The 41,892-nt window shown below is 72.3% G+C and carries 46 protein-coding genes; 25 read left to right on the top strand and 21 right to left on the bottom strand.

The window, feature by feature from the left end; translation table 11 throughout:
- Positions 1-93: 93 nt before the first annotated feature.
- On the bottom strand, positions 94-1,005 hold the full coding sequence (gene htpX, locus ACFP3V_RS18870; protein ID WP_380584921.1) for a zinc metalloprotease HtpX: 912 nt from the start codon (positions 1,003-1,005) through the stop codon (positions 94-96).
- A 5-nt stretch (positions 1,006-1,010) separates the two neighbouring features.
- Entirely contained in the window at positions 1,011-1,205 is a 195-nt protein-coding gene (locus ACFP3V_RS18865; RefSeq protein WP_380584911.1) for a hypothetical protein, read from the bottom strand.
- Positions 1,206-1,399: 194 nt separating this feature from the next.
- On the opposite strand from ACFP3V_RS18865, the gene ACFP3V_RS18860 reads away from it, so the two are divergent.
- Both ACFP3V_RS18860 and ACFP3V_RS18855 read left to right on the top strand, forming a co-directional pair.
- Complete coding sequence (locus ACFP3V_RS18860) at positions 1,400-1,558, top strand: hypothetical protein (RefSeq protein WP_380584909.1); 159 nt, start codon at positions 1,400-1,402, stop codon at positions 1,556-1,558.
- Positions 1,555-2,298 (top strand): hypothetical protein, encoded by a 744-nt coding sequence (locus tag ACFP3V_RS18855; protein WP_380584907.1) that lies wholly within the window; start codon positions 1,555-1,557, stop codon positions 2,296-2,298. The genes ACFP3V_RS18860 and ACFP3V_RS18855 overlap by 4 nt, the downstream gene beginning before the upstream one ends.
- A 183-nt stretch (positions 2,299-2,481) precedes the next feature.
- Here ACFP3V_RS18855 and aac(6') read toward each other — a convergent pair whose 3' ends face one another.
- Together aac(6') and ACFP3V_RS18845 are read right to left on the bottom strand one after the other, a co-directional pair.
- Positions 2,482-2,955, bottom strand: coding sequence for an aminoglycoside 6'-N-acetyltransferase (aac(6'), locus tag ACFP3V_RS18850; RefSeq protein ID WP_380584905.1), 474 nt, complete (start codon positions 2,953-2,955; stop codon positions 2,482-2,484).
- 71 nt (positions 2,956-3,026) lie between these two features.
- Positions 3,027-3,668, bottom strand: a complete 642-nt coding sequence (locus ACFP3V_RS18845; protein WP_380584903.1) for a TetR/AcrR family transcriptional regulator — start codon at positions 3,666-3,668, stop codon at positions 3,027-3,029.
- Between the two features lie 86 nt (positions 3,669-3,754).
- Here ACFP3V_RS18845 and ACFP3V_RS18840 point away from each other — a divergent pair, with 86 nt between their 5' ends.
- From ACFP3V_RS18840 to ACFP3V_RS18820, 5 genes are all read left to right on the top strand, one after another.
- Positions 3,755-4,183, top strand: a complete 429-nt coding sequence (locus tag ACFP3V_RS18840) for an ester cyclase (RefSeq protein WP_380584901.1) — start codon at positions 3,755-3,757, stop codon at positions 4,181-4,183.
- Between the two features lie 403 nt (positions 4,184-4,586).
- Entirely contained in the window at positions 4,587-6,884 is a 2,298-nt protein-coding gene (locus tag ACFP3V_RS18835; protein ID WP_380584899.1) for a sensor histidine kinase, read from the top strand.
- Positions 6,881-7,300, top strand: coding sequence for a roadblock/LC7 domain-containing protein (locus tag ACFP3V_RS18830; protein WP_380584897.1), 420 nt, complete (start codon positions 6,881-6,883; stop codon positions 7,298-7,300). The genes ACFP3V_RS18835 and ACFP3V_RS18830 overlap by 4 nt, the downstream gene beginning before the upstream one ends.
- Positions 7,297-7,674 carry a DUF742 domain-containing protein gene (locus tag ACFP3V_RS18825; RefSeq protein ID WP_380584895.1) on the top strand — a complete coding sequence of 126 codons (378 nt, stop codon included), beginning with the start codon at positions 7,297-7,299 and terminating at the stop codon, positions 7,672-7,674. The genes ACFP3V_RS18830 and ACFP3V_RS18825 overlap by 4 nt, the downstream gene beginning before the upstream one ends.
- Positions 7,658-8,281: a GTP-binding protein gene (locus tag ACFP3V_RS18820; protein ID WP_380584893.1), complete on the top strand. Its 624-nt coding sequence runs from the start codon at positions 7,658-7,660 to the stop codon at positions 8,279-8,281. Before ACFP3V_RS18825 ends, ACFP3V_RS18820 begins: the two co-directional genes overlap by 17 nt.
- A gap of 163 nt (positions 8,282-8,444) precedes the next feature.
- On the opposite strand, the gene ACFP3V_RS18815 is transcribed toward ACFP3V_RS18820, so the two are convergent.
- The gene (locus ACFP3V_RS18815) at positions 8,445-9,176 is read right to left on the bottom strand and encodes a TetR/AcrR family transcriptional regulator (RefSeq protein ID WP_380584891.1); all 732 of its coding nucleotides are present in this window, start codon (positions 9,174-9,176) and stop codon (positions 8,445-8,447) included.
- A gap of 89 nt (positions 9,177-9,265) precedes the next feature.
- Here ACFP3V_RS18815 and ACFP3V_RS18810 point away from each other — a divergent pair, with 89 nt between their 5' ends.
- The gene (locus tag ACFP3V_RS18810; RefSeq protein WP_380584889.1) at positions 9,266-10,126 is read left to right on the top strand and encodes an SDR family oxidoreductase; all 861 of its coding nucleotides are present in this window, start codon (positions 9,266-9,268) and stop codon (positions 10,124-10,126) included.
- Positions 10,127-10,201: 75 nt separating this feature from the next.
- On the top strand, positions 10,202-10,351 hold the full coding sequence (locus ACFP3V_RS18805; protein ID WP_380584887.1) for a hypothetical protein: 150 nt from the start codon (positions 10,202-10,204) through the stop codon (positions 10,349-10,351).
- 88 nt (positions 10,352-10,439) lie between these two features.
- Here ACFP3V_RS18805 and ACFP3V_RS18800 read toward each other — a convergent pair whose 3' ends face one another.
- Both ACFP3V_RS18800 and ACFP3V_RS18795 read right to left on the bottom strand, forming a co-directional pair.
- Positions 10,440-10,811, bottom strand: coding sequence for a toxin Doc (locus ACFP3V_RS18800; protein WP_380584885.1), 372 nt, complete (start codon positions 10,809-10,811; stop codon positions 10,440-10,442).
- A 1-nt stretch (position 10,812) separates the two neighbouring features.
- Positions 10,813-11,046 (bottom strand): hypothetical protein, encoded by a 234-nt coding sequence (locus tag ACFP3V_RS18795; protein WP_380584883.1) that lies wholly within the window; start codon positions 11,044-11,046, stop codon positions 10,813-10,815.
- A gap of 279 nt (positions 11,047-11,325) precedes the next feature.
- Here ACFP3V_RS18795 and ACFP3V_RS18790 point away from each other — a divergent pair, with 279 nt between their 5' ends.
- The 3 genes from ACFP3V_RS18790 to ACFP3V_RS18780 all read left to right on the top strand — a co-directional run bounded on the left by ACFP3V_RS18790 (position 11,326) and on the right by ACFP3V_RS18780 (position 13,155).
- Complete coding sequence (locus ACFP3V_RS18790; RefSeq protein ID WP_380584881.1) at positions 11,326-11,739, top strand: hypothetical protein; 414 nt, start codon at positions 11,326-11,328, stop codon at positions 11,737-11,739.
- A 77-nt stretch (positions 11,740-11,816) separates the two neighbouring features.
- The gene (locus ACFP3V_RS18785; RefSeq protein ID WP_380584879.1) at positions 11,817-12,353 is read left to right on the top strand and encodes a VOC family protein; all 537 of its coding nucleotides are present in this window, start codon (positions 11,817-11,819) and stop codon (positions 12,351-12,353) included.
- On the top strand, positions 12,346-13,155 hold the full coding sequence (locus ACFP3V_RS18780) for a MerR family transcriptional regulator (RefSeq protein WP_380584877.1): 810 nt from the start codon (positions 12,346-12,348) through the stop codon (positions 13,153-13,155). Before ACFP3V_RS18785 ends, ACFP3V_RS18780 begins: the two co-directional genes overlap by 8 nt.
- A 63-nt stretch (positions 13,156-13,218) precedes the next feature.
- Here the strand turns inward: ACFP3V_RS18780 and ACFP3V_RS18775 are convergent, their stop codons facing one another.
- Positions 13,219-13,659 (bottom strand): VOC family protein, encoded by a 441-nt coding sequence (locus ACFP3V_RS18775; RefSeq protein ID WP_380584875.1) that lies wholly within the window; start codon positions 13,657-13,659, stop codon positions 13,219-13,221.
- Between the two features lie 523 nt (positions 13,660-14,182).
- On the opposite strand from ACFP3V_RS18775, the gene ACFP3V_RS18770 reads away from it, so the two are divergent.
- Positions 14,183-15,628: a hypothetical protein gene (locus ACFP3V_RS18770; RefSeq protein ID WP_380584874.1), complete on the top strand. Its 1,446-nt coding sequence runs from the start codon at positions 14,183-14,185 to the stop codon at positions 15,626-15,628.
- A gap of 128 nt (positions 15,629-15,756) precedes the next feature.
- Positions 15,757-16,395 carry an HAD family hydrolase gene (locus tag ACFP3V_RS18765; RefSeq protein WP_380584872.1) on the top strand — a complete coding sequence of 213 codons (639 nt, stop codon included), beginning with the start codon at positions 15,757-15,759 and terminating at the stop codon, positions 16,393-16,395.
- A 41-nt stretch (positions 16,396-16,436) separates the two neighbouring features.
- On the opposite strand, the gene ACFP3V_RS18760 is transcribed toward ACFP3V_RS18765, so the two are convergent.
- From ACFP3V_RS18760 to ACFP3V_RS18750, 3 genes are all read right to left on the bottom strand, one after another.
- On the bottom strand, positions 16,437-16,628 hold the full coding sequence (locus tag ACFP3V_RS18760; protein WP_380584870.1) for a hypothetical protein: 192 nt from the start codon (positions 16,626-16,628) through the stop codon (positions 16,437-16,439).
- Between the two features lie 216 nt (positions 16,629-16,844).
- Positions 16,845-18,287, bottom strand: a complete 1,443-nt coding sequence (locus ACFP3V_RS18755; RefSeq protein WP_380584868.1) for a DHA2 family efflux MFS transporter permease subunit — start codon at positions 18,285-18,287, stop codon at positions 16,845-16,847.
- Between the two features lie 5 nt (positions 18,288-18,292).
- Positions 18,293-18,904, bottom strand: a complete 612-nt coding sequence (locus ACFP3V_RS18750; RefSeq protein WP_380584867.1) for an NADPH-dependent FMN reductase — start codon at positions 18,902-18,904, stop codon at positions 18,293-18,295.
- Positions 18,905-19,052: 148 nt separating this feature from the next.
- Between ACFP3V_RS18750 and ACFP3V_RS18745 the strand changes: the two genes are divergently transcribed.
- The gene (locus ACFP3V_RS18745; protein WP_380584866.1) at positions 19,053-19,685 is read left to right on the top strand and encodes a TetR/AcrR family transcriptional regulator; all 633 of its coding nucleotides are present in this window, start codon (positions 19,053-19,055) and stop codon (positions 19,683-19,685) included.
- Positions 19,686-19,802: 117 nt separating this feature from the next.
- On the opposite strand, the gene ACFP3V_RS18740 is transcribed toward ACFP3V_RS18745, so the two are convergent.
- Positions 19,803-20,702 carry a fructosamine kinase family protein gene (locus ACFP3V_RS18740; protein WP_380584865.1) on the bottom strand — a complete coding sequence of 300 codons (900 nt, stop codon included), beginning with the start codon at positions 20,700-20,702 and terminating at the stop codon, positions 19,803-19,805.
- Positions 20,703-21,073: 371 nt separating this feature from the next.
- On the opposite strand from ACFP3V_RS18740, the gene ACFP3V_RS18735 reads away from it, so the two are divergent.
- From ACFP3V_RS18735 to ACFP3V_RS18725, 3 genes are all read left to right on the top strand, one after another.
- Positions 21,074-21,577 (top strand): GNAT family N-acetyltransferase, encoded by a 504-nt coding sequence (locus ACFP3V_RS18735; protein ID WP_380584864.1) that lies wholly within the window; start codon positions 21,074-21,076, stop codon positions 21,575-21,577.
- A gap of 338 nt (positions 21,578-21,915) precedes the next feature.
- Positions 21,916-22,617 (top strand): luciferase domain-containing protein, encoded by a 702-nt coding sequence (locus ACFP3V_RS18730; RefSeq protein WP_380584863.1) that lies wholly within the window; start codon positions 21,916-21,918, stop codon positions 22,615-22,617.
- 518 nt (positions 22,618-23,135) lie between these two features.
- A complete protein-coding gene (locus tag ACFP3V_RS18725) occupies positions 23,136-23,834 on the top strand; it encodes an SDR family oxidoreductase (protein ID WP_380584862.1) in 699 nt (232 codons plus the stop codon).
- A 308-nt stretch (positions 23,835-24,142) separates the two neighbouring features.
- Here the strand turns inward: ACFP3V_RS18725 and ACFP3V_RS18720 are convergent, their stop codons facing one another.
- The 6 genes from ACFP3V_RS18720 to ACFP3V_RS18695 form a co-directional block, all read right to left on the bottom strand.
- A complete protein-coding gene (locus ACFP3V_RS18720; protein WP_380584861.1) occupies positions 24,143-25,804 on the bottom strand; it encodes an enoyl-CoA hydratase-related protein in 1,662 nt (553 codons plus the stop codon).
- Positions 25,805-26,074: 270 nt separating this feature from the next.
- Positions 26,075-26,869, bottom strand: a complete 795-nt coding sequence (locus tag ACFP3V_RS18715; RefSeq protein ID WP_380584860.1) for a DUF2127 domain-containing protein — start codon at positions 26,867-26,869, stop codon at positions 26,075-26,077.
- A 74-nt stretch (positions 26,870-26,943) separates the two neighbouring features.
- A complete protein-coding gene (locus ACFP3V_RS18710) occupies positions 26,944-29,310 on the bottom strand; it encodes an NHL repeat-containing protein (protein ID WP_380584859.1) in 2,367 nt (788 codons plus the stop codon).
- A gap of 427 nt (positions 29,311-29,737) precedes the next feature.
- On the bottom strand, positions 29,738-30,757 hold the full coding sequence (locus tag ACFP3V_RS18705) for an NADPH:quinone reductase (RefSeq protein ID WP_380584858.1): 1,020 nt from the start codon (positions 30,755-30,757) through the stop codon (positions 29,738-29,740).
- Between the two features lie 103 nt (positions 30,758-30,860).
- Positions 30,861-31,754, bottom strand: coding sequence for an aldo/keto reductase (locus tag ACFP3V_RS18700; RefSeq protein ID WP_380584857.1), 894 nt, complete (start codon positions 31,752-31,754; stop codon positions 30,861-30,863).
- Positions 31,751-32,308: a TetR/AcrR family transcriptional regulator gene (locus tag ACFP3V_RS18695; protein WP_380584856.1), complete on the bottom strand. Its 558-nt coding sequence runs from the start codon at positions 32,306-32,308 to the stop codon at positions 31,751-31,753. Before ACFP3V_RS18695 ends, ACFP3V_RS18700 begins: the two co-directional genes overlap by 4 nt.
- A gap of 342 nt (positions 32,309-32,650) precedes the next feature.
- Here ACFP3V_RS18695 and ACFP3V_RS18690 point away from each other — a divergent pair, with 342 nt between their 5' ends.
- The 4 genes from ACFP3V_RS18690 (at position 32,651) to ACFP3V_RS18675 (ending at position 36,471) form a co-directional block, all read left to right on the top strand.
- A complete protein-coding gene (locus ACFP3V_RS18690) occupies positions 32,651-34,726 on the top strand; it encodes a discoidin domain-containing protein (protein ID WP_380584919.1) in 2,076 nt (691 codons plus the stop codon).
- A 444-nt stretch (positions 34,727-35,170) separates the two neighbouring features.
- Positions 35,171-35,311, top strand: coding sequence for a hypothetical protein (locus ACFP3V_RS18685; RefSeq protein ID WP_380584854.1), 141 nt, complete (start codon positions 35,171-35,173; stop codon positions 35,309-35,311).
- Between the two features lie 250 nt (positions 35,312-35,561).
- A complete protein-coding gene (locus ACFP3V_RS18680) occupies positions 35,562-35,960 on the top strand; it encodes an STAS domain-containing protein (protein ID WP_380584852.1) in 399 nt (132 codons plus the stop codon).
- Positions 35,961-36,024: 64 nt separating this feature from the next.
- A complete protein-coding gene (locus ACFP3V_RS18675; RefSeq protein WP_380584850.1) occupies positions 36,025-36,471 on the top strand; it encodes an ATP-binding protein in 447 nt (148 codons plus the stop codon).
- 121 nt (positions 36,472-36,592) lie between these two features.
- Here the strand turns inward: ACFP3V_RS18675 and ACFP3V_RS18670 are convergent, their stop codons facing one another.
- The gene (locus ACFP3V_RS18670; RefSeq protein ID WP_380584917.1) at positions 36,593-37,609 is read right to left on the bottom strand and encodes a zinc-binding alcohol dehydrogenase family protein; all 1,017 of its coding nucleotides are present in this window, start codon (positions 37,607-37,609) and stop codon (positions 36,593-36,595) included.
- A gap of 142 nt (positions 37,610-37,751) precedes the next feature.
- On the opposite strand from ACFP3V_RS18670, the gene ACFP3V_RS18665 reads away from it, so the two are divergent.
- On the top strand, positions 37,752-38,123 hold the full coding sequence (locus ACFP3V_RS18665; RefSeq protein ID WP_380584848.1) for a winged helix-turn-helix transcriptional regulator: 372 nt from the start codon (positions 37,752-37,754) through the stop codon (positions 38,121-38,123).
- 24 nt (positions 38,124-38,147) lie between these two features.
- On the opposite strand, the gene ACFP3V_RS18660 is transcribed toward ACFP3V_RS18665, so the two are convergent.
- Together ACFP3V_RS18660 and ACFP3V_RS18655 are read right to left on the bottom strand one after the other, a co-directional pair.
- Complete coding sequence (locus tag ACFP3V_RS18660; RefSeq protein WP_380584846.1) at positions 38,148-38,372, bottom strand: hypothetical protein; 225 nt, start codon at positions 38,370-38,372, stop codon at positions 38,148-38,150.
- Positions 38,373-38,518: 146 nt separating this feature from the next.
- Positions 38,519-40,249, bottom strand: a complete 1,731-nt coding sequence (locus ACFP3V_RS18655; RefSeq protein WP_380584844.1) for an MFS transporter — start codon at positions 40,247-40,249, stop codon at positions 38,519-38,521.
- Positions 40,250-40,724: 475 nt separating this feature from the next.
- On the opposite strand from ACFP3V_RS18655, the gene ACFP3V_RS18650 reads away from it, so the two are divergent.
- On the top strand, positions 40,725-41,201 hold the full coding sequence (locus tag ACFP3V_RS18650; RefSeq protein ID WP_380584842.1) for a hypothetical protein: 477 nt from the start codon (positions 40,725-40,727) through the stop codon (positions 41,199-41,201).
- A complete protein-coding gene (locus tag ACFP3V_RS18645; protein ID WP_380584841.1) occupies positions 41,201-41,875 on the top strand; it encodes a hypothetical protein in 675 nt (224 codons plus the stop codon). The genes ACFP3V_RS18650 and ACFP3V_RS18645 overlap by 1 nt, the downstream gene beginning before the upstream one ends.
- The last annotated feature ends 17 nt before the right edge of the window (positions 41,876-41,892 follow it).

Raw genomic sequence — 41,892 nt, 5'->3', positions numbered from 1 at the left:
GACGACTCCACGCCGAATTCACCATGGCGTAGCCGCTCCGAACCGACCGCCGGCCGCACGCCCCCACACCCTGCGGCCGGCGGTCCCTCCTTGTCAGTGCACTCCGCCGCCACCCAACTGCCGGGAGATTTCCGCGAGTTGTTCGAGCCGACGCTCCAGGCTGGGGTGCGTCGAGAACAGGGTGGCCACGTCCGCGCCCTTGCCGAAGGCGGGGGTGAGGAAGAAGGCGTTGAACGCCTGCGCCGTGCGCAGGTCCTCGGTGGGGATCCGGGCGATGTCGCCGGTGACCTTCGTCAGCGCCGACGCCAGAGCCGACGGGCGGGCCGTGAGCAGCGCGGCCGAGCGGTCGGCGGCCAGTTCCCGGTACCGCGAAAGCGCCCTGATCAGCACGAAGCTCAGCGCGTACACCACCGCGGAGACCGTCATCACCAGTGCGAACAACATGGCGGTGTTCTGGTCGTTGCGGCTGCGGCCCCCGAACAGCTGCGAGTAGAAGGTGAAGCGGACCAGCAGCCCGGCGAGCACGCCGAGGAACGACGCGATCGTGATCACGGCGACGTCGCGGTGCGCCACATGGGACAACTCGTGGGCGAGCACGCCCTCCAGTTCCTCCGGTTCCAGGCGCCGGAGCAGACCGGTGGTCACACAGACCACGGCGTGGTCGGCGTTGCGGCCGGTGGCGAAGGCGTTGGGCAGATCCATCCGCGAGACCGCCACCTGCGGCTTCGGCATGTCGGCCATCGCGCACAGCCGGTCCACGACGCCGTGCAGGTGCGGCTCCTCCTCGGGAGTGACGATGTGCCCGTGCATCCCGAACAGCGCGAGGCGGTCGGAGAACCAGTACTGCGCCACGAACATGCCGCCGACGATGACCACGACGAGAATCCAGGACTTGATCAGGACGATCAGCACCGCGACGAAGGCGACGTAGAGCAGTCCGAGCAGGAACAGCGTCGTCACCATGCGGACGGTCAACTGCCGGTCGGGCTGGAAGCGGCTGCGCATCGTCGTCACCCGAGATCCGCGAGGGCGCGTACGTCTGCCGTGCCGCGCCGTCCCGTCCCTGCCGGCACCGGCCGCCTCCCGGCGGCGTGGTCCGGCGCCCGGCGCGGTTCGTCCGCGCGGTCCAGCATCCCGTTGCTCCTGTTCGCCCTGATCGCGCTGATCGTGAACAGGGCGATGATCCGCCGGGTGATTCCGGCCATCGGATCCACCTCCTCAGCCTCGACGCCCCAGCCTCAAGTCTGCGCCCGCCGAACGCCGGTCGGCCCCCGACCGCGCCGTGATTTCGCCGTCGCCCCGCGGGCGGCCCGGCGACGGCTCGAAACTCCTTGGACGGCCTGGCGGCCCGCTTGCTGCAATGGGCGACGGCCACTGTGGGAATCGAAGGGATGTGGCGATGAACGGGATCAGGATGCCGCTCTCGGTGCGCGGCCTCACCGACGCGGACCTGCCCTCCTGCGGTGGGTACGGCTCACCACCCAGGTGCGCGAACGCGCCCCAACAGATCCGCCGCGCCGAGGCGGCCGTGATCGACATGCGCAAGGAACTGACGTGACTCCGGAGTTCGGGGCCCTGATCGCCCAGGCGACGGCGGACCCGGCCGTGGTCGGGCTCGTCCTCAAGGGCTCGCAGGCCCATGAGGGCATGAGCACCTGCCACTCCGACCACGACCTGTACGTCGTCCTCGCCGACGACGCGGCGAGCGAACTGGCGGCGCTCGACGGATACCGTTCCAGGCACCTGGACCTGGTCGTCACCTCTCTCGATCGGTTCCGCCGTCCCGCCGACTGGGAGCGGTACGCCATCGCCCGCTCCCAGGTCCTGGTCGACCGCAGCGACGGGGAGATCGCCCGGATCGTCGCCGCGATGGGACGGCTCGACGCCGACGAGGCCTTCGGCTCCGCCGCGGCCCTGTTGGACGCCTACGCCAACTCCCTCTACCGCTCCGTCAAGAACCACCGCGACGCCAATCCGCTCGCAGGCCATCTCGACGCCGCCGCCAGTGTCGGAATCCTCCTCGATCTGCTCTTCGCCCTGGCCTGCCGACCGCGCCCCTACAACAAGTACCTGGCCTGGGAGTTGGACCGGTTCCCGCTGCCGGGCTGGGACGGCGCCACCCTGCTGGACGCGGTCGCCCGGATCACCGCGACCGGCGATGTCGCGACGCAGCAGCGGCTCTTCGCCCAGGTGGAGACGGCCGCCCGGGCCGCCGGCCATGCCGCGGTGCTGGACGCCTGGGGCGAGGACCTGCTGCTGATGCGACCTCGACCGGACTCCCCCGGCTCCCACGGCTGATGGCCGACCGTCCGGCCTCGACCCGCCCCAGGTCGAGTCCGGTAGGGACGGAGTCCGGTAGGGACGGAGAGTCCCGGACCGGCAGGCAGGGGGCGCTGGTCGGGCTGGTCTGACCGACCGTCAGTCTCCAAGGGACCCCGGGACCTCCCGCGCCGACCGCGGTCCGTGGGCGCGCGGAGGAAATCAGGTCAGTTCGTCGGCGAGTAGGTCCATGAGCAGTCCGTCCTCCCAGGTGTCCGTCCGGTGGTCGTGCCAGTACGCGCGCATGGTGCCCACGGGCTTGAACCCGACCTTGGTGTAGCTGCGGATGGCCACGGTGTTGTCCGCGGCGGGGTCGATGGTCAGCCGATGGTGGCCGCGCTCGGCGATCAGCCACCGGGCGAGGGTGCGCACGGCGTCGGTGCCGAGCCCTCTGCCGTGGTGACGCGCCGTCAGGAAGACGTCGATGCCGGCATGCCGGAAGTCGGGGTCGGTTTCCTCCTCGAACCGGATGGCTCCGATGACTTCCCCGTCGAGGACCACGGCCCACATGTCCTCGAAGTCGTCGGGCGGCGGCCACCATGCCGCGACTTCGGGCTCTCGCACGATGCGGTGAAGGGTCGGTCCGTCACCGACGTTCACCGGGCGCAGTACGACCTTGTCCCCGCGCAGTTCCATGCCGTTCAGTATCCCGCAGTGGTCCAGGCGCCTCCCGAGGAAACGGGGGACAGGAAAGGGCGGAGCGTCTGTCAGGGCAGAAGCGAGGCGCGCAGGGATGTGGCGAGCCAGCGTTCGTACGCCTCGGGACTCCAGCCGCGTTCGACGGTCAGGATGCGGTGGACCTCCGGGGACATGAGGAGGTAGATGAGGTCTGCCGCCCGCCTCTGGTCGACGTCTTCGGCGAGGGCGCCCCGGTCGGCCAGGACCCCGGCGATCCTGGACTGCCCCTCCAGCCGCTGCCGGTTGGTGGTCTCCAGTTGGGCGGCTGCTTCGGGGTCGACCACGGCAGCGGTGCGCAGGACGTGCTGGACCGGCGCGGAGCGGTCGAGGAGTTCCCTCGCCAGGTGGGCGAAGAGATCGAGGAGGCGTGCTGGGTCCCGCTCGCCCAGGGCCGCCCGAACGGCAGGACGCTCGCCGAAGGGCACCGGCTCGTCGTCCCCGACGAACGCGACGTCCAGCACGGCTGACAGGATGCCGCGTTTCGAGCCGAACAGGCGGTAGACCGTGGCCGGCGGCGTCGCGGACGCCTCGGCGATGGCCTCGACGGTGGTGGCGGGGTATCCGCGCTCGACGAACAGCTGCCGTCCTGCGGCCACCACCTCGGCTCGCGTGGCACGAACCTGCGCCTGCCGCCGGGTGTTGTCATAGCGCCTCTTGACCGGTTTGCCCATATTGGTGATAGTAGAGATGTCACGAAGAGAGTGGAACTCTCACGAAATGCGCTCCCACGGAAACCCACGCAACGGAGGTGGGATCCATGAGCATCCAGGACGACAACAAGCGGATCGTGGCGCGCTTCGACGCGATCCTGAACAACCGCGACCTGAGCCTGCTGGACGTGCTGTGCGCGCCCGACATGGTCAACCACTCGCTGGCCCCAGGTCGGCCGGCCGGGCTGGAAGGCACCCGCGACTACCTCGCCACGGGGGGCCGGAGCTGGCAGACCGAGCACTGGCGGCAGTCCTACGTGGTCGCGGAGGACGACCTGGTCGTGCAGTTCGGCGTCCGGGCGGGCCACTGGCCGGGCGGCGACTTCTTCGGCTACCCCATGCCGAGCGGCGACTTCACGCGCGAAGTCGCGTTCATGTACCGCGTCACCGACGGGCGCATCGCCGAGCGGTGGGCGGTGCGCGACGACCTCGGCCTGCTCCACCGCCTCGGCGCGCTGCCTGCCCGGAGCGGCTGACTGACGCATTCGCACGATCACGGACGACCTGCTCCGCACGCTTGTCCCGGGCGCCGGCACGCTGACGGCGGCCACGGAGCAGGGGGCAAAAGGTCCGCAGATTCGGGCCAGGAACACCTTTGCGCGATTTCACCGGGGCCGGGTCGCTGAAAGGAATTCAGTTCCCGTCCGCCGACGGCAAAGCAGCGCCCACCGCCTTAACGTGGGCCGATCTTCCTTGCTACACCCAGCACTTCGGAGGTCGGCCCCGGTGCCGAGCACATTGTTAATTCTACGTGAACAGGGCGATCAAGCCCAGCAGGAAAAGCCCCGCACGCGCCGTGTCGGATTCCTGGCCGGGCTCCTCGCGCCTCGCACGATCCGGGCGAAACTCGCGCGGATTCTCACCCTCGCGCTGGTCCTCGTGCTGACGCTGCTGGGCATCGGTGCCCTCCAGCAGTACGACCGCTACCGGGCGGCACAACAGGCGTCGGGGGGCGTCACGTTGGAGGTCGCCCTGCAGGGCCTGGTGCACGAGTTGCAGAAGGAGCGCGGCCTCAGCTGCGGCGTGGCCGGCGGCAACGACCGCTTCCGGGCCCAGCTGCCCGCGCAGCGGCAGCTGACCGACGCCGCCCTGGCCCAGGTCAGGGCGCAGGTCGCCGGCAGGCAGGACGCCGCCTCCCGCGCCGTCCGCACGGGTCTGGCACTGGTGGACGGACTCCCCGGCGTCCGCCGGTCGACCGACAGCGGCCAGGGTCAACTGGTGACCGTCTTCGACTGGTTCACCCGCACCAACACCGCCCTCAGCCACCTGGACCTGGGACTGGGCAACAGCCAGGACCCGGCGCTGCGCGCCGGTGTGCAGACACTGCTGGCGCTCGGCAACGCCAAGGAGTCCACCGGCCAGCAGCGCGCCCTGATGATGGGCAGCCTCCCGCACGGGCATTTCATCAGCGACTGGTACACCCGCTTCGCCGAGGCACGCGCCGCGCGCATGGCCGAACTCGACCAGGCAGCACAGACCGCCACCCCCGCCGAGGCGGCCGCGCTCGCCCGGGTCTGGCAGCCCGGCGCCGCCCGGCAGGTGCTGGCCTGGGAACGCCAGGCGGTCGGCGGCGCCGGCCACTTGGACCAGGACGCCATCCCGGCGGACCGCTGGTACGCGGACATGACCGCCACCATCAACGGCCTGCGCACCGTCCAGGTCGCCATCGGCTCCGACGTGGTCGCCCGCGCCGACGGCCTGGCCGCGGCGGCCGAACGGGCTGCCCTGCTCTACGCCGCAGTCGCCGTGCTGGCCGCGCTCGTGCTGATCTCCCTCGCCGTCGGCACCGCCCGCGCGGTCACCGGACCCCTGGCCCGGCTCGCCCGGGAGGCCGCCGAGGTGGCGGGACAGCGACTGCCCGCCGCGGTCGCCGCGGTGCAGGCGGGCGGCGGCGAACAGCCCGAGCCGCCCCGCGTCCGGGTCCCCGACCGGTCCGGGGACGAGGTCCGCCGCGTGGCCGAAGCCCTGGACCAGGTCCAGCGCGTCGCCTACGACCTGGCGACCGAGCAGGCGGTGCTGCGCCGCAACGCCACCGACTCGCTGGTCAGCCTGGGACGCCGGAACCAGAACCTGGTGCGCCGTCAGATCGGCTTCATCAACAAGCTGGAGCACGAGGACGCCGACCCCGCACAGCTGGCCAACCTGTTCGAACTCGACCACCTGGCCACCCGGATGCGACGCAACGCGGAATCGCTGCTGGTGCTCGCCGGCGAGTCCAGCCCGCGGCCCTGGGGTACCGCCATCGGCGTCACCGATGTGATCCGCGCGGCGCTGTCCGAGGTCGAGGAGTACCGCCGGGTGACCCTGCGCCGTGTGGACCAGGTCCGCGTCGTGGGCACCGTGGTGGCCGAAGTCGCCCATCTGCTCGCCGAGTTGATCGAGAACGCGCTCAGCTTCTCGCCGCCGGACATGGACGTGGAGATCGAGGGCCGCCGCACCAGCGCCGGCTACCTCGTGGCCGTCGTCGACCACGGCCTGGGCATGACGCCCGACGCCCTGGCCGAGGCGAATGTCCGCCTGTCCGGCACGGCCAGCTTCATGGCCGAACCCACCCGGTTCCTGGGCCACTTCGTGGTCGGCGCGCTCGCCCGCCGGCACGGCATCGAGGTACGGCTGGGCGAGGCGCCGGCCGCCGGCGTGGTGGCCCGGGTCCTGCTGCCGAACGTACTCCTGGAGGACGCGCCGGTGCTGGAGTCCACGTCCGAGTCGCGGGCCGAGCTGAACCGGCAGCAGCTGCAACGGGAGATCGACGCCGGGACGTTGCCGCCGTCGACCGCCGAGGAACTGCGACGCCAGGTCGGCCCGGTGGTCGCCGACGCCCCGGCCCTCGCCGCACTGCCCCGGCAGTCCCGGACCGAACCCGGCACGGTGACGGCAGCCGCGGGGCAGGCGGTCGCAGCCTCCGCGGCCCCGGCCCCTGCAGGCGCGGGCTCCCGACCGGTCTCCGCCGCCCGGACCCGCAACGGGCTGGTGAAGCGGCCGAGGCGCAGCGCCATCGCGAGCGCGGTCAGCGAGGCCGACGACCGCTGGCGCGCCGGCGACCAGCGCACCCCGGAGCGCTCGCCGCAGCAGGTCTCGGCGATGCTCTCGTCCCTGCGCACGGCCCACGAGCGCGGCGCGGCGGCAGGACGCCCGGCGGGCAGTTGGAACGGATCGAACGAGGAGAAGCAGTCGTGACCACCGCCACCGACACGAGCACCTTCAACTGGCTGCTCGCCAACTTCGTCCGGTCCACCGACGGGGTGCGCGAGGCCGTCGCCGTCTCCTCCGACGGCCTGCTGATCGCGGTCTCCGAAGGCCTGGGCCGCACCGACGCGGACCACCTCGCCGCGATCGTGTCCGGCCTGGCCGGGCTGGCCCGCAGCGCCTCGCGCCGCTTCGACTTCGACGGCATGAAGCTCCTGATGATCGAGATGCGGCGGGGCTTCCTGCTGGTCTCGGCGGTCCGCGACGGCTCCTGCGTCGGCGTCCTCGCCGACAGCGGGGCCGAACTCGGCCTGGTCGGCTACGAGATGGCCGTCCTCGCGGAGCGGGCGGGCGACCTGCTGACCCCGGCCCTGATCGCCGACCTGAGGCAGGCACTGCCCCGATGACCGCCGATGCGAGGAAACCCGGGCAGGAGCCGCCCGAGGCGGCGGAGGACGCCCTGTTCGTCCGGCCGTTCATCATGACGGGCGGCCGGGCCCGTCCGGTCCACGACGGCCTGCGCCTGGAGACCCAGGTGCTGGCCGCGCCCGGCGCCCAGTACGCGCCGCTGGAGTTCGAACGGCGCAGGATCGTGACGCTGTGTCAGAGCCCGCGTTCCGTGGCCGAGGTGGCGGCGGGCGTGGGGGTGCCGCTGGGTGTGGCCAAGGTCCTGGTGGCGGACCTGCTGGCGGACGAGCTGCTGCTGACCCGCGCGCACCAGCCGCAGGAACTTCCGCTGGAACTGATGGAGAGGATTCGCGACCATGTCCGTTCGCTCTGACCGCTCGGCACGCGCCGAACGTGCCCGGGCCGCGGCCGCGGCCGTCCCGATGTCCGCGAAAATCGCGGTCAGCGGCGGCCTCGGAGTGGGCAAGACCACCTTCGTGGGCGCGATCTCGGAGATCGAACCGCTGGACACCGAGGCGGCGATCACCGAGGTCTCGGTCGGCGTCGACTCGTTGGAGGGCGTGGAGGGCAAGACGACCACCACGGTGGCGCTCGACTTCGGACGCATCACCCTCGACCCGAGCCTCGTGCTGTACCTCTTCGGCACCCCCGGGCAGGACCGCTTCTCCTTCCTGTGGGACGACCTGGTGGAGGGGGCCCTGGGGACGGTGGTGCTGGTGGACACCCGGCGCATCGAGGACTCGTTCCCCGCTCTCGACTACTTCGAGGAGCGCGGCGCCCCCTTCGTCCTCGCGGTGAACCACTTCAGCGGTGCGCAACGCTTCGATCTGGAGGAGGTCCGGGAAGCCCTGGGGCTGTCCCCCCACGTGCCCGTCGTCGCCTGCGACGCGCGGGACCGCGGGTCGGTCCGCGACGTGCTGGTGGCCCTGATGGACGAGGTCATCGCCCGCCACCGGGGCCGCGCCGCGGCCCACGCCTGAACCTCCTGCTGGGTGCCCTCCGGCGGGGGGCACCCAGCAGGCGAGCCCATCACGTCGGAGCGAGCGTCGGCCGGGCTCGGCGCTGCTCTTGGGGTGCGTCGACCGCCTGACCGCGCGTCCGGCCCTCACGCCCCGACGACAGGGCCTGACGAGGAGTCGGCAATCAGGCCTGGGGCGCGCGGCCGCCGTTCGCCGCGAGGCGGGTGAGCCACTCGCGCAGCAGGTGCTGCTCGGCATCGGTCAGCACGCCGCCGTCCTCCGGGAGGGCCTCGAGCAGGGCGGGGGCCGCCGCGGCGGGACCGGACTCCGCGGCGGGAACCGCCGGTTCGGCGCGGGTGACGGCGGCGACCATGGACTCGCGCATGATGGCCAGCAGCTTCGGGTCCCGGCGGTCCGCAGGGGTGGAGTGCCACGTGGTGACCGCGCCCTGCCCGGTCGCCCGGATGATCTGGGCAGCCAGCTCCTCGTCGACCCGCAGCCACCCGCCGGCCGCCAGACGGCGCACCCGCCCATGGAGGATCTCCAGGCCCGCTCGGTGTGCCAGGTCCGCGCCCCGGCCGGTGGCCCGGTTCATGACCGCGAACAGTTCCGGGTGGCGGACCCCGAACTCGACCACCGTGTCCCAGCCGCGGCGCAGCTCCTCCACCGGATCGGTGGGGTCGGTGTCGAGCTGCGCTCTCTTGCTTTCCAGGAACTGCGCGTAGCCGTGCTCGGCGACCGCCTCGAGGAGTCCCTCCTTGTCGCCGAAGAGGCGGTAGATCGCCGGCGGCTGCATCCCGGCCGCGGCGGCGACCGCACGGGTGCTCACGGCGTCGGGGCCGCCGGCCTCCAGGAGCTCGACGGCCGCCTCGACGATGCGGCGGCGAGGGCTGCGGGTGGAGTCGCGGGAGGCCATGAACCGATGTTACCGACGATCTGATTCCAACGGAATTTCCAGTGTTAGCATCAAGGTGATTCCACCGGAACCAGCGCTGGGAGAACCGAATGATCATCGTCACCGGAGCCACCGGAAAGCTCGGCCGCCGCACCGTCGAGCGCCTGCTGGAGCGCATGCCCGCGCACCGCGTCGGCGTCAGCGTCCGCGACCCCCGCAAGGCCCGGGACCTCGCCGACCGTGGCGTCCGCGTCCGCCAGGGCAGCTTCGACGACCCCGACTCCCTCGTCCATGCCTTCGAAGGCGCCGAGCAGTTGCTCCTCGTCTCCCTCGACCGCACCGGTGAGGAGTGCGTCGCCGGCCACCGCGCGGCCATCGACGCCGCCGTGAAGGCGGGCGTCGGCCGCATCCTGTACACCAGTCAGATGGGCGCCGCCCACGATTCCCGCTTCCAGGCATGCCGGGACCACGCCCGGACCGAGGACCTCCTGCGCGCCACCGGCCTGCCGTGGACCGCGCTGCGCAACGGCTTCTACGCCTCCAGTGCCCTGCACTTCCTGGAGCCCGCGCGGCACACCGGCGACATCGCCCTCCCCGCCGACGGCCCCGTCGCCTGGACGGGCCACGACGACCTCGCCGAGGCCACAGCCGTGATCCTCACCGAGGGAACCCACCTCCAGGGCCCCACCCCGCCGCTCACCGGCCCGGCCGCCCTCGATTTCGCCGCCCTCGCCGAGATCGCCACCGAGGCCACCGGACGGCCCTTCACCCGCACCGTCGTCCCCGACGACGCCTTCCGCGAGCAGACCCTCGCGCACGGCGCGCCCGCCCCGGTCGCCGACCTGTTGCTGAGCATCTTCGCCGCGGCGCGCAACGGCGAATTCACCGCAGTCGACCCGACATTGGCCGATCTCATCGGACGAGAGCCCGCCACCTTCCGCAGCGAGTTGGAGCACGCTTGGGGCGAATAGCCCACCGCGCACCGAGCGCGGAGCCCGCCGCACGGCTTGCGGCCGAGACGAGCGAGGGCGTGCGGTGGCGGGGCCATGGCTCACCCGGCCCTGCCGCCCGACGTGCTCGTGCCGCTCCTGCTGGACCCGCGCAGCGGCGACAAGGCAGTCCGCAACCCGCAGATTCCTGCCGCTGTCATGCATCACTTGCTGACGCTCGGCGCAACTCACCTCGCCAGAAGCTGAGTTGGCTGGGGGGTGCACCGGGAGATCGCCGCCCTGGCCCCCACCAACCCGGGCTTCGGAGGGGTTCGCCGGTGCGCCGCGTATCCGGTCAGACCCGCCAGCCGCGGATACGGTCGGCGCAGGCGTACACATCCGCGCTGCCGGCGCGGACCTCCTTCGCCAGTTCGCTCAGCGCCCCGTAGGGAGCGTCGACCGCTTCCCCCGACGCGGCCATGTAGGCCACCGCGATCAGCGCCCCGTACAGGGCGTTGCGGGCGGGCAGGGGGCGGACCGAGACGATCTCGTGGAACAGTGCCGCCGCACGCCAGGCCGCGTCCGCGGTGTAATCCAGCCGCGGCGTGTTCACCCGGTGCCGGGCGACCGCCGCCACCAGACCGGAGAAGTCGTGGACGTCCGGATGCTTCGGCAGCACCTCCGCCTGGCGCTCCAGGAGCCAGCGGATGTCGATGTGCAGATCCATCTCAGGCGGCCCGACCGGACGCGCTGTCCGGTTCCTCCTCCGGGAAGGCCGCGGCGAACTCCGACGCGTGCTTCGCCAGGAAGGCGGCCGCCGTGGCGGCGCCCCCGTCCAGACGCGGGTCACGTTCGGCCGCCTGCGTGATCAGGGCGGTCACCGTGGTGCCCTCGGCCTCGGCACGGGCGACGAGCCGGGCATGGACGTCGTCGTCGAGCCGGATGTTGATCTGCTTCGTCATGCCCTCAGCGTATAGCAGTGCGCTATTCGCCGGAAGCACTTCCCTGCGGCGGCCACCGCGGCGCCCGATGCCGGCCCGCACGGCCGGCCCGCTCCGGCAGGACGCACCGAAGTGCCCTTGCCAGACCTGCAGTTGTCGCCGGCTTTGTCACCGAACGGTGACGCGCAACGAGCAACTGCGTTCGCCCGCAGGCTGTCTCCATCCCCGAACGGATCAGGCGTGCGGGTGCAACCCACCCGCCGCTCGGACCGGGGGAACGCCGACACGAGGGGGAGATCCATGACCATCCGCAACCGCCGACGGGCGCTGCGCGCCGCCGTCGTCACCGCCGCGACCGCGAGCGCGTTCGGGCTCGCGGCGGCCACCGCCTGGGCCAAGGCCGACAGCTCGTTCACGGCGGGCCCCCACACCGTCCGCCTCGGTGCGACCGTCCACCTCGCCGGCCAGGGCGACGACGACAACTCGACCTACAACCGGTTCTGCGTCCAGGAGCGATTCGGAGCCGGCCACTGGGTCACGCTGCGCTGCTCGCACGGCGGCTACAACGCAGGCGGCAGCGTGGACATGCGCATACGCCCGTCGCACCGGGGCCAGTGGCAGTTCCGCGGAGTGCTGACCGAGGCGTCCTCGCCCCGGGACCGTCACCAGACGATCATCCAGGCCACTCGGACGGTGACCGTCCACGTCCGTTGACCCGGCCGGGCGGCCAGGACACACCCGGCGGCCCGGACTTGACCCTCACCCTGCGTGAGGCCGAGAAGCTTGCGTCCATGAGCCACTACTACGACGCCTTCGAGATGAGCCCCGTCCCGGCGCCCGGCCCGGACGCGGTCGCGCCCGAGCCCTTCCACGGCATCTACGGCATGCCCGCCTTCGTCACCATCCCCACCACCGACCTGGCCGCGTCGGTGCACTTCTGGACCCGCGGCCTGGGATTCTTCGAGCTGTTCGCCATCCCCGGCAGGCTGGTGCATCTGCGCCGGTGGGCGTTCCAGGACGTCCTGCTCGTCTCGGCTCCGGCCGTCCCCGAGCAGGCGCCCGCGCTCAGCGTCAGCTTCGCGTGCGTGCTCAACCAGATCGACCCCCTGGTCGAGGCATGCCGGACGGTGCTCCCCGGCTCCGTCGACGATCCGCGGGACACGCCGTGGAACACCCGCGACGTGGCGGTGACGACCCCGGAGAACGCACGGATCGTCTTCACCGCCGCCAAGCCCTTCGATCCTGCCGGCCAGGAGGCACGCAACCTCGCCGCCATCGGGATCACCCCACCCGGCGTCGACCGCCGCGACAATGGGCAGCATGCCTGAAACCCCTGAGGACGCGGACGGCCTGACGGTCGGCCAGGTGGCGGCGCGCCTGGGCGTGACCGTCCGCGCGCTGCACCACTGGGACGAGATCGGGCTCGCCCGGCCGTCGCTGCGCACCTTCGCCGGATACCGCCTCTACACCGCGGGGGACCTCGAACGCCTGCAACGCATCGTGGTCTACCGGGAGACCGGCCTCGCCCTCGACCGGATCCAACTCGTCCTCGACGACCCGGCCGTGGACGTCACCGGTGCGCTGCGGGCCCAACGCGAGCAGGTCACCGACCGGATCGACCGCCTCCGGCAGCTCGCCGAGGGGCTGGATCGCATGATCGACGCCCACGAGCGCGGCCTGCTGCTGACCGTCGAGCAGCAGGCCGCGATCCTGGGCCCGCGATGGGACCCGAAGTGGACCGCCCAGGCCCGGCAGGACTACGGCGACACCGCGCAGTGGCGGCAGTACGCGGAACGCTCCGCCGTGCGCGGCCCCGAGGAGTGGCAGGCCGTCGCGGACGCGGCCACCGCCCTCGAGCAGTCCTTCGCCGAGGCGATGGAAGCGGGCGTCGAGCCCGGAAGCCCGGAGGCGAACGCGCTCGCGCAGCGGCATCGGGAGCTGTTCTCCTCCTCCTACTTCCCGCTCACCAGGCAGATGCAGGTCTGCCTCGGCCGCAGGTTCGAAGCGGACCCGGCGTTCGCCGCCCACTACGACGCGACCCGACCCGGCCTCGCCGGGTGGTTGCGGCGGATCATCGACGCCGCCGCCCGTGCCCATGGCATCGACCCGGACACCGCGACGTGGCAGTGAGGGCCGCGCTCCCCGGCGACGGGAGTTCCGGCAGTTCGTCGAGCCGGCCGACCTGCCTGCGCGTCAGCGCAGTTGCTCGGCCAGCCCGACGATGACGCCCTCCGGGCCACGGAGGTAGCAGAGCAGGTAGCTGTCCTCGAACCGGGCGATCTCCCCGACGAGTTCGGCGCCGTGGGGCCGAAGCCGGGCCACCGTGTCCTCGATGTCGTCCACGGCGAACATGACGCGGTGCGTGCCCACGATGTTGTGCGGCCGGTTGCGCGGCCCGGCGCTGAGCGCCACGGGACTGCGGTACGCCGCCAACTCGAGCCGGCTGTGCCCGTCCGGGGTCCGGAGCATCGCGATGTCACAGTGCACGCCGTCGAGCCCGGTGCACTGGTCCGCGAACTTCCCCTGGACCTCTCCCCTCCCCTCGAGCTCCATGCCCAGTTCGACGAAGAACGCGACGGCGGCCTCCATGTCCTCGACGACGATGCCGACGTTGTCCATCCGCTGGATCGCCATGGCGGCTCTCTCCCTCCGGTGCGGCCCCTCTGACCTCTGATACAACGGGGGACGGAGCCGCTGACCCGTTCTCGACATGCCGCGGTCCACGCGCATCGGCTCCCCCGGTCCGCACCGGCGTCCTCACCGTCGTCCTCGCGTCCGTCCCCACCGGCACACCGCGCGGCTGAGGCGGCCCGTCGGCAGCACCATGCCCGTCCTGAACCCTGCGGCCGTCACCGTGAGAGTGCTGCGCCGCTCGCCAACTTCGGTTAGAGTCACGGCCCATGACCGTGTTGGTGAGTCGCCGCCATGTGGACCACGGCCTTGCCACCACCACGGGTTGTCGCCGCGTCAGCTGACGCGGCGACACGTACTTCGTCGATACACACACCTCGTGCCCCCGACCACGAGGTCGGCCGCTCCCGACCATGCCGAGCGGCCCCCCTGTTCCCGCGTCGCACCGTTCCCACGTCGCACGCATGCGGATCACGGCGACCGCCGCTGGGCCTCCACACCCTGACCAGAGGAACGGGACCCCTCCATGCGCCTGCGCACCGTACGTGTCTTTCCAGCCGCACTGACCCTCGCCACCGTGACGGCGCTCTGCGCACCCGCCACCGCCGCGCACGGCGCCGCATCCGGCTTCGGACCGCTCCCGCCGCAGAACCCCGCCACCGCCGCCAACGGCACCGCGACCATGCACGGCGACAGCGCCTCCAGCGACACCACGTCCTACCCCGGCCCCGGCAGCGGGACCGTCCACTGGAGCCGCACCGCACTCGCATCGGCCTGCCCGACCGTGGTCATCGGCAGCGACCGCCTCCCCGTGGCACTGTGCACCACGATCTTCGGCCAGACGCCCACCGTGCACCTGCTCGACCCCGGCACCGGCGCCGACCTCGCCTCGCTGGCACTGCCCAAGGGCAGCCTGTTCGGCGGCGTCTACGCCTACCTCGACAACACCGACGCCCTGGTCGTCGTCGACGGCGACGACAACCTGCTGCGCATCGGCCATCACCTCACCGCCGGCGCCTGGACCCTGACGGTTGACCAGTCGACACCGCTCGCCGCCTCCCTCCCCTCCGGCGACAACATCGTCGGGCTCAGCCCCGGTTGGGACGGCCGGGTCTGGTTCGCCACCGCAGGCGGGGTCATCGGCACCGCCGACACCTCCACCGGCGCCGTACGGACGATCCACACCGGTGAGGGCGTGGAGAACAGCATCTCCACCGTCCCCGGCCACACCGCCGTCGCCACCGATCACGCGCTCTACCTGCTGACCGACACCGCCGACGGCACCCCCACGGTGGAGTGGCGCGCCCCCTACGACCGCGGACCAGGGCGCAAGCCAGGCCAGCTGAGCTGGGGAACCGGAGCCACGCCGAGCTTCTTCGGCCCCGGTGACGGCACGGAGTACGTCACCATCACCGACAACGCCGCTCCGCACGAGAACCTGCTCGTCTACCGCGTCGCAGGCGGCCCGACTCCGGTGTGCACCACGCCTGTGCTCACCCAGTACGCCGCGAGCGGAACCGAGGACGCCGTGATCGCCTCCGGCAGCAGCGTCTTCGTGACCGACACCTACGGCTACCCCTACCCCGCACTCCCGGCCGGGGCCCCCGCCAGCGTCCCCGCGTCGGCCCCGTTCGAGGGCGGCCTCAGCCGCGTCGACCTCAACCCCGGCGGAGAGGGCTGCCACCCCGTCTGGAACAGCAACGTCAAGTCGGCTGCCCTGCCCCGGCTTTCACTCGCCGACGGAAAGATCTACACCTTCACTGTGAGCGGCCCGACCGACTCGGTGGGGGCGCAGACCTTCGCCTCCTACTCCTACGCCACCGTCGACCCCGCGACCGGGACGCAACTCTCCAGCTCCTGGATCGGCCTCGGGTTGCTCTACAACCCCTTGCAGATGACCGGCACCACCGGGCCCGACGGAAGGCTCTACCAGGGCACGGAGACGGGAGTGCTGCGGGTGACCAGCGGCTGACCGCCGCCTGCGGCCCCAGCCCCGGCCGGCCCGCGCGATGCTCGACTCTGGCTCGCGGGTAGTGTGTCGGCGTCCCGGCGGCGCTCCGGCGGTGGTGAGGAAGTCCGCAGGAGGGAAGGACGAAAGCCGTGAAGAAGTTCATCCTGTTCGATCACGACGGCGTCCTCGTGGACACCGAGTTCTGGTACTACAAAGCCGGGGAACGCGCCTTGGCGGACATCGGTTTGACCGTGGACAAGGATCAGTACCTCCGGGACATGAGCCATGGAAAGGGCACGTGGGACCAGGCCAGAGCGGCAGGCGTGGACGAACGGACCATCAGCGCGCAGCGCGAGGTCCGTGACCGTTACTACCAGGAATATCTGCGGACCGAAGCCATCGAGATCGAGGGCGTCGTCGACACCCTGGCCGAACTGGCGAACTTCGTCCGCATGGCCATCGTGACGACCGCGAAACGCGGGGATTTCGACATCATCCATGAGAAGCGTCGGATTGCGCAGTTCATGGACTTCGTCCTTGTACGCGAGGACTACCAGCGTGCCAAGCCGCACCCGGAACCCTACCTGACCGGCTTGAAGCGTTTCGGGGCCACGCGGGCGGAGACCCTGGTGGTGGAGGACTCGTCCCGCGGGCTGAGATCAGCCGTGGCGGCCGGGATCGACTGCGCCGTGGTGCACAACGACTTCACGAGCACGCAGGACTTTTCCCAGGCGAGCCACCGAATCAGGACCCTGAGCGAACTGAAGGAGATCATCCTCACCCCCTGAAAGGCCGGCGTTCCGCCCCGGCTCCGTAAGCCGGGGCCGCCTCACAACTCCCACCAGAGGTCGATGCTCGGATGGACCCGCTCGCGCAGACAGCTCGAGTGGGCGTAGGCCCGCTGCCGCACCTGGCCTCCGGGTCCCGGATCGACGGGGCCGAGCCGGAGTACGGTCGCCGCCCCGTCCTGGCCGAGATCGATGACCCGGGAGCAGAAGCAGCACGTGGGGTCCGGATTCAAGGACGTCCTCTCAGTTCGACGGGAGCGGCGGCCCAACTCGCCGATGGCGCGCCGACCCTACGGCGCACACCGGTGGGACCGTGCGGCGAGCCTTCCTGATTTCCCTGCGGCGCGCCACCGATTCGGCCTTGTTGCGGCCGTCCGGAGGTCGGCGCCGGAACCGCTGGGCGAGGGCCGCCGCCCCGGGCCGGTCCGCGCGCGGGACCCGACGGGTCGTCAGGTCTGCGACGGACCGGCCTGGTCCGTGACCCCGCGCGGGCCGTCCCGCCGTCCGCGCGGGAGCAGCAGGGCCGGGAGCAGTGCGGCTGCCATGAGCGCCACTGCCCAGCCGTAGGTGTGCCGGAAGCCGTCCGCGTCCGGCACGGCGCCCGGGCCGGCGCCCGCCGCGGCCGCCAGCAGCACGCCGAGGAGCGCGGTCCCGGCCGTTGCGGCCACCTGCTGCAGGATGTTGAGCGTCGTCGCCGCCATCGGCACCTGCGCGGGGGCGACTTCGCGTGTGGCCCCGGCGAGGTTCGGCATCATCGTCAGGCCGACTCCCACGCCCATGACCACCTGTGCGAGCTGCAGGTGGCCGACCGGGACGTCCGCGGTCACCTGGAGCGTGAAGGCCAGGAACCCGGTGGCGGCCAGGCCGATCCCCACGGGCACGATGCGCCCGGCGGGCACCCGGTCGGCCAGGCGTCCGGAGAGCTGCATGGTGATCCCGGTGGCCAGCGCCTGCGGCACGCCGAGCAGTCCGGCATGGGTGGGGGTGAACCCGCGCAGGCCCTGGTAGTACAGCGGCAACAGGATCATCGAACCGAAGTAGGCCGCGACGAACAGGACTTGCGCCCCCACCGCCGCCGCGAAGCGGCGTTGGGCCAGCAGCCGCAGATCGAGCAGAGGTCGCTCCGCGCGCAGGGCGTGCCGCGCGAACCAGGCGGTGAGGGCGGCTCCCGCCACCGTGGGCAGCGGCGCGCCGTGCCGGCTCAGGCCGTACACCAGCAGGGCCAGTCCCGGGGAGAGCAGCAGCAGCCCGGTGATGTCCAGTCTTCCCGCACCGGTGGGACGTTCGCTCGCCAGCAGGCGGGCTGCGAGCGGGACGGCGACGGCGGCCACGGGCAGGTTGACGAAGAAGGCCCAGTGCCACGACGCCGTGTCCACCAGCCAGCCGCCGAGCGGCGGCCCGGCCAGCGGGCCGATCAGCACGGGAATCCCCATCAGGCTCATGGCGCGCCCGGTGCGCTCGCCTCCCGCCGCCCGGATGACCAGCGTCATGCCGACCGGCATGAGCAGTCCGCCGCCCAGGCCTTGGACCACGCGGAAGGCCACCAGGCTGGGCAGGTCCCACGCCAGTCCGGCGAGTGCCGAGCCGAGTGCGAAGACCACGAGCGCGGTGAGGTAGAGCCTCTTCGCGCCGAACCGGGCGATCCCCCATGCCGTCACGGGGATGACCGTGGCCAGGGCGAGGGTGTATCCGGAGCTGACGAACTGGAGTTGGGCGAGCGGTGCGTGGAACTGCCGCGCCAGGGACGGCAGGGCCGTGGTGACCACGGTGGTGTCGACCACGCTCATCAGGGACCCGAGCACGACCACGGCGGCTGTCGCGTAGAGCCCCGGTTGCCCGTCGCGTGGGGCCGTGCCGCCGGCTGACCGGGCGGTTGTCGTCCGGGTGTTCATCGGGCTCACCGCCCGTACGGGTGCTCGGCCCGGGCGGCGCGCAGGGCCCGGCCCCACCAGGCGAGCTGGTCGAGCATGCCCTTGGCCGCGCCCTCGGCCACGGCGCTCTCGCGCAGCTCGCCGTCCCCGTCGAAGGCCTCGTGCGCCCGGTGCAGGCTGACGCTGTCCCGCACCGTCACAGCGTGCAACTCGGCGAAGACCAGCCTCAGTTGCTCCACCGCCCGGAGGCCGCCGCCGATGCCGCCGTAGGAGACGAAACCGACAGGCTTGGCCTGCCACTGGGTGTAGTGCCAGTCGACGGCCTGCTTGAGGGAGGCCGGGAAGCTGTGGTTGTACTCGGGCGTGACGATCACGAACGCGTCGGCGGCCTCCAGCTTGGCGGTGAGCGGCGCGAGCAGCTGCTGGTCCTCGGCGGGCGGGCTCCAGCTCAGCGTGTTCGGGACGGGGTGCTCGGCCAGGTCCACCAGCTCGGTCTCCAGGTCGTCGCGCCCGGCGGCGAGGCGGGTGAACCACTGGGTGACGGTCGGTCCGAACCGCCCGTCCCGGGTGCTCGCGGTGATGACGGCGGTGCGCAGGGGTGCGGTGTCGGGTGCGGCGTGCAGGGCTGCGGCGCTCATGCGAAGGGCTCCTCGGGTGTCCGGTTGCGTGCTGTCGGGGTTGATCGCCGACTGCCCGGTTAAAGTAAAACGACCGTTGCAATGCCTACAACGGTCGTTGTACCTAGGCCCTGCCGGGCCGACCGCCTACGTCGGAGGTCCTAGTCCCATGCCTGCTGCCCCGGAGAAGCGCGCCGCCATCACGCGCGCCGCCCTGACCGTCTTCGGCCGGGACGGCTACAGCCGCGCCGGCATGGACGCCCTGGCGAAGGAGGCCGGGGTCTCGACCCGGACCGTCTACAACCACTTCCCCGGTGGCAAGGAGCAGTTGTTCGCCACCGTGATCCACGACAGCGCGGACGCGGTCCGCGCGGCGACCTTCGACCTGATGGCCCGTCACCTCGACGGCCTGCTCGACCGTGCTGCCGCCGACGTGCCCGACGCCCTGCATGCACTGGCCCTCGACTGGGTGAGCCCCCTGGCGGAGTTCCGCGCCCACTTCGCCCTGGTCCGCCAGATCATCGCCGACGCCGCCCACCTCCCGCCCGAGGTCCTCGCCGACTGGCAGGCCACCGGCCCGGCCCCGGTCCGGGCCGAACTCGCCCGCCGTTTCGCCGAACTGACGACGCGCGGCCGGCTGGCCGCCACGGACCCGCGACTGGCGGCGAGCCACTTCATCCTGCTGACGGGAGCGGAGGTCACCAACCGCACCCTCTACGGCGTCTTCCCGCTGCCGCAACAGGAGTTGGAGCAGGTTGTCCGCTCGGGGGTCTCCGCCTTCCTGCGCCTCTACGGAAGGTGACGGGCAGGTCGCTCCCGTCGTGGCGTCGACCTCTCCGGCCTCCCGCGACAGGCGCGAGGCCTGGACGCGGCGGCCGGTCGTGACCGCGAGCGGAGCGTGAGCCCGGCGCCGGAGGGTTCAGCTCCGGCGGGTCCACCTGGTGAGGAAGGGGGCGAGCAGCCCGCGCACCGTCTCGGCGGCGCCCCAGTCGTGGTCGAACTGGGCGATCACGGCGAGGTGTTGGCGCAGTTGCAGCAGCGGCATCCGCGCGCGCCAGTCGGCGTCCAGTCCGGTCAGTTCGGCGTAGACGTCGAAGAAGCGCCGGGCCTCGGGCGGATGTGGCGTGCACCAGAGATGGGCGAGGTCGACCTCGGCCCAGGTATAGGAGACCGCGGGGTCGATGAGGGCAGCCTGCCCCGTGTCGGTGGCCAGGACGTTCTCCGCCCACAGGTCGCCGTGGGTCAGGCAGGCTGGACGGTCCGGCAGCAGCTCGGGCAGTCGCGCGCACAGCCGCTCCAGCGCACGGCGGTGCCGGATGTCGAGTGCGGCTCGCACCCGCGGCTCCGGGAGCCAGCGGAGCAGGCGGCGCTGGGCGAAGAAGGAGAAGCCGTCGTCGTCCCAGGTGTTGTCCTGGCGAGCGCGGCCCAACCAGTTGTCCTGGTGCCAGCCGAATCGGCCGGAGGTTGTCGTGGTGTGCAACTCGGCCACCACATGGGCCAGTTGCTCCCAGAACTGCGTCGTCGACGGGCGCGGCCGCAGCACGCTGAGCACCAGCAGGTCGGGTGAGGCGGCCAGCACCTGGGGCGTCGGCACCCCGCCCCGGAGGCGCAGGGCGGTCAGCCCCTCAGCCTCGGCGTGGAAGGGGCCGCCCGCGGGAGGGGGATCGGCCAAGGTCTTGGCGAAGACCCGTTGCCCCTGCGTGGTGGTCGCGAAGCCCGCGACGGCCGCTTGGCCGCCGGGCGCGTCGTCAAGCGCGCACACGTCCTCGAAGCCGGCGGACCGCAGTCGGTCGAGGAGCAGGGACGCCGAACGCGTCATTTCTGGTGCGGTCTCCACGGTGACACCCCGCCTCCTCGCCGTCCTTGGCCTTGGTCGCCGATCCTCTGATCCCGGACCCTTTTTGTCAACGCAGAAAGCAAACTTCCGTCCCGGTCGCTCCTCCCCTGGTCCGGCCCGCGGACCACCCTCCCCGTGAGGTCGGTGGGATCCTGGTCGCCCGGCAGCGTCGCCCGAGCGTGGGTCCCGGGCGGTGCCGCCGTGTTCACGCCGCCTCCAGCAGCCCCGCGACACAGCGCCTCCACCAGAACTCGCCCCCTCTCCGTCCGGTCAGCGGTGTCGGCGTGCCGACGGTGGATGCCGCCCCACGGAACCCAGGTGACCTCGCCGCGGCGTCTGAGTAGAGTCGCGCCGTGCCCGAACTGAAGCAGTTGGATGCCGGCCATGCCTCCGCGATCCTGGCCTTCGAGCTGGCGAACCGCGCCTACTTCGCCGCCTCGGTGTCCGACCGGGGCGACGACTTCTACGAGCGCTTCCAGGACCGGCACAGCGCCATGCTGGCCGAGCAGGAGGCCGGCGAGTGCGCCTACTACGTGCTGGTCGACGAGAACGGCGGCATTCTCGGCCGGTTCAACCTGTACGACCTCGAGGACGGTACGGCCCACCTCGGTTACCGGGTCGCCCAGCACGTCGCGGGCCGCGGGGTGGCGACCGCCACCGTCCGCGAGCTGTGCAGGCTGGCGGCGACCCGGCACCGGCTGCGCACACTGCGTGCGGCCGCCTCCCACGCGAACGTCGCTTCCCGAAGGGTGCTGGCCAAGGCCGGCTTCGTCCCGGTCGGCCCGGCGGACCCGGCCGACCTGGGCGGCAAGCCCGGCACCTGGTTCCAGCGTGATCTCGCGTCGGTGCCGGACTGATGCAAGCCCGTGAGCCGGCCCCCTCGCCGGCGTCGCCCACGTCACCTTGTGCGACTCCCCCGGGCTCAACGTCCTTCCGCAGATCCGCCGGGAAGCGGCGCAGGCAGCCGTGGACCTGCGCCCTGCCGCCTGCTCGGCCCGTGTCCTGCGACTCCTGGACATCACCGGCACCGATGACGCGGCGGCCGCCTGGGACATCCTCGCGGCCGCGCCGGCCGCCCGCCCGGACGTCCGGTGCCGCACGACGTGCCTGATCAGCGCACGCCGCAGCGCGGCACCCGCGCCGCCGGCCCCGCCGCCGACTGGGCCCTGCGGTGGAGGCGTGTGATGCTTGCCTCATGGACGCCGGCACCCTGGCTCGCGTGCAGTTCGAGTCCTGGGCGGCCCTCACGAGCGTTCCGCCGTCCTGTGGCCACGGCACCGCGTTCGCTTTCGAGGGCCATGAGGTCGTGCACCTGCACGACCTCGACGAAGCGGACCTGCAGCTGACCGCGCCGGTGATCGCTCGTCTCGGCCCTCAACTCGCCGCCTCCACCGCGGTGCGCCTCCCTCCGGTCAGCGACTGGATCACCATCCTCCTGGACGTCCCCGCCGACGCCGACCTCCTGATCGCCCTGACCAGCGTCGCCCTCCAGGCCCACCAGCACCGGGGGCCCACCCCGCTGCCCACGCCATGCACCCGCGGCCTCAGGCGGCTCCCCCTCGCGCTGCCCCGAGACGACGGCAATCCGCATCTCCTCAGGAGCCGAGCCATGAGCAACCACCGCTACCACTTGGATGTGGACGGCCACTCGATCACGCTGACCGTCACCGGCCGTCACCCCTGCACGGCGGCTCTCCTCATCGACGGCAAAGAGGAGGACATCCGCCGCCTCAGCGGCAAGCAGCCCGTCGAGCTCCACGGTGAACTCGCCGACGACGCACCGCGCCTGATCACCATCCAGATCACCCCTGATCCGGGCCGTCACGCCTTCCAGGAAGCCTCCTGCGCCCTGCTGATGCAGGACGGCACCCGACGCCCGCTGCCCTCGGCCGGCTGAGGGGACACCGCGCTGGCCGGAGGTCGAGCACTCCCGGAGGCGCGAACCTGCGCTCTGCGACGTCCGGCACGGTCGGTCACCCAATCGTCGCCCGGGCACAGAAGTCGCGGTACATGCCGCGGTCGGGTCGGTGGCCGGAGGCCTCGACGCAGCCGGGCGAGGGTCGAGCGGAGTGGCACCGCGAACGCACGCCGCCCCACCGGACGAGCGGCGACAGCCCTGCCAAGTAGCCTGCGCCGGGGACGACATGGCGGCCACCGGTCGACTCCTCGCTCCTGCCACGTCGTCGCACAACGCTCAAAGCACCTGTCATGCAGGCGAGTTCGACCACCAGGACGGCGTCGCCACCGGCTCGGCCCGGCGGAGCGGGCGGCCGGGAGACGGCTGGGTATAGTGCAAGCGAACCGCAGTCGCCCGCGCCGCGGCCGGAGCCAGGGACGGCCCACGCCGCCTCGAGCCCGTCGCCCCTGGGCACTCCGCCGTCACGTCGTCACCCTCGCACCGAGGAGGCCGTCCCCTTGGAACCCGCCACGCTGATCACCGGCGGCTCGACCGGAATCGGCGCCGCCACCGCCCGCGCCCTCCTCAAGCAGGGCCATCGCGTGGCCGTGACGGGGCGGGACGCCGACAAGCTGGCCGCTTTCGCCGCTGCCGCCGCAGCGGGCGAACGGCTGCTGACCATCACCGGAGACGCCGCCGATCCGCACGACGTCGCCTCCGCCGTGGGCCGAGTGGCGGACGCCTGGGGCCGACTGGACAACATCGTCGCCAATGCCGGATTCTCCCTGCCCGGCAACCTGGAGAGCCACTCTCCCGACGACATGCGGGCGATGATCCTGACCAACGTCCTGGGTCCGGCGCTGCTGATTCGGGAGGCGCTGCCGCTCCTGCGGGAGTCCAGGGGCCGGATCGTCGTCATGGGATCCGTGGCGGGGGTACGGAACACCCCCGGCAACCTCTACTCGGTCACCAAATGGGCTGCGCATGCCCTGGCCGAGAACACCCGCCTGCTGGTCTCCAAGGATCGGGTCGGCGTGACCGTCGTCGCCCCCGGCGTGGTGGACACGCCGTTCTGGCAGGAGCGGGGCGGCATCTCCGACGAGGCACCCGCGATGACCGCCGAACAGATCGCCGACACCATCGTCGTCGTCCTCAACCAGCCCACGGGCGTGGACATCAACCACATCACCTTGCGTCCGACCGGACAGCTCGGCTGACCTCGGCCTCGGCCCACTCCGCACCCGCCGAACGGCGGACCCACCAGGCCGGCGGTCCGTGCACGAGCGGCGCTGACGGCGCGTCACCTTGTCACGTCGGCTTGGCTGTTGCCCAGGCTGACGTCAGCCGCGCGGCGGTGTGGGGCAGGGACCGGAGGGTCGCGGCGGCCAGGTGACGCCCGGCGGGGGTGACCGGCAAGTCGTGGGCCCCGGCGGACGGGTGGTCCAGGACGTGGTCGCGCACGGAGGCGACCGGGACCACCGGCTACCGGGCGGCAGCCTCGGCCACCGGGCGGGCACCGGACAGATCACTGCCTGGCGCCGGGGCGCTTGCGGACGAAGTCCGCCCGCAGCCGGTGGTAGTCCGCATCGGGGTCGGCGAAGATCCGCCGCATGATCGCCAACTCCTCGGCCCGGTAGGCGGCGAGCGGCTTGACGGCCTCGTCCCGCTCCCGGGCGGCCTTCTTCGCCCCGATCCGCGCGGCGGTCTCCGGATCGGCGGCGAGCTCGGCGGCCATCCGGGCGACGGCCGCCGGGAACTCGCCCGGCCCCGCGGGCACCAGCCGGTCGGCCAGCCCCATCCGCACGGCCGCCGCGGCGGACAGCGGCACCGCCTCGGCGGTCAGCGCGCGGGCGCGGTCCGCGCCGACGCGGCGCGGCAGCACATAGGTCCAGTACTCCGACCCGTACAGGCCCATCAACCGGTAGTGCGGGTTCAGCACCGCACCGGACCGGCACCACACCTCGTCGGCCGCGGCCGCCAGGATCACCCCGCCCGCCGCGGCATTGCCGGGGACGGCGGCGACCACCAGCCGGTCCTCCGTCGTGAGCACCGCCTCCACCAGGTCGTCGATGGCGTTGATGTTCGCCCAGGACTCGGCGCCGGGGTCCTCGGCCGCCTCGATGACGTTGAGGTGGATGCCATTGCCGAAGAAGTCCCGTTCCGGCCCGAGCACCAGCACCGACGTGGGACGGCCGCAGGCGAAGCGGTAGGCGGCGAGCAGGCGGCGGCACTGCGCGGTGCTCATCGCCCCCGCGGGGAAGCGGAAGCGCAACAGGCCCACGGCGCCCTGCTCGTGGTACTCGATGTCGCGCCAGGTGGTCTTGTGCTCCGGCCCCCGCAGTACCCAGGGCGCAGGGATCTCGCGCACCCGCGGCAGGGCCGTGCCCAGCGCCTGCACCGCCGGCAGCCGGAACGTCGCCTCCCCGCCGGGCGCCGGGCGGGGCCGCAGCTCCGGGATCCACACGGCACCGTCGACGGTGCCCCGGCACACCGCCCCGGCCCTGGTGGCCAGCACCCTCCCCGGTCGGCCGCGCAACCGGTCCTCCGGGTGGCCGCCGTGCAGGTACCACGCACCGCCGAGGAACTCGTCCAGGACGCCGGGCCGGGAGTCGGCGGCCCGCAGGGTGCGCAGGATCTCGGCGGTGGGCTGGGCCGACCAGTCGATCCGGCGGTCCTCCTGACGCACCGTCGGTCGCGCCTGTCCCGCCTGCTGTCGCCAGGGCCGGTGGCGCCCGGTCGCGAAACGCTCCACCGCAAGGTGCACGGCCGCCATCGCGGCGTCCGACAGCTCGCCGCGATAGACGTCGGACTTCGCCACCGCAGGGAGGGCGAACTCGGCCGACGCCCAGACCGGACCGGCGTCCATCTCCGCCTCCGCCTGAAGCACCGTCACCCCCCAGCGGCGGCGCCCCTCCAGCACGGCCCAGTCCAGCGAGGCGGGCCCGCGGTCCCCGGGCGGCCCGGGATGCACGATCAGGCAGACCCACCGCGACCACACGTCCTCGGGCACCACTGCCGTCAGCATCGGGGCGAGCACCAGCTGCGGGTCGTGCGCCCGCACCGCGCGGCGAACGTCCTCGGCGCCGGCGACGCAGGCGAACGCCAGGCGGTGGCCCCGGTCCCCCAACTCGGCCTGAACCCGTTGGGTCAGACTGTTGAACGCGCTCGCGATGAGCAGGATGCGCACGGTCACCTCCAGGACGACCCGCGAAGGGCCGGGGAGCGGGGACTGCCAGGAGTTGACATGCTGCGCTGCGCACCCGGCGCCCCCACAACGCCTCGACCGGAACCGACCGGATCTGCTTCGTAGTGACCGCCCGAGCCACCGAGTGGTGGCCAGGGTTGACCCGGCCGGACCGTGTGGGCCTGCCTCCCGGGCCTCTGCACGCGCCGCCTCAGGGGCCGACTCCCCTCACCTGCCGTGCCGAAGGACCCCGCCGGGGCCCGGCGCTGCCGTTCACGGCGTGGCGCGCTCCAGGGCCTGCCAGCTCATGTCCTCGTCGCGCTCCCGCTGTTCCGCGCGCGCCCCGCCGCGCAACCCGAACAGCCGCTTCGCGTACAGGAGATAGGCCACGACGGCGACGTTGACCACCAACGCGGTGATCTTGAAGACCGTCACCCGGTGCGTCAGTTCCCACACCTCGGGCACCAGGAGCACCGTGGTCGCCACGAACGTCAGGTACTCCGCCCACCGGCGCGCCCGCCACAGGCCGACCGCCTCCACCCCCTCCAGCAGCGCGTACGCGGCGAGGATCCCGCCAAGCAGCCACAGGTGCGACGCCCTGGCCTCGAATCCCTTCTCCAACTCACCGATCAGTCCGGTGCCGGGCCGCGCCCCCGCACCACCGACCCCGTTCTGCAGCGCGTCCACCACGCGGTAGAACGGGCCGGACACGCGCGAGCGGTCGGCCGCGAAGACCATCACCGCCGCGGCGGCCACCCCGAGCAGCAGGAAGTGGAGCACCCGGTCCAGCGCGATCAGGCGCAGCACGTACCGGTCGCGCAACGCGCGCCCGCGCTCCGGCACCGTGATCTCGCTCCGGTCCGCCGCCGCGACACCCTGCTCCAGCGGCTTCCTGGACGGGATCCACACGTCGCAGCGCAGGCAGCGGTACCACTGGAGGCCGTCCGCCGTCTCCCGCACCAGCACCGGATCGGGACGACGCCCCGCGGCACCGCCGGTGCCGAGGGCGTGCCCGTGCCAGGCGCAGGTCAGCAACTCCAGATCCACCTTGCGGCGCCGCACTCCCACCACCGCTCCCCTCACCGAAGCGTCAACGAGACGCGCGCCTCATGCGTGACGAGGCTCTCCCTTGCTTCCTGCTCCTACCCGGCCTCACCTCCTCCCACCACCCTCACGCGTCCGTGACGGAGCCAACGGCCGACGTCACCGGCCCACCGCCACCCGCAGCAGGTCGCCGGAGACGGGCCACTGCGACTGCTCGAGCCACAGGGCGCCATCGGCGGTGACGACGGGGGCACCGTTGGCGACGGGGGCGAGAACCTGCCCTGATCGGCCGTCGGCATGCTGAAGGGGTGGACGGTTCCCGCGCCCAGCGGGGTGAGCTCGTAGAAGTAGTACTGGCCGGGCTGGACCACGCTGCTCGCCCCCGGTTCCACCAGCACTTCCAGGTTCCCCGAGCGGTCCATCGCCGGGGCGACCATGCGGCCGCCCGTGGCACCGTCCGCTCCGGGCAGGCCGCCCAGGGGCGTACGGGCCCCGTCGGCGCCGACCTGCTGGAAGCAGAGCTGTCCGGTACCGGTCCCGTCGTCGCACTGCGCGGTCTCCACGATCTCGCCGGTGCCGTTGCCCGAGAGGAAGAGGCCGCTCGCATTGCTGCCGTCGTTGAAGACCGCGGCCTGCCCGCCGGTCCCGATCTCCACCACCGAGGTGTGCGCATTCCCGCGTCCCAGCGCCCACATGGCGCCGTTCGCACCGGGGACCAGGGGGCCGAGCGTCGGCGCGCCGCTCGGGGCGTGGAACGTGGTGAAGGTCCCCCCGCCGGAGACGCGGGTGACCACGGTGTCGCCGGCGTAGCCGACGCAGCTCGCCCAGACGTAGCCGTCGGAGGAACCCGCCAGCCGGGTCGGGGCCGTGAGGCATGCCGCGGGAAGCGCGTAGGTGCTGAAGAGCGCACCGGTCGGCGTGTAACGGATCAGCACCGGCCCCGAGGGGTTGCCGCCCTGGCTGTAGCCCACCAGCCACAGTCCCCCGCCGCCGTCGAAGGCGAGCGGCCCGTCGTAGCTGAGGGTGCCCACCGTCCCGGACGCCGTCTGGTGGTAGGTCTGGACGGCCCGGGTGGCCGGGTCGACCGCCTCGAAGAGCGTGTGCTGACGGGCGGCGTCCCAGGCGACCAGCCACGCCCGGCCGTCGGGGCCGAGCACCGGACCGTCGGTGCCGTTTCCGCCGACGGGCACGTCCGTGACCGCGGTGGCGGGGAACGGGCCTGCGGCGTGGGCCAGTTCGACCCGCCTGCTGAACAGCCGCGGGTCGGACGCGTTGATCCCGAGGGCGGGGATCCGGAGCGAGGCCCCGGCGTCGAGGGTGCCGGTCAGCGTCCACCACGGGTTGGCCGTGACGTCGGCCGCCAGGTCGAGGCCGGGGTCGATGGTGACGGTCGGCCCGGCCACTCCGAACAGGTCCAGCCGGAGCCGGGTGCTGACGGCGACGGTGAGCCGGCCGGTGCCGGTGACCGTCGGCGGCTGGTGCGTACTGGACGCGACCGCCGTCGCGTTCGGGGTCAGCGTGCCGTGGGCGTAGGAGAGTCCGGCCGTCGCGGTGAAGTCCTGCCCGGCCGAAGCCGTGACGCTTCCCGTCGTCTTCACCGAGCCCCGGACGAAGAAGCTCAGCCGGGGCACCACGACCACCGGGACCGGGCCGATGAACACGGTGAACTCGCCGAGCGTCCGTGTCGATCCGAGCTGAGTGGTCGTCAGCGTGCAGGTGGCCGCGCCGCTCAGCGCGGCCGTCAGGGAGGACGCCTCGCGTGCGGAGACCGAGACGGCGGCGGTCGCCCCGCCGGACAGCGACCAGTCGGCCCGCAGCGTGCTGGACAGCGAGCTGCTGAGCGACCCCCGCAGGGCGACCTGCGCGGAGGCGCCGCACTTCAGGTTCTTGGACCAGCCCGGCACCGCCATGGCGGCGGGCGCGGCAGCGGAAGCGGCTGCCTGCGCCGGGTAGGCCCGGGAGAAGGTCAGCTTCGCCTGGGGCAACGCCTGGCGCAGCGTGGCCGGCACGGCGGTGACCACCTCCCCGCCGGTGACCGCGTGCACCCCGACCACCTTGGCCAGCAGGCCGTTCGGCGTGCGGGGCCCGACGCCTGCCGCGAGCACCTGGCCGACGGCGAACCGGGTGCCGCCGTGGACGGTGACCGTGAGCCGGCCGTTGGCGGCGGCGACCTTCGTGATGGCGGCGGCGGGGACAGCCCGCGTGGTCGACGGGACACGGGTGTAGTAGTCGACGGTCCGGGTGGTCCGGCTCCCCGCTGCGAGCGTGAACGTTCCGGTGCCGGAGGTGGCCAGGTAGAGCGTGCCGCGGGGGTCGCGGACCGCACTCGCGGCGACGGTGTACCGGCCCGGGAGGAGCTTGCCGAGGACCGCCCCGCCGCGGAGCGTGCGCCGGTAGCCGTGCGGCCCGCTGACCCGCACGGCACCGGCGACCTTCGCCGGCAGGTCGGTGATCCGCAGGGTCAACGTGGCGCGGCCGCTTGTCGCCGCTGCCCCCATGGGAGTTGACGCCGCCGTGGCGGGGGCGGGACCGAGCCCCACCACGGCCGCGAGGCCGCGGCCGACCCGGCTCCGACGATCCCGCCCATTCTGGAGTTCCGCATCGTGCACCCCCCGGCGGCCGCGAAGGCGAACCACTCTCGTCCGGAGCGGCTCGTCCCACCGGCCCGACCGCATCCCGAGTGTGCGGGCCGACCCCGGTTGATCGCCGCCGGTCCTCAACTCCGAGACCAGTTCGATACCTTGTGTGCCGCTCTGCACCTCTGCGAGCCGCCCCTCCCTCCGCCGCACGGCGGATGTTCGGCACGGCCTGCTCTCGGTCACCCGGCGCAACGGCTTCCCGGCCACCCATGCCGGTTCCCTGGCGGCCCGGAAGCCGGCAGCTGACCGGGCGTCAACCCCCGATGTCCACCAGGACCTTGCCGACCGCGCGGTTCTCGACCGCGCGGTGTGCGTCGGCGGTGCGGTCGAGGGGGAAGCGGACCAGCGGCAGCCCGTGCTCCTCGCCGACCGGCAGCGCCCCGTCGCGCACCGCGGCGGCGACGTCCTCAACCGCGGCGGCACGCGCCTCGGGACCGGCCAGGAAGAGGACCAGGAAGTGGAAGTGCGCGTTGAGCACCATGCTCCCCAGCACGTCCAGCTCGACCGGCATGCCGCCGTCGTTGGCGTAGGTCGCGATCGTGCCGCGCGTGCGCAGTACGGCGAGGTCCAGGGCGAGGTTCGCGCCGAGCGCCACCTCAGCGACGAGGTCGACGCCGTCGGGGGCGACTTCGCGGATGTCACCGGCCGGATCGCCCTCACGGTAGTCGATCACGTGGTGGGCTCCGGCGGCAGCCGCCAGCCGGGCCTTCTCCGGGCTGCTGACCGTGCTGACCACGGTGGCACCGGCCCACCGGGCGAGCTGGATCACGGCGTGTCCGACCGCTCCGGCCCCGCCCGCGGCGAGCACGACCTTCCCGTCGAGCGCACCGGGCGACAGCCGGCGCGGACCGTCCTCCGCGACGGTGAGCGCGCGGTGCGCGGTCAGCGCGGGGACGCCGAGGGAGGCGCCCAGGTCGAAGCCGGCCTCGTCGGGCAGCGGCACGGCCTGTTCGGCGGGCACGACGGTGAACTCGGCGGCGGTGCCGGTGGGCCGCCCGGCGGCGGCCATGAACAGCCAGACGCGCTGACCGACCCGGCGCTGGTCGACCCCCGCGCCGACGGCGTCGATCGTGCCGGCGCCGTCGAGGTGCGGGGTCACCTCTGCGAAGCGCTTGGGGTGGCCGGAGCCGGAACGCGCCTGCCAGTCGGTCGGGTTGACCCCGGACACGGCGACCCGTACCCGGACCTCGCCCGGGCCGGGCTCGGGCAGGTCGCGGTCGACCAACTGGAGAACGTCGGGACCGCCGTTGTCGCGGTAGATGATGGCCTTCATGATCCGTCCTTGGTGCGCCTGAATGAGCGGTCCGCCGACGGGGACTGACTGCCCGTCGGATGTACGGGCCGAGGATGGCCGCGGCTCCGTGGTGCCGGTTCGGTCAGCCGCTCGGGGTTTCGGCGGAGCGGGACCCGACGGCGTCGAGGGTGGCGAGGGCGGCGGCGTCGAGGGTGATCCCGCCGACCGCGATGTTGGCCTCCAGGTGCGCACGGTCGGCGGTGCCGGGGATGAGCAGCACGTTCGGGGCGTGGTGCAGCAGCCAGGCGAGGGCGACCTGGGCCCGGGTGACGCCCAGGGACTCGGCCACGGCGCGCACCGCCGGCTCGTCGGTGGCCTTGGGCAGCCCGGGGAAGGCCCCGCCGAGCGGGAAGAACGGTACCCAGGCGATGCCCTCGGCGGCACACAGCCGCAGCATGTCCTCGTCGTCCCGGGAGACGAGACTGTAGGCGTTCTGGACGCAGACGACGCCCGCGGGCAGGGCGCGGCGCAGGTTGTCGAGGGAGACGCCGCTCAGCCCGATCGCGCCGATCTTTCCTTCGTCGCGCAGTGCGGTCATCACCGCCAGCTGGTCGTCCAAACCGACCACCTGGTCCCCCTCGGGTCGCAGCCCGGGGCCGGTGTCCAGCCGGCGCAGGTTGACCACCGCGAGCCGGTCGACGCCGAGGCTGCGCAGGTTGTCCTCGACGGAGGCGCGCAGTTGCTCAGGACGCTGCGCCAGGCGCAGGGGCGGCCGCCCGCCCGGGTCGGGGTCGGCACCCACCTTGGTGACGACCAGGACGTCGTCCTGGGGACGCAGTGCCTTGCGGATGACGTGGTTGGCGAACCCGAATCCGTAGAACTCGGCGGTGTCGACATGGTCGACGCCCAGCTCGACCGCGTGGCGCAGCAGCGCGACGGCTTCGTCGCGGCGGTCGTGCAGGCGCTCGAGCTGCAGGGCGCCGTAGCCGATCCGGAAGACGGTACGAGCGCCGAACGCAGCTGTCGGGGTGGTCATGACGCGGTCTCCTCGGTCGGTGTCCGCAAGGCGGTGTACAGCAGTTCGGCCTGGTAGAGGGCCATGACCCGGTGGGCGATCGGGGCGGCGCGCTCCCGGGCCGGGGTCGGCTCGAGGTGCTCGACCTTGACGAGCCATGCCGTCACGCAGTCGTGCAGCATCGCCCGCATCCGGTCGGTCATGTCGACGACGATGGCGCGAATGGCCGGGTCGGTGGTCGCCTCGCCCCAGGTCTGCACGCCGACCCGGGCCTCGGCGGGGTCGATCGCCGCGATGAGCCGGGAGAGCAGTTCGTCCGGGCCGGGCGGGGCGTCGGCCGCCGCGTACGCGTCGAGGACATCGGCCCGCCTGGCCAGCACGTCGCGGGCGGCGGCCTGAACCAGGTCCGCCTTGTTGCGGTAGTGGGCGTAGATGGAGCCGGCCGAGAGGCCGGACTCGGCGGTGATGTCGGCGATCGAGGTCCGTTCCAGGCCGTTGCGGCTGAAGCAGCGGACGGCGGCCTCGGCGATCTGGGTGCGCCGGAGCTCCTTGCGCGCATCGGTGAGCCGGGGCACCGCACCTCCCGCAAAAGGAATGCATGTTCTTCTTGCCACCAAGATAACAGAATCGTGGTTCTGTTTGTGCGCGCCGATCGACATCTTCCATGGACGGCGATTCCATCGCGGCCGTCCCCCAGTTCCGGAACCCCGCATGCTCATTGACATGCCTTCAGCGACGCCGGAATCATCGAGGCGCACCGAGAGAGCGCTCTCACCCCGGGTTTCCTGCCCTGCCTGGGCTCCCGGTCCGCTCCCATGCCCACCCACCTGTCGGAGCCGCCCATGCACACCGCGCCCACCGCCGCCGGACGCCTGGCGTCCGGACCGGCACGGCCGGCCTGCCTGCTGGTCATCGCCATGCTCGCCGCCCTGCTCCTCGCCGCCGGAAGCGCCCCACCCGCCCACGCCGCGGGCACCCTGCTCTCCCAGGGCAAGGCCGCCACCGCCTCCTCCACGGAGGCGGCCGGCACCCCCGCCTCCGCCGCCGTCGACGGGGACACCACCACCCGCTGGTCCAGCGCCTTCAGCGACCCGCAGTGGCTCCAGGTCGACCTCGGTGCCACCGACACGGTCAACCAGGTCGTCCTGACCTGGGAATCCGCCTACGCGAAGGCGTACCAGATCCAGCTCTCCACCGACGGCACCACCTGGACCACCGCCTACTCCACCAGCACCGGAGCCGGCGGCACCGAGACGGTCAGCGTCTCCGGCAACGCCCGCTACGTGCGGATGTACGGCACCCAACGCGCCACCGCCTACGGGTACTCGCTGTGGGAGTTCCAGGTCTACGGCAGCGCCGGCACGGGCAACAACGGCTGCGGCACCGTCAACGCCGCCCTCAACAAGCCGGCCACCGCCTCCTCCACCGAGAACGCGGGCACCCCCGCCTCCGCCGCCGTCGACGGCAACCTCGGCACCCGCTGGTCCAGCGCCTTCAGCGACCCGCAATGGCTCCAGGTCGACCTCGGATCCACCCAGACCGTCTGCGCCGTCCAACTCGCCTGGGAAGCCGCCTACGCGAAGGCGTACCAGATCCAGGTCTCCCCCGACGGCGCCACCTGGACCACCGTCTACTCCACCACTACGGGAGCCGGCGCGACCGAGCTGCTCAGCCTCAGCGGGAGCGGCCGGTACCTGCGCCTGTACGGCACCCAGCGGGCCACCGGCTACGGCTACTCGCTGTGGGAACTGCAGGTGTTCACCACTACCGCCGCGGCCACCCCGCAACTGCTCTCCTACGGGAAGCCGGCGACGGCCTCCTCCTACCAGGACGACGCCAACTGCTCCGGCTGCCTCCCGGCCAAGGCCTTCGACGAGGACCCCGCGACCCGCTGGGCGACCAGCGACACCACCGGCTGGACCGACCCGGGCTGGATCAGCGTGGACCTCGGCGCCACCGCGCAGATCAGCCAGGTCGTCCTCCAGTGGGATCCGGCCTACGCCACCGCGTACCAGATCCAGGTCTCCCCGGACAACGCGACCTGGACCACCGTCTACTCCACCACCACCGGCAAGGGCTTCAAGGAGACCCTGAACGTGTCCGGTACCGGCCGCTACGTCCGCATGTACGGGACCGCCCGCGCCACCGCGTACGGCTACTCCCTGTGGACCTTCGACGTCTACGGCACCGGGGGCAACCCCACCGCCCCGCCGGCGCTGCCTCCGAACCCCGGCAACCCCGAACACCTCGTCTGGAGCGACGAGTTCAACGGCGCGGCGGGCGCCGCCCCGGACCCGTCCAAGTGGACCGCCGACCCCGGCACCGGTCCCAACGGCGAACTGGAGTACTACAACGCCAAGAACGCCTACCAGGACGGCAACGGCGACCTGGTGCTCGAGGCCCGCAAGGAGGCCACCCCGGGCAGCAGCTGCCCCACCGACCCGCTCACCGGCAGCACCACCTGCCAGTACACCTCCGCCCGCATCAACACGGCCGCCCACTTCACCTTCACCTACGGCCACGTCGAGGCCCGCATCAAGGTCTCCGGCACCCAGGGCCTGTGGCCCGCCTTCTGGCTCCTCGGCGCGAACTTCACCACCGGCACGCCGTGGCCCAACTGCGGTGAGATCGACATCATGGAGCACGTCGGCAAGGTCGCGGACACCGTGTACTCGACGATCCACGCCCCGGCGTACAACGGCGCCAACGGCTACGGCTCGCCGTACCAGATCGCGGGCAGCGACTTCGCCTCCGCCTTCCACACCTACGCACTCGACTGGGACTCCAGCCACATGACCTTCTCCGTCGACGGCAACGCCTTCTTCACCGTCGACCGGTCCACCCTGGAGCAGACGAAGGGGCCCTGGGTCTACGACCACCCCTTCTACATCATCCTCAACAACGCCGTCGGCGGAGACTGGCCAGGCGCCCCGGACGCCACCTCCGTCTTCCCGCAGAAGATGCTGGTCGACTACGTCCGGGTCTCGCAGTGACGCACGAACGGCAGCACCGCCCCTCCGGAGCCCGCAGCCGCTGACTCCCCGTCAGACGCCGGTGCCGGGACGGCTCTCCGTCCCGGCACCGGCTGGGCGGCACGTCCGCGGACCTCGCAGCGCAGCACCATCGGAGCGGGGCGTCCGCGTACGCGAGACCTTCCCCGACCACGGGACCTCGCACCTGGTGGAAGCGGCCCGGGCGGCCGGTTACCGCACGGTCTACAGCCAGGCGGGATACGTGGTCCTGCACCGGCGGCCGGCAGGCCCGCGCCATCGGCAAGGGCCGCCGGTGAGCCGCATACCATCACCCGTCCTCCGGTGTCGCTATGCCAAGCGCCCCTCGCACCACCAACACGCCCTCCCACAGGTTCCGTTGGCGATGATCAGACGGGCGTCCCGCAGCCTGCCACCCATGCGCTCACGGACGTCAGGGACATCACCATGCGAGCGAGGACCCGCAAGTTCGTCAGCACTCTCAGCGCCGACGCCTTCGCCGCCGGCATCGGCATCATCGCCGCCCAGCCCGCCGCCGTAGCCACGACCGGCAGGGACTGCGTCACACTGCCCACGTGGCTGGCGTGAGACACAACCGACCCGGTCCAGCGGCCCGGGGCAGGGTCGTAAACCGCTGTGTCCACGCCCCACCAGCCGAACAGGCGTAGCGTAGGACGCAGCGGATCTCCCTTTGCCGATCGTTGCTCTGCGGGCCTGGCACGGAGAGTCCGTGGCCGCTTCGCTCTTCCGAACCTCATCCTTTCGCCTGCGCGGCGCGGTGCCGACCCCCGCGAACCGTCCGGGTGCCGGCCAGGCCGACCGTGGAGAGAGGCGTTTCATGCCAGCCGAGCCGTTCGATGATCCCTGTCCGCCGGATCCCGAGAGTGCCCAGCACCTCAAGACCGACGTCCGTCGGCTCCCCACCGCGGTGGTGTGCACGCTGGTCGGCGACCTCGACCCGGAGACCGCCGCCATCGCCGCGACCGCTCTGCAGCAGGCCCTGGACCGCACCGAGCCGGGGCGGCGGCTGCTGGCCGACCTGTCCGAGATCGCCTTCTGCAGTTCCGCTGCACTGAACGTGCTGCTCACCGTACGCCGCGACGCCGTGGCACGGCAGGTGCCGTTCGCCCTGGTCGCGCCGAGCCGGCGGACCGCCCGGCTCATGGAGATCACCGGCGCCGACCGGGTCTTCACGGTCTACCCCACCCTCGCGGAAGCCCTGCAAGAAAAGCCCTGACAGCAAGGAATCGCCCCGACACCCGTGGTTATCCGCAAAGGAGACCACCGATGTTGGGATGCCGATGAGCACAGCCCGCCCCGAGGGACAGCCCGGAACCACCCGCCGCCACCGCCGCCATCACGAGCTGACGTTCCCGCCCGGTGCCACCGGCTCCTGCATCTCCACCGGCCGCGACTTCGTCGCGCACATCCTCGAAGGGGCGCAAGGCGCCCACCTCCCGCTCGACCAGGCGGCCGCCGACGACGCCGCCCTGGTCGCTGTCGAACTGCTGGCCAACGCCGCCGACCATGCCGGCGGGCCCCGCGAACTCGACGTCGACCTCACCGACACCGACCTCACCATCGCCGTCGCCGACGCCAGCCCCTTCCCGCCCCGCCCTGTCTTCCCCCACCGCGCCGACCGGATCCGCGGCCACGGCCTCCACATCGTCGATCAGCTGTCGCTCAGTTGGGGGCACTTCCCCACCGCCACCGGCAAAACCGTCTGGGCCCGCCTGCCCCGGCGCTGAGCCCGGCGCCTGCTGTGCACCGCCCTCGATCAGCGCCCGGAGGCAGAGCCTTTGCCGGAGAGTCGAATTGCGGGGTGCGGTCCGCCGGGGATCGACCCCGTCGACCGCAAGATCCGACAGGTCAGGCGCGGAAGCCGGTGAGCGTGGTCTTCCCGATGGCGGTGCCGGACTCCTGAAGGCGGTGCGCCTCCCTCAGATTCGTGGCGTTGATCGGGCCCAGGTCACGGGTGGCGGTGGTGGTGACGGTCCCGAGGTCGACCAGGCGCGCCACCTGGGTGAGGATCCGGTGCTGCGCCGCCTGGTCGGCCGTGCGGAACATCGAGCGGGTGAACATGAACTCCCAGTGGAAGGAGATGCTCTTCGCCTTGAGAACGCCGATGGGCAGGGAGTCGAAGTCGTCGATGGCGACGATGCGGCCGAAGGGGTTCAGCGTCTCGGCATAGGCGGCCAGGTTGCGGTCGGTGCCCGTGGTGGAGAAGACGTGGTCCAGCCCGCCCGGGGCGACCTCGGCGAGCTGCGGCGCCAGGGGCTGGTGGTGGTCGACAAGGTGCTCGGCACCCATCCGTCGGGCGAACTCCACCGTTTCCGGGCGGGAGGCGGTGCCGATCACGGTCAGGCTGGTCAGGGCGCGAGCCAACTGGACGGTGATGGCCCCGACGCCGCCCGCTGCGGCGGTGACCAGCAGGGCCCCGGTCTGCTCCAGGGCGCCGTCACGCAGGCCCAGGCGCTCGAACAGGCCTTCCCAGGCGGTGAGCGCGGTCAGCGGGAGGGCGGCGGCCTGGGTGAAGGAGAGTGTGGTGGGCTTGCGGGCGACCAGGCGCTCGTCGACCGCGTGGTACTGGGAGTTCGCGCCGGGCCGGTCGAGCGCGCCGGCGTAGTAGACCTCGTCGCCGACCCGGAAGAGCTCCACCTCCGCGCCCACGGCGACCACCGTGCCCGCCGCGTCCCAGCCCAGGACCTTCACCTGCCCGGCCGGGTCCGTGCCCTGCCGGACCTTGTGGTCCACCGGATTGACGGCGATCGCCTCCACCCTCACCAGGAGGTCGCGGGGGCCCGGCTCGGGGACGGGCAGCTCGACGTCGATCAGGCTTTCGGGGTGCTCGACGGGCAGACTGCGGCGGTAGCCGACGGCGGGCATGGTGTTCGGGATCGGGTTCACTGAACTCTCCACAGGGGTCGCATTGGTGGGCACAGTTGCTGCCGGCCACGTCGGCGACAGTACGCAACAGGTAGTGGTTACCCGCAACCGCACCAAGTTCCCAATGGGTACCATGAAGGCCATGACGACTGCCGCCTCCCACGCCGACGCATGCGACGACCCCAAGAGCGTCTACCTGGCCGCCTGCCCCTGCCGTGACATGCTCGACCTGCTCGCCAACAAGTGGAGCGCCCTCGCGCTCGGCGCACTCGAGGACGGCCCCCAGCGCTTCGGAGCGCTGCGCACCCGCCTTCAGGGCGTGAGCCCCAAGGTCCTCACCCAGACCCTGCGCCGTCTGGAGGAGCACGGACTGGTCCACCGCGAGATCTACGCCGAGGTCCCGCTGCGCGTCGAGTACAGCCTCACCCCGCTCGGCGCCGACGCCTGCGCCCCGCTGGCCCATCTGCGCACCTGGGTGGAGCGCAACATCGACCGCTTCCCCCAGGCCGTGTGAGCGATCGCCGACCAGACGTTCCCGTCAGGCCCCCGTCGCCTGCGGTGGTGCCTGATCGACCCAGACGGTGAATTCCAGACTGTCCTGGTCCACAGCGGTCTCGCCGCACTTGAAGGACCGGGACAGCCACCGGTGCAGTTCGTCGAGATCTTCGGCAGCGTCGCTGCACAGCCTGACCGAGACGCCCTCCGCGTCGAAGCTCGCAAGCTCCGCCGGGTCCGGCGACGGCACTGCGGTCTCCAGGTCCACGTGGACGGCCTTGTGGGGTGGCGGGCTCGTGAGGTGGGACGGGGCTTCGGCGACGCTCCCGAAGCCCTCGCTCAGAGCGCCCAGGAGATGCTCGGTCTCTCGGACCGGGCCCGTGGAGGACAGGCGAACAGTGCGGCTCCGGGTTGTCATCGCAGGCACCTCCTCGGTTCAGTTCCAGCGTCCGCCTGGCCTGCGCCTGTCGCCCCTGGATCTTGCCGGAGCAACTCGCCGGACAGCTCGCCTCCTGCGCGGTCAGGCTCGGCCCGGTCCCCGCGGGCGCGGGCAGCCAGCACGGAGATCAGCAGGGGCGGTGCCAGCAACAGTGCGAAGGCGAGGCCGTAGCCACCGAGCGTCCTGACGCCGGCGGGCGCCGAGATGTTGACGACTGCCGAGGCCAGGCCCAGCACGACCACCTGTCCCAGATTCTTGTTGGTCTGCAGGGCACCGCTGGTGTGACCCCGCCTTTCCGGCGGACTGTGCTTGAGGGACAGCACGGTGACGCAGGGGTCCAGCAGTCCCATGCCAACCGCGGAGAGCGGCATGGCCGCCTCGGCCATGAGGGCGGGCGCACTGCGGGAACAGCCGACCGCAGCGCACGCGGCGGCGGTGGCCAAGATCAGGGCGCCCGCCATGACGAGACGGTGTCTGGATACATCCTGAAGCAGCCTGCCTTGTATCCAGGAGGCGCCGGCCCACAGCAGCGCGCACGCGGTGAACGCCACGCTGACCACGACGGCAGGAACCCGCCGTTCGGTGACGAGCATCAGCGGAACCAGCGCTTCGAGGGTGAAGTAGGTGCCGGACGACAGGCCGCGCAGCAGAACCGCGGTCGGCAGACCCCGGGCGCTGCGCCAGGTTCCGGGCGGCAGCAGCCGGGACGCGAAGCCGGCGAGCAGCCCGACTCCGGCCAGGAGGAACGCCAGATGGCGCCGGTCCCAGGACGAGACTCCGTACTGGCCGAGGGCCGCGCCCAGGCTGAGCATCGCCGCCCCGAAGAGGGGCGGTCGCCCGGCACGCGCCTCCACCGACGCTCCGTCAGGGGACATGCCGCACTTCGCCGTTGACGAGCCCGCCTTCGAGCGGCTGCGCAGGACGCGTACGAGGACGAGGGCGGGCAGGACGGTCAGCACGGCCAGCCCGTAGAAGACGGCGCGCCAGGACCAGAACTGGACGACCAGCCCCGCAATCGGCGGCCCGACGAGTGAGGGCACGATCCAACTGGCACTCATCATGGCCAGCATCCGGGGCTGCAGGCGCTCCGGGTAGGCCTGGCCGATGACGGTCGTCACCGACACCGCCACCATGCCGGAGGCCAGCCCGTCCAGGAACCGGCCGACCGCGAGCTGCCAGATCGACAGGCTGGAGGCGGACACCAGCAAGGCCAGGACCGACAGAACCATGCCGAGTGCCAGCGGCCGTCGAGCGCCGGCCCGGTCCGCCCATTGGCCGCCCAGCCCCCCGCCCAGCAAGCCGGCTGCGACGAAACAGCCGGCTACGAGCGGGAAGAGCGGGACACCGTTCAGCGCCTTGGCAGCCGTCGGCAGGGACGGCACCACCGCCAGCGCGGCGAACCCGGTCAGGAACATCACGACGACAAACGTCACGGTGGTAGCGCGGTGTTCGGATGCGAACAGACCAGGCCCGGCACCGGCACTCTCCACCGAAGCTCTCCCGCCGAGAAGGGTGTTGCGGTGCTCGCCCGACGGCACCACAACGGGCATGGTGATCCCCCTCGATGCGCTGTTGCCGGGCTCAGCACCGCCGTCTGCCCCGACCGACGTCCCGTCGTGCAGGTCGCCCTGCACATCCATCGAACGGATCAGCCCGAAGCGACCAGTGAGCGGTCGAGCCGCTCGACGGCCTCGCAAGATCCGCATCGCCTCAACCTAGCCTCAGGTGCCGAGGAGAGCGACGACGTTTTCGGGCGGGCGGTACCCGTCCGTGACCGATGGGGCCCGCCGGGCCGGTCCACCAGGAGCCGTCGTTGTACGGAGCCGGCACCGAGCATGTGCGGACCTCACCAGCAGCAGCCGTCGACTTCCTCGTCACGAAATTCCCCCTCCAGCCCCGAACGGGGGACGCCAGAGACGCATGCCAGTGCATGCGCCACACAGCGGCTGCCGCCACCGTCCTGGACGCCGTCGAGGAGGCAGCCCCGGTGTGACGCCGCACGCCCAGGGCGGCACAGGCGGCCGCCCTCGGCGGCTCCGTGGACTGTTGGGTTGCCCGGCCAGGCAGGGTCGGGGTCGGGACCAGTGAGAGGCCCGCACTCTGCTGCAGTCCCCAGCGTCGGCCCGCTGTCGCCGTCAGGTGCGGATGTCGGAACTGGCCAGGGGATCTACTGTCACTTGTATGGATAAACCAGCCCATTTCGCGGAAGTGGACGCCGTACGCCAGTACGCCTCCACGCTCAACCAGCAACAACTGCAGTGCCGGGACTTCGGCCACAACTGGCGTCCCCACACCGCCGCCCGGCGCGCCGACGGCGGCTACGACCGTTCCCTGATCTGCCGCTGCCGCACTGTGCGCATGCAGGTCCTGGACCAGTGGGGCCGAGTGGTCAGCTCCCAGTACGCCTACCCCGACGGCTACGAGATGCCCCGCGGCATCGGCCGCATCTCGTCCGACGACAAGGGCGTTCTGCGCCTGGCCAGCATCGAGCACACCCTCCAGGCCTCCGCGGATGCCGCCACCAGGGCAGCCACCAAGGCGGCCAAGAAGACAGCGAAGCAGACGGCGAAGAAGACCACGGCGAAGAAGTCCGCACCCGCGACCAGGTCCCGCGCCGCCGCCAAGAAGGCCGCGCCGCGGCGAAAGGCCGGCAGCTGATGGCCCAGTACGTCGGCGTCCTGTGCGACTGGTGCGCCCTTCTCGGCATCGACGACGTCCCCGCGGCCACCCAACGCGTCATCGCCGTCGACGGCCCGCCCCGGCGCGTCGACCTCTGCCGCCGCTGCGACCTCGCGCTGGCGGCCTTCACCGACCTCTACGACACCGGCCAGGACCTGCCCAACGACACCGCGCCCCGCCGCAGGCGCGCCGCATCGGCCCCCGTCGCCGCCCGCCCGGCGTCCACTCCGGTCGAAGCTGCCGAATCCGCCGAGGCCACTGAACGCGCTCCCCGCCGCCGTGGCGGCCGCGTCCGCGACGCCAGCAAGCCGAGCGTCGTGTGCCCCCTGGACCACCCGCACAGCGGTGGCGGTCCTCAGCGGGTGTCCTACCAGGGCCGCGGCAGCCACGCGGACATGGTGCACGGACTCCATCTCACCCGGATCACCTGGGAGGACCCCGACGGGATCCTCCGCTTCCCCTGCGAAGCGCACACCGCCTGCAGGGAGCACCACGTCGCCTTCGCCAGCAAGACCGGGCTGACCAACCACCTCAACCGCTACCGCGAACCCAGGGAAGACTCCCCCCAGCCCGCCGACCTCAGCACACAGGTTCCGGCTCCGGCGCCTCCGCCGCTCCCCCAGCCCGCCGAGACTGCCGCGCCCACGGCGTGATCCGCGGAGGCTCCCGA

Source organism: Streptacidiphilus monticola, assembly GCF_042658505.1.
Taxonomy (GTDB): Bacteria; Actinomycetota; Actinomycetes; order Streptomycetales; family Streptomycetaceae; genus Streptacidiphilus; species Streptacidiphilus monticola.
Note: the sequence above shows the minus strand (reverse complement) of the source record. Positions and strands in the feature narration are given on the sequence as shown.

Bases quoted from the DNA above. Each gene is read 5' to 3' on its own strand.
- htpX (WP_380584921.1), bottom strand. From the start codon at position 1,005: ATGCGCAGCCGCTTCCAGCCCGACCGGCAGTTGACCGTCCGCATGGTG.
- ACFP3V_RS18865 (WP_380584911.1), bottom strand. From the start codon at position 1,205: ATGGCCGGAATCACCCGGCGGATCATCGCCCTGTTCACGATCAGCGCG.
- ACFP3V_RS18860 (WP_380584909.1), top strand. From the start codon at position 1,400: ATGAACGGGATCAGGATGCCGCTCTCGGTGCGCGGCCTCACCGACGCG.
- ACFP3V_RS18845 (WP_380584903.1), bottom strand. From the start codon at position 3,668: ATGGGCAAACCGGTCAAGAGGCGCTATGACAACACCCGGCGGCAGGCG.
- ACFP3V_RS18840 (WP_380584901.1), top strand. From the start codon at position 3,755: ATGAGCATCCAGGACGACAACAAGCGGATCGTGGCGCGCTTCGACGCG.
- ACFP3V_RS18825 (WP_380584895.1), top strand. From the start codon at position 7,297: ATGACCGCCGATGCGAGGAAACCCGGGCAGGAGCCGCCCGAGGCGGCG.
- ACFP3V_RS18820 (WP_380584893.1), top strand. From the start codon at position 7,658: ATGTCCGTTCGCTCTGACCGCTCGGCACGCGCCGAACGTGCCCGGGCC.
- ACFP3V_RS18815 (WP_380584891.1), bottom strand. From the start codon at position 9,176: ATGGCCTCCCGCGACTCCACCCGCAGCCCTCGCCGCCGCATCGTCGAG.
- ACFP3V_RS18810 (WP_380584889.1), top strand. From the start codon at position 9,266: ATGATCATCGTCACCGGAGCCACCGGAAAGCTCGGCCGCCGCACCGTC.
- ACFP3V_RS18805 (WP_380584887.1), top strand. From the start codon at position 10,202: ATGGCTCACCCGGCCCTGCCGCCCGACGTGCTCGTGCCGCTCCTGCTG.
- ACFP3V_RS18800 (WP_380584885.1), bottom strand. From the start codon at position 10,811: ATGGATCTGCACATCGACATCCGCTGGCTCCTGGAGCGCCAGGCGGAG.
- ACFP3V_RS18795 (WP_380584883.1), bottom strand. From the start codon at position 11,046: ATGACGAAGCAGATCAACATCCGGCTCGACGACGACGTCCATGCCCGG.
- ACFP3V_RS18790 (WP_380584881.1), top strand. From the start codon at position 11,326: ATGACCATCCGCAACCGCCGACGGGCGCTGCGCGCCGCCGTCGTCACC.
- ACFP3V_RS18785 (WP_380584879.1), top strand. From the start codon at position 11,817: ATGAGCCACTACTACGACGCCTTCGAGATGAGCCCCGTCCCGGCGCCC.
- ACFP3V_RS18780 (WP_380584877.1), top strand. From the start codon at position 12,346: ATGCCTGAAACCCCTGAGGACGCGGACGGCCTGACGGTCGGCCAGGTG.
- ACFP3V_RS18775 (WP_380584875.1), bottom strand. From the start codon at position 13,659: ATGGCGATCCAGCGGATGGACAACGTCGGCATCGTCGTCGAGGACATG.
- ACFP3V_RS18770 (WP_380584874.1), top strand. From the start codon at position 14,183: ATGCGCCTGCGCACCGTACGTGTCTTTCCAGCCGCACTGACCCTCGCC.
- ACFP3V_RS18755 (WP_380584868.1), bottom strand. From the start codon at position 18,287: ATGAACACCCGGACGACAACCGCCCGGTCAGCCGGCGGCACGGCCCCA.
- ACFP3V_RS18750 (WP_380584867.1), bottom strand. From the start codon at position 18,904: ATGAGCGCCGCAGCCCTGCACGCCGCACCCGACACCGCACCCCTGCGC.
- ACFP3V_RS18745 (WP_380584866.1), top strand. From the start codon at position 19,053: ATGCCTGCTGCCCCGGAGAAGCGCGCCGCCATCACGCGCGCCGCCCTG.
- ACFP3V_RS18740 (WP_380584865.1), bottom strand. From the start codon at position 20,702: ATGACGCGTTCGGCGTCCCTGCTCCTCGACCGACTGCGGTCCGCCGGC.
- ACFP3V_RS18730 (WP_380584863.1), top strand. From the start codon at position 21,916: ATGGACGCCGGCACCCTGGCTCGCGTGCAGTTCGAGTCCTGGGCGGCC.
- ACFP3V_RS18705 (WP_380584858.1), bottom strand. From the start codon at position 30,757: ATGAAGGCCATCATCTACCGCGACAACGGCGGTCCCGACGTTCTCCAG.
- ACFP3V_RS18700 (WP_380584857.1), bottom strand. From the start codon at position 31,754: ATGACCACCCCGACAGCTGCGTTCGGCGCTCGTACCGTCTTCCGGATC.
- ACFP3V_RS18690 (WP_380584919.1), top strand. From the start codon at position 32,651: ATGCTCGCCGCCCTGCTCCTCGCCGCCGGAAGCGCCCCACCCGCCCAC.
- ACFP3V_RS18685 (WP_380584854.1), top strand. From the start codon at position 35,171: ATGCGAGCGAGGACCCGCAAGTTCGTCAGCACTCTCAGCGCCGACGCC.
- ACFP3V_RS18680 (WP_380584852.1), top strand. From the start codon at position 35,562: ATGCCAGCCGAGCCGTTCGATGATCCCTGTCCGCCGGATCCCGAGAGT.
- ACFP3V_RS18675 (WP_380584850.1), top strand. From the start codon at position 36,025: ATGAGCACAGCCCGCCCCGAGGGACAGCCCGGAACCACCCGCCGCCAC.
- ACFP3V_RS18670 (WP_380584917.1), bottom strand. From the start codon at position 37,609: ATGCCCGCCGTCGGCTACCGCCGCAGTCTGCCCGTCGAGCACCCCGAA.
- ACFP3V_RS18665 (WP_380584848.1), top strand. From the start codon at position 37,752: ATGACGACTGCCGCCTCCCACGCCGACGCATGCGACGACCCCAAGAGC.
- ACFP3V_RS18655 (WP_380584844.1), bottom strand. From the start codon at position 40,249: ATGCGGATCTTGCGAGGCCGTCGAGCGGCTCGACCGCTCACTGGTCGC.
- ACFP3V_RS18650 (WP_380584842.1), top strand. From the start codon at position 40,725: ATGGATAAACCAGCCCATTTCGCGGAAGTGGACGCCGTACGCCAGTAC.
- ACFP3V_RS18645 (WP_380584841.1), top strand. From the start codon at position 41,201: ATGGCCCAGTACGTCGGCGTCCTGTGCGACTGGTGCGCCCTTCTCGGC.